The organism is Pseudomonas sp. CH235, from assembly GCF_004368175.1.
Lineage (GTDB): Bacteria > Pseudomonadota > Gammaproteobacteria > Pseudomonadales > Pseudomonadaceae > Aquipseudomonas > Aquipseudomonas paraglycinae.
In genome coordinates, this window is record NZ_RRZJ01000020.1 from 1 (window position 1) to 56,151 (window position 56,151).

Below are 56,151 nucleotides of genomic sequence, written 5' to 3' on the forward strand. Positions count from 1 at the left end.
GCCAAACCTGCAGCCAAAGCGGCGGCGAAACCAGCGGCCAAGCCTGCGGCAAAACCCGCTGCAAAACCAGCGGCCAAACCGGCTGCTGCAGCGAAGCCTGCAACGACCGCCGCCAAGCCAGCGGCCGCTGCAAAACCGGCCGCCAAGCCAGCCGCGAAACCTGCTGCAAAACCAGCAGTGAAAAAACCTGCCGCTGCCAAGCCGGCTACCGCCAAGCCAGCAGCAAAACCAGCTGCAGCAAAACCGGCCACTGCACCTGCTGCCAAACCTGCCGCACCGGCAACCCCGGCTCCGACCGCAGCACCGGCATCCGCCGCCACTACCTCGACCACCGCAACCACGCCATCGTCGGCGCCGGTGTCGAGCGTCACCAGCAACCCGTCCAGCGCTTCCTAAGTGTCGGTCGCCGCGACGCGCAGCACTTGCAGCGCGTCGCGGTTCAGGTTGGCCGCAGGGCCGGCCAGCACTTCCAGCCAGTCACTCGATTCCTTCGAATGACGCTTCCAGCCTTGCGCGGCACCTTCCAGTCGTGACAGCAGCGCACGCTCCGCCTCCAGCTCCAATCCCTTGATCTGCTCGCGCATGCCCTTGAGCACCGGATCGGTGTCGGCCAGGGTTTTCCACTGCATGCGCAATGCGCGTAACGGCTGGACCACTTCCCGGTCCCAGGGCTCTGTCAGTTGCAGCAACTGCCGGGCACGCGCCTCGTCACAGGTCGCATCGCGTTGTTCCAGCCATAAACCGCACAGCATCAGGCACACGTTGGCCCCCGCCGATTGCAGGCGCAGGCAGGCATCCTCCACGCCGGGACGGGCGTAGACGGCAAGGGCAAAGCTCCACAGGTCAGAGGACATCGTGCTACTCGCGCCAGTTGCGGGGGAAGCTGGTAGACTCCGCCGCCATTATGATCCGACTTCAGAACCTGACTTTACAGCGTGGTCCGCAACGTCTGCTAGAAGACGCCGAGCTGACCCTGCACGCCGGCCACAAAGCCGGCCTCATCGGTGCCAACGGCGCCGGCAAATCCAGCCTGTTCGCCTTGCTCCGCGGTGAGTTGCACCCGGACTCGGGCGACTGCCTGTTGCCGGCCGACTGGCGTATCGCCCACATGCGCCAAGAGGTCGACACGCTCGAACGCCTGGCGGTCGACTATGTGCTCGACGGCGATCTGCGCCTGCGCGAAGTGCAGCGTGAGCTCGCGGCAGCCGAAGAGGCCCACGACGGCACCGCGCTGGCCCGCCTGCACGCCGAACTCGACAGCGCCGATGGTTACACTGCTGACGCCCGTGCGCGCAAATTGCTGGCCGGCCTCGGTTTCACCAACGAGCAGATGGATCGTCAGGTAGGAGATTTCTCCGGTGGCTGGCGGATGCGTCTGAACCTTGCGCAGGCTTTGATGTGCCCATCAGACCTGTTGCTGCTCGACGAACCGACCAACCACCTGGATCTCGACGCCATCATCTGGCTCGAAGAGTGGCTGAAAAGTTACCCCGGCACCTTGCTGCTGATTTCTCACGACCGGGACTTCCTCGATGAGGTGGTCGATCACGTGGCCCACGTCGATCAGCGCAAGCTGACGCTCTACCGTGGCGGCTATACCGCGTTCGAACGCGCCCGTGCCGAGCGTCTGGCCCAGCAGCAACAGGCCTACGAGAAGCAGCAGGCGCAGCGTGCGCACATGGAAAGCTACATCGCCCGCTTCAAGGCCCAGGCCACCAAGGCCCGTCAGGCCCAGAGCCGGATCAAGGCCCTCGAGCGCATGGAAGAACTGTCGGCGGCCCACGTCGATTCGCCGTTCGACTTCGTGTTCCGCGAGTCGACCAAGATCTCCAGCCCGCTGATCGACCTGTCCGATGCGCGTCTGGGTTATGGCGAGAAAACCGTGCTGGAGAAGGTCAAGCTGCAACTGACCCCCGGCGCGCGGATTGGCTTGCTCGGCCCCAACGGCGCGGGTAAATCGACCCTGATCAAAAACCTCGCCGGTGAGCTCGAACCGCTGGCCGGGCGCCTGACTCGCGGTGAGAACACCGTGGTCGGTTACTTCGCCCAGCATCAGCTTGATTCGCTGGACGCCAAGGCCAGTCCGTTGCTGCACTTGCAGCGTCTGGCGCCGACCGAGCGCGAGCAGACCCTGCGCGATTTCCTTGGTGGTTTCGACTTCCGTGGCGCGCGCATCGATGAGCCGGTGCTGAATTTCTCCGGTGGCGAAAAGGCCCGTCTGGCCCTGGCGTTGATCGCCTGGGAACGGCCGAACCTGCTGCTGCTCGACGAACCGACCAACCACCTCGACCTGGAAATGCGCCTGGCGCTGACCATGGCGTTGCAGGAATTCAGCGGCGCGGTGCTGGTGGTTTCCCACGATCGGCACCTGCTCAAGAGCACCACCGACAACTTCTTCCTGGTCGCGGACGGCAAGGTCGAAGAGTTCGACGGCGACCTCGAGGACTACGCCCGCTGGCTGGTGGAATACCGTCAGCGCAATGCCCCGGTCAGCAACACACCGGTCAACCCGGACAAGACCGACAAGAAGGCCCAGCGTCAGGCTGCCGCTGCGTTGCGTCAGCAACTGGCGCCGCACAAGCGCGAAGCCGACAAGCTCGAAGCCGAGCTCGGCAAGCTGCACGAGAAACTGGCCAAGGTCGATGCCAGCCTTGGCGACAGCGACCTCTATGAGCCGGCGCGCAAGAACGAATTGCGAGACCTGCTGGCCGAACAGGCCAAGCTGAAAGTCCGCGAAGGCGAACTTGAAGAAGCGTGGATGGAAGCCCTGGAAACGCTGGAAAGCATGCAGGCGGAGCTGGAGGCGTTGTCCTGATGGACGCCTTCAAACTTCCATTGCCGGCGATGTGGGTCGAGCCGATCTGGCTCGGCGTGCAGATTCTGCTGATCCTGCTGGCCGGCTACTTCGCCCAGCGCGTCGTCGCCCGATTCCTGACCCGCCTGGGCGAGAAGTATCCGTTTCCGCCGCAGCTGCTGATGCCGCTGCGCGGCGGTCTGCGCTGGCTGATCATGGGCAGTGCGCTGATCTTCGTGCTGGAACGCCTCGGGGTCTCGGCCACAGTGCTGTGGACTGCGTTGTCGGGCTTCGTCGCGGTGGCGGCGGTGGCGTTCTTCGCGATGTGGAGTGTGTTGTCGAACCTGCTCTGCGCGATTCTGATCTTCACCGTCGGCCCGTTCCGTCTTGGCGATGTGGTCGAACTGGTCGACACCACCGACAAGCCCGGCGTCAAAGGCCGGGTGGTGGCGATCAATCTGCTCTACACCACGTTGATCGAGGCTGAAGAGCTCGGCACCGGCAGCGCCATGGTGCAAGTGCCCAACAGCCTGTTCTTCCAGCGTTCGGTGCGACGCTGGCGCGGCACGGATATCTTCCCTTCCAGCGGTTTCGAAAAGTGATCGGGCGCCGGCCACGTTGGTCGGCGGCCGCAACATCCTGCAAAAAATCGGTAGTCATTCAGCCAAATCCGCATTAGCTTTGAGGATTGTCACGAGTCCGAAGTCGAGGTGTGCGATGGAGCTTCAAACATGGCTGGCGTTTTTTGCCGCCTGCTGGGTGATCAGTCTTTCTCCGGGTGCCGGCGCCATTGCGTCGATGTCCAGCGGCCTGCAATACGGTTTCTGGCGCGGCTACTGGAATGCCCTGGGCCTGCAGATCGGGCTGGCTGTGCAGATTGCCATCGTCGGCGCCGGTGTCGGCGCGATCCTCACGGCTTCGGCCACCGCGTTCCATGCGATCAAATGGTTCGGTGTCGCCTACCTGGTTTATCTCGCGATCAAGCAGTGGCGCGCATTACCTATGGACATGAGCGATGACGCAGCGGTACGCCCGATCGGCAAACCGCTGGCTCTGGTGTTCCGTGGCTTTCTGGTGAACATCAGCAACCCCAAGGCGCTGGTGTTCATGCTCGCGGTGCTGCCGCAATTCATCAATCCGCATGCGCCGCTGCTGATCCAGTACGTGGTGATCGGCGTGACCATGATCGCGGTCGACCTGATCGTCATGGCCGGCTACACCGGTCTGGCGTCGAAGGTGCTGCGCCTGTTGCGCACACCGACACAGCAGCGACGCATGAACCGCACGTTTGCCGGACTGTTCATTGGCGCCGCGGCGTTCATGGCGACGTTGCGCAAAGCCGCCGTGTAAAGCGTACAGGCACAAAAAAGGCGACCTTCTCAGGTCGCCTTTTTCGTTTCCGGCAGTCGGTCAGTGAAGAATCACTGGCGCCGTATCACGCGGCAGATTGTTGCGCTGCTGCGGTTCGCGCGGCTGCTCGTAACCGCCACCACCGAGCTGCATGCTCAGTTGTCCGGCCACGTCTTCGCCCAGTGCCTTCGAGACTTCACGCACCACCCGCGGGCGGTTGAGTGAGATCTTGATGTCGCGGTGGTTCACCAGTTTGGTGTCCTGCGCTTCACCCATCGCCGTGAAGGCCGAGGTGATTTCGTAGGTCTTGGTATTGATCAGGCTGAAGTCGGCCACCAGCGTCAGGCCCAGCACGGCCGAATAGCTGTCGGTGTGCGCCAGCTCGTTCATGTCCTGAGTGAAGTCGATGTCCGACACGGTGCCGAACAGCACGTAGTCGGCACCCTTGAAGTTGCCGGCCTTGATCCGCTTGATCACATCGTAGATGTCACCCTTGGACGACGCTGTGTACGGCGTGCCCTGCACCAGCTGGAACATGCCGGTACGCAGGATTTCACCCTTGATGTCGCCGGTGAACTTACGCAGTTCGGTCTGTTCGATGTAGCTGGTGTTGGCTTCGAATTCGTCGTAGCTCGAAGAACCGCTGGAGCTGTAGTAGCCCTCGCGGTAGTTGTTCTTCGACGAAACGATGTGGATGTATTGCTCCACACGTTCCTGGTACGCCAGATCCGTTACCGCGACTTTCGGGGCCGCTTGCACGCTGAACGCGCAAGCCAGGGCCATCATGCCAATCCATGTGCGCATCGATTAACGCTCCGTGGTTTTGCGGATCTCTTTCTCGTCCATCCACTCGGCCAGACCGCTTTCAACGTCGATCAGTTGCAGGCTGAATTTGTAGAAGACGTCCTTGTAGTCGCTGCTGCGCTTGACGATCGAGCTGATCGAACCTTCAAGACGGTATTTGGCAGCGATCATGTTGCCAGTCTTGGCCACGGTGCTCTTCTTGTACAGGCCGCTCTGGTTTTGCAGTTTGAGCTGGTCGACCTGGCTCTGCATCGCGGTGTTGTCGCTGGCGAAACGGGCGGTACCGGACTTCATCAGCTGGGTCTTGATGCTGGTGGTGATTTCGCGGGTGTCGATGTATTCGCTGGTCTTGTTCTTCACGTCGTAGACCTGGACCACAGGGCGACCCTGCAGAATGCCGGACTGGGCCAGGGAACGGGTCATCGACTCGGCGATCATCTGCAGGTCGGTCGAACCGAACTCGTTGGTCACGGTTTCAACGGCCTTGGTGTCGCCGTAGCTGATGTTCTTGCTGCCCAGGGTCGGCGAAGTGTTGGCGCAACCGGAGGCCAGCAGGGCGAGGACGGCGATGAAGGAAAAGCGTGCAAACATGGGAATGCTCTCTGAATCGGGAATAGGGTGTCGGGCTTAAGGCGTCTTGAGTTCCAGACGGAAATCCACGGCTTTCGGCGTCGGGGCGATGCCCTGGATGAAGCTGGTCTGGGCGCCGTACATCATCTGGCTCTTCCAGACTTCTTCTTCGGCGATCGGGAAACCTTCCGGCCCGAGCCAGGCGAAGCGGTAGTAGAACGTCTTGTTGCTGTTGAGGGTGTTGCTCAACTGCACGTTGACGGTCATGAAGCCGTTTTCGCGGGCCACGCGCATCGCGCCGACCACGATGTGTTTCTGCGGGCCCATGGCCACGACCTTGCTCGCGGCACTGCCCGGCTCCGGTGGTGGCGGGGTGGCGCAACCGCTCGCCAACAGGGCGAGGGCGGCGACGGCGATGAGTTTGAAGCGCATGCAAAGACTCCGTTCTTAAGGTTGTTTGAGGCTGGCCACGGCGGTGGCGCCAGCGCTCGGGGTCACGTGGGCGGCGAGGCCTGCGGCGAACACCTGATTGCCGACGGCGCGCAGGGTGATCACCTGATAACGCTGATCGACGGTCACCTTGACCTGAGAGCCACCGACGGCGCTCGGCAGAGTGACTTGGTGCTCACCTTTCTTCAAGCGCAGACGTACCACTTGAGTGGTGTCCGGCAGGGTGCGCCACGTACGGGTATCGGCACCTTCGAGCACAGCTGAAGAAATACCGACCGCCAGACCGGCCAGCGGGTTGGTTTCGTTGATCTTCTTCTGGGCCACACCTTTGGTGATTGCGCGCACGGTGGTGCGCAGGATGATCCCCGGCATGTCATCGCGCAGGGCGCGGCGGGACATGGCGGTGGTGCTGTTCAGCGCGGTCAGGTCGACCTGTTGGCCATCGACACCGATCTGCGCGAATGGCGCGGTGGAGGTGTCAGGTTTGATGATCGGGAACGACAGCGGAGTGATCACTACGTTGTTGGAGATTGGCAGCGGCAGCGGCACGCGGATCGAATCGCGGGCCGGCGCCAGACCGCTTTGCACCACGATCAGGATGTCGCTGTCGTCGCTCTTGACCGGCTTGTCGAGGTTGACCAGCGCCTGCTCCAGCAGCGGCGTGTTCGGGCGCAGTTCGGCAGCCTTGCGATAGCCCGGCGCAGCGAGGTCTTTCTCGCCCAGGGCTTCATAAACGAAACCGGCCAGGTAATGGCTGAACGCACTCTGGTAGCTGTTTTTCAGGCCGACCACTTCCGGCGCGTCGAGGCTGGCGACCGGGTAGCCCTGCAAGTCCTTGTATTCGGTCTTGATGCCTTCTTTCTCGGCCTCCTCTTCGCTCTTGAGGTATTCCTTGTCGCGCAGGTCGGCGATCACCGCTTCACGTTCGTGCGTCTTCTTGATCGCGGTACGGGCGCCGTCGAAATCGTTGACCGCCAGCAGGTTCAGGGCCATCTGCGTGGTCAGCATGACTTTTTCGTAGTCGTAGCCTTCGTAGCGGCGCACCTTGTCGTTGACCAGGAAGCTGCCGAACTGGGCCAGGTATTTGTCGGTGTCGAGCTTGACCGAATCTTCCCACTTGCCCACCACCTGGTCGGCGCTGGTCCAGGCATTCTGGCTGCCGGACAAATCGCCCTTGGCGCGCAGCAGCTCACCCTTCTCGAAGTAATAGAGCAGGTCCTTGTCCGGGCCGGTGTTGTTCTTTTCGAGCAAGGTCAGGGCGGCGTCGACGTTGCCGGTGGCCAGTTGCTGGTTGGTCTGGGCCAGTTCGGAATCGTAGTTGCGAAACGCCGAACAGCCGGACAGCAGGGTGACAGCGCTGAGCGCGATCAGAGTGGGAGCGCGGAATGCCATGGGTACTTCTTCCATGAGTAGCGACAGCCTCGGGTGCGGGTCGGGCTGCTGGGACCGATCGACAGTGGCGCTGGCCTCCTGCCAATTCCTCATAACAAGAGGAGCTTTAATGCCGCAACGCGATAGCGCGGGCGCGGCATTATAAGCGGGCGGTGCTGGCTATGTAATAGCTTTTTAATTGCACCGGTTGGTAAGGTGCCATTACTTATTTCAGGCCGGATACCACGCGGCTTTCCGGCGATGTGGAGGCCTGGAAAGCGCTGCCGTTGGCATAGATTCTGTCGCCCAGGGCGCGCAGGCCGATGATCTGACGATCCTGATCGATGCGGATTTTAAGCGGTGCGACACCGGGTGCGGTAGGCAGATTGATCATGTGCTCGCCTTTCTTCAGCCGTAGGCGCAGTACCTGGGTGAGGTTGGGCAGGGTGCGCCAGGTGCGGGTGTCTGCGTGCTCGAATCCATCGTAATGGGTCACATAGGACGCCTTGGCCGGGTTGCGCCGATTGTCGGTGCCCTGGACGTCTGCCGCCAGGAACGCGCGATACGTGGTGCGCTGGATGATCCCGGGCATGTCGTCACGCAGAGTGCGCAAGGACATGTCGGTAATGTTGTTGACCGTGATCAGCTTCTTTGGACGACCGTCGAGGCTGATCTGATCGAAGGGTGGGGTGGACGTGTCGGGCACCATCACCGGAAACGACACATTGGCCACGATCACCTGACCGTCCTCAAGCTTCACCGGATACGGCACTCGCACCGAACTGCGAGCCGGCGCCAGCCCGCTTTGCACGATGATCAGCACATCGCTTTCGCCCGCCTTGAGCCCGGGGCTGTCGAGGTCATGCAATGCCTGTTGGAAGAACGGCATGTCAGGACGCAGTTCTATGGCCTGACGGTAACCGGGTGCGGCCAGATCCTTTTCACCCAGGGCTTCATAAGTGAAGCCGGCCAGATAGTGGCTGAACGCACTTTGATAGCCGTTCTTCAGAGCGATGACCGCCGGCGAGTCCAGCATGACCACCGGGTAACCTTGCAGATCCTTGTAATGCACACGCGCGCCTTGGGCCTTGGCGGCGTTTTCAATGCGCTCGTATTCCAGCTCCCGTTGCCGGGCGATCATTGTTTCGCGTTCGTGGGTTTTCTTGATGTCCGCACGGGCACCGTCGAAGTCATTCACGGCCAACTGATTCAAGGCCATTTGCGTGGTCAGCATGACCTTTTCATAGTCGTAACCATCGTAGCGACGAATCTTGTCGTTGATGATGCTGCCCCATTGATTGCCCAGGGCGGACAGCAACTTGTCGCCGGCGGTTTCTATGGTGTCCTGACGCTGGATCACCATCTGTTCGGCGCTGCGCCAGGCGACCTGACTTTGCGGCAACTCCCCGGCAGCGCTGAGTACCGCGCCTTTCTCGAAGTAATACAGCAGGTCTTTTTCTTCATCCGGGTTATGCGCCTCGATCAGGGCCAGCGCACCGTTGGTGTCGCCCGCTTTCAACTGATCGGTGGTCTGTTGCAGTTCCAGGTCGTAATTGCGGTAGGCCCCGCAACCGCTCAACTGCAAGACGATGCTGAACAACAAGGAAAACAGCAGGCAATGGCGCATGGCGAGGGGTTCTTCCTTGAACAGAAGGGCGGCTGAAGTGGCGCATTATAGTGGGAGATGATGGCTAATTGCCGGGCAGATTTTTTGACATGGTCTGTGCAAAAGTTGCACAGATCATGTGCCAATACTGCCGTGGTCAGGCCGTTTGCGGATTTCTAGACTTGGCCCGACTTATACGCCTCTCTACAGGAACCGCGTCATGACTCTCTCGCAAACGTATCGCTGCAGCTTAGTTTTCAGAATCCTGTTCGCCAGTCTTGGTCTCGCTGCGGTCAGCAGTGCGATGGCCAGTACTGCACCGGATGCTCATCCAACCCTTCGTGCAATATCCGGCGCGGCGCCGATCGAACGCCTCGACCCGAAGACCACCGCGCTGGTGGTGATCGATTTCCAGAACGAGTACTTCAGCGGACGCCTGCCGATTCCCGACGGCATCGCAGCCATGAACAAGGCCCGTGAGCTGATCCGCTTTGCCGATCAGGCGAAGATTCCAGTGTTCCAGGTCCAGCACGTCGCGCCCGCCGGTTCGCCAGTGTTCGCACAGGGCGGCGAGACCGTGAAGTTTCATCCGCTGATGCAGCCGAGGGCGCAGGATCACGTGCTGCAAAAGACAACGGTCAGCGTGTTCGCCAGCACCGATCTCGATCGGCAGCTCAAGCAGGCCGGCATCAAGACCGTGATTTTCGCCGGGCTGATGACCCACGCCTGCGTTGCCGGCGGTGCCCGGGACGCTGCGCCGTTGGGCTATCAGGTCGTGGTAGCATCCGATGCTTCGGCGACCCGGGCGATCACCCGCGTCAACGGCGACACCGTCGACAAGGACAGCCTGCACCGCGCGGCGCTGGCCGAAATCGAAGACACCTTCGGTGACGTCATGACCACGCAGCAGATCGTTCGCCTGCCACTCGACTGAGGGCTTCGATGAATCAGCTGTTGGCCATGCGCGCGTTCCGTTGCATCGTCGAGTGTCGCGGCTTCACTGCCGCCGCCGAGCGGCTCGACACCACGCATTCGACGATCTCCCGCCAGCTCCAGCAACTGGAGGCGGAGCTCGGCACGCGCCTGATCAACCGCAACACCCGGCGCTTCAGCCTGACCACGGCCGGGCAGCAGTATTACGCCGCGTGCGTGGACATTCTCGATCGCGTCGATCAGGCCGCACTGGCGGTCGGGCAGGCCCGTGAGACACCCAGTGGGCTTTTGCGCATCAGCGCGCCGGTGGTGATCGGCACGCTGGAGCTGGCGTGCTGGTTGCCGGCGTTTCAGCAGCGATATCCGGAGGTTGAGGTCGATCTGTCCTGCGATGACCGTTTTGTCGACCTGATCGCCGAAGGCTTCGATGTCGCGCTGCGCATCTGCGGGCCGCTGGCGGATTCATCCTTGGTGGCGCGTCTGCTGACGGTATCCGAGCTGGTGCTGGTGGCCTCGCCGACCTACGTCGCGCGACACGGTCTGGTGCGCCAGGTCAGTGAGCTGGCCGAACATCAATTGCTCGCGTTCGCCGGCGGTGGCGACTGGTCGCTGACCGATGCGCGCGGGCTGACGACAGCGGTGCGGGCTCAGGGGCGGTTCAAGGCGGACTCGATCAGCTCGCTGCATGCGGCGGCGCTGGCCGGTGTGGGGATTGCCGCGTTCACCCGGGCCACGGTGCAGGACGATCTGTTGCGTGGCCGGCTGGTGCAGATCCTGCCCAACTACAGCCTCGGTCAGCGGCATTACTACGCGCTCTATCCTCACGCCCGGCATGTGGCGCTGAAGGTGCAGGTGTTCGTCGAATTCATGGCCGAACACTACCGCAAGGCGAGTGCACCCTTGCGCTAAAAGCCGTCGGGCCGCCAAGAAAGCTTGAGGGAAACGCGCTCGACGTGAACAATATGTAACTTCGCATTTCCACTTGAGACTCATTCATGACTGCCGCGTCCCGATTTCTGGCCTGGCTGGTGTTCCCGTTGTGCGCCCTGAGCAGCTTCAATCTGCTGGCCGACACCGTGGAAGGCGCGCCGCAAGCGCTGCACCTGCTCGATTACATCAGCGCCGATTACCCGCCGACGGTACAGGCAGGCAAGGTCATCGACGACGGCGAATACCGCGAGCAGCTGGAGTTCACCCAGGTGCTGCAAGGGCTGATCGCCGGCCTGCCTGCCAAGCCTGAGAAAGCGGCTCTCGAACAGGGCGTCACCGCCTTGCACGCCGCGATCTCGGCGAAACAGGACGGCGCGGACGTCGCCCGTCAGGCCCGGCAACTGGGGGCGAAACTGGCGGTGGCTTATGAAGTCAGCCAGGCCCCGATCATCACCCCTGATCCGACCCGTGGTGCGCCGTTGTACGCGCAAAACTGCTCGGTGTGTCACGGCGACACCGGTGCCGGCGACGGCCCGGCGGGTCTCGGCATGACGCCGGCGCCGGCCAATCTGCGCGACGCTGCGCGGATGGATCACCTGAGCCTGTACGCGATCTACAGCACCCTCGGCCAGGGCGTCGAAGGCACTGACATGCCGGCGTTCGCCGATCAACTGGATGACCGTCAGCGTTGGGACCTGGCGACCTACATCGCACAGTTCAGCGCCGATCCGGCCACGGCCAAATCCGACAAGACCTACAACATCGCCGACCTGGCCCGCCAGACCCCGGCCGAAGTGCAGGCTGCCGAAGGCGCTGAAGCCGCCGCGATCTTCCGTGTACAACGGGCGCAGCCGCCGCAGGTCAAGCGCGGCCCGGCGCAGTTGCTCGACTACACCGCCGCGACGCTGGACAAGAGCCTGGCGGCGTACCGCGCCGGTGAGCACGATCAGGCCTATGACCTGTCGGTGGCGGCGTATCTGGAAGGCTTCGAACTGGTCGAAAGCTCGCTGGACAACGTCGACGCCAACGTGCGCAAGGACACCGAAAAATCCCTGATGGCTTATCGGCAATCGCTGCAGGACGGCTTGCCGGTGGAGCAGGCCGAGCAGCGTCTGGACGCGGCCAAGGCCAAACTCAAGGAATCCGCCGGCCTGTTGGGCAGCGATGGTCTGAGCTGGTCGCTGAGCTACATCTCCGGTCTGCTGATTCTGCTGCGCGAAGGTCTGGAAGCGATTCTGGTGCTGGCAGCGATCCTCGCGTTCCTGCGCAACACCGGCCAGCAATCGGCGGTGCGCAGCGTCAACGTCGGTTGGGGTCTGGCGCTGCTGGCCGGCCTCGGCACCTGGGCACTGGCGGCGTATGTGATCGACGTCAGCGGTTCCCAGCGTGAACTGCTCGAAGGCGCCACGGCGCTGTTCGCCAGCGTCATGGTGTTGTGGCTCGGGGTGTGGATGCACGACCGTCGGCACGCGGCGGCCTGGCAGGATTACATCAAGCAGAGCCTGGTTGGCGGAGGCGGGCGTTTCGGTTTCGCGATCCTGGCGTTCTTCTCGGTGTACCGCGAACTGTTCGAAGTGATCCTGTTCTACGAAACCCTTTGGCTGCAGGCCGGCCCTGCCGGGCATAACGCGGTACTCGCCGGCGGCGCGACGGCGCTGGTGCTGCTGTTCGGTCTGGCGTGGGTGATTCTGCGCGGCTCGGCGAAACTGCCGCTGACGCTGTTCTTCAGCATCAACGCAGCGCTGCTTTGTGCGTTGTCGGTGGTATTCGCCGGCCACGGCGTGAAGGCGTTGCAGGAAGCCGGGATCTTCGGCACCCGGCCGGTGGCGTTCTTCGATTTCGACTGGCTGGGCATTCATGCCGATGCCTATTCGCTGACGGCGCAGGCCGTGGCGATTGCAGCGATTATCGTGCTGTACGGTCGCAGTTGGGTGGCTGAAAAGCGCCGCATGGCGGCTTGAAATGATGCGCGTATGGATCGATGCCGACGCCTGCCCGAAGATGGCCAAGGAGCTGGTGGTCAAGTTCGCCCTCAAGCGTCGCTTCGAAGTGGTGCTGGTGGCGGGGCAGCCGCAGAGCAAACCGGCGCTGGCGATCGTCAAGCTGATCGTGGTGCCGAGCGGCCCGGATGCGGCGGATGATTATCTGGTGGAACACGCGGTGCCGGGTGAACTGGTGATCTGCAGTGACATCCCGCTGGCCGACCGGCTGGTGAAGAAGGGCGTGGCGGCGCTGGACCCGCGCGGCAAGGAGTTCGACGCGCAGAACATGGGTGAGCGGCTGGCGACACGCAACCTGTTCACCGATCTGCGAGAGCAGGGGCAGGTCAGCGGCGGCCCGGCACCGTTCGGTGACCGTGAGAAGCAGGCGTTCGCCAATGCGCTGGACCGGATCCTGACACGGCTGGCGCGCCAATCCTGAGTTGATTGATCGTTCCCAAGCTCTGCCTGGGAATGCCTCTCGGGACGCTCCGCGTCCCAGCCTCACCACCGATGCAAGGCAGACGCGGAGCGTCCAAGGCTGCATTCCCACGCGGAGCCTGGGAACGATCGCTATCGCCGGTCAGGCGTCGTTTTCGTGGGTCAGCTCAAGCACCCGATCCACCAGCTTGTTGATCCCCGAAGCCGCCTCGCTGATCGACTGCGCCAGCATGTACGCCGGGGTGGTCACCAGTTTGCGCGCCTTGTCTTCGACGATATCGGTCACCGCGCAGTCTTCATGGGTGGCGCCCATCTTGTTCATGGCGGCGGCCGTGTCGGCATCGTTGCCGATGGTGCAGGTCACGCCCGGGCCGTAGATCTTCGCGGCCAGTGCCGGCGAGATGCAGATCAGGCCAACAGGCTTGCCCGCTTCGGCAAAGGCTTCGGCCAGCGCCAGCACTTCCGGCTGTACGGTGCAGCCGGCGCCTTCGATGGCGAAGTTCGACAGATTCTTCGCCGCACCGAAACCGCCTGGCACGATCAGCGCATCGAAGTCCTCGACATCGGCCTCACGCAGATCCTTGACGTTACCCCGGGCGATGCGTGCCGATTCCACCAGCACGTTGCGCGATTCGGGCATTTCTTCACCGGTCAGGTGGTTGATCACATGCAATTGCGCGATGTTCGGGGCGAAGCACTGCACCTGTGCGCCGCGCTGGTCAAGGCGTAACAGGGTAATGACGCTTTCGTAGATCTCGGCGCCGTCGTACACGCCGCAACCGGACAGGATCACTGCAACTTTTTTGCTCATGGGTTTCTCTCCAGATTCATGGCGCTAAATGTCCTCTAATTTGTCGTTCGTTGCCATAGGATCAAGCCGCGGCTACACCTAGGATCTGTGCTACAGATTCCGACCAGGGCGCCTCATGAACTTCATCCTGTATGCGGTACCGTTTTTCTTCGTGTTGATTGCGGTGGAGCTCATCGCCGACCGCTGGCGCGGGGTGAGCAACTATCGCCTGGCCGATGCGGTGAGCAGCATCAGCACCGGGGTGTTGTCGACCACCACCGGCCTGTTGACCAAGGGCGTGGGCCTGGTGACCTATGCGTTTGCCCTGGAGCATCTGGCGCTGGTCAGGTTGCCTGCGGACAGCGTCTGGGTCTGGGTGTTTGCCTTTGTCTTCTATGACTTCTGCTATTACTGGCTGCATCGCATGGGCCATGAACGCAACATCCTCTGGGCCGCGCATTCGGTGCATCACCAGAGCGAGGACTACAACCTTTCCACGGCCTTGCGCCAGACCAGCACCGGGTTCCTGCTGAGCTGGATCTTCTACCTGCCGATGGCCGTGCTCGGGGTGCCGCTGCTGGTGTTTGTCAGCGTTGCGGCGCTGAATCTGCTGTATCAGTTCTGGGTCCACACCCGGCACATTCCCAAGCTCGGCTGGTTCGAGTGGTGCTTCGTCACGCCATCCAATCATCGGGCCCACCATGCACAGAACGCTCTCTACATGGATCGCAACTACGGCGGGGTGTTCATTATTTGGGACCGTCTGTTCGGCTCGTTTCAGGAAGAGGATGACAACGAACCGGTGATTTTCGGCGTGACCACGCCGCTGGCGAGCTGGAATCCGTTATGGGCCAACCTGCAGTTCTACGCGCAGCTGTGGGGCGACGCGCGCCGGGCCGAGCGTACGTGGGACAAGATCCGGATCTGGTTCATGCGCACCGGCTGGCGTCCGGCGGACGTCGCGGCGAAGTACCCGATGAGCAAGCCGGACCTGAGTCAGTTCCGCAAGTTCGAGGTGCCGCTGGACTGCCGTCAGCAGTGGTACGTGGGGTTGCAGTTCGGCGTCTATGTCGCGCTGGGCAGTTATCTGATGAATCTGGAACACAGCCTGCCCACCGGAGCATTGCTGCTCGGCTGGGGCGCGGTGGCCTTCGGTTTGTTCGTGTTGGGCGTGGCCCTTGAGAATCGCCCGTGGGCGGGGAGGCTGGAAGTGCTGCGGCTGGCATCGAATCTGCCGCTGGTGTGGCTGGCGCCGCTGGTCGGACTCTGGCCGGCCAGCCCGGGAATGTGGGTCGGCCTGCTCAGTTACAGCCTGCTCAGCGGCATCGGGCTGTATTGCTGCCGCCAGCGACTTACTCGGCTGGCGTCTTAGGGTCGGCGGTCTTGGCCATTTCGGCTTTGTGCCGTTCGGCCTTGGCCAATTGCTCGGCCTGTTCTTCTTCGTAGACCTTTTTCGCCAGCCGGGCATTCTTGAACCGGCGGCGCAGCCACAGGCCCAGGCCAAGCACCAGCAGCGCGCCCAGTACCCACAACTCATACTTCTTGATGCTGCCGAGCATGCCTTCGAGCACGGCGCCGAAGTGGTAGGCGGCAGCGGCCAGGGCGGTGGCCCAGATCGCAGCGCCGATACCGTTGAGCAGCAGATAACGTCCCGGCGGATAGCCCGACAGGCCGATCGCCACCGGCATCACCGTGCGCAGGCCGTACACGAAGCGAAAGCTCAGAACCCAGATGTCCGGGTGCTTGCGGATGTGTTCCAGCGCGCGGTCGCCCATCATCTGCCAGCGCGGTTTGCGCGCCAGCAATTTGCGCCCGTGTTTGCGGCCCAGGAAGTACCACAGCTGATCGCCGGCATAGCTGCCGAAGAACGCCACGACCACCACCAGTTTGATGTCCATGTATTCACGGAACGCGAGGAAGCCCGCGAGCACCAGGATGGTTTCGCCTTCGAAAAACGTCCCGAGAAACAGGGCAAAGTAGCCGAAGTCATGCAGAAATTGTTGGAGCATTGTCTGGGTGCTGGCGAAATGAACGCGCAGCCTAACCCTTCGGACACATTCAGGAAAGTGTCGAAATGTGTCTCGACGTGAACATTTCCTACGCTGAGAATGGAATGCGGCTACACGTCACAGGTCTCACACAACTGTCATCTGTTCGTCATAATGGCCGTCTATAACTGTCACGCTCGCCCGTTTGCGCGGGCTCAGGAGTCTGCCGTGAGCTTTACCCCAGCCAACCGTCTGTTCCCTGCCACCCGCCTGCGTCGTAATCGCCGTGATGATTTTTCCCGGCGGCTGGTGCGTGAGAATGTGTTGACGGTCGATGACCTGATCCTGCCGGTGTTCGTGCTCGACGGTGAAAACCGCCGCGAAGCCGTGGCCTCGATGCCGGGTGTCGAGCGCCTGACCATCGACCTGCTGCTTGAAGAAGCCGCCAAATGGGTCGAACTGGGAATTCCGGCGCTGGCGCTGTTCCCGGTCACGCCACCTGAACTCAAATCCCTCGATGCCGCCGAAGCCTGGAATCCCGAAGGCATCGCCCAGCGCGCCACCCGTGCCCTGCGTGACCGATTCCCCGAGCTGGGCGTGATCACCGACGTCGCCCTCGACCCGTTCACCACTCACGGTCAGGACGGCATTCTCGATGAAGAAGGCTACGTGCAGAACGACATCACCGTCGATGCACTGGTCAAGCAAGCCTTGTCTCACGCCGCTGCCGGCGCCCAGGTGGTTGCCCCGTCGGACATGATGGACGGCCGCATTCAGGCGATCCGCGAAGCTTTGGAGCTGGCCGGGCACGTCAACGTGCGGATCATGGCCTACTCGGCCAAGTACGCCAGCGCCTATTACGGCCCGTTCCGCGATGCCGTGGGTTCGGCCGCGAACCTGGGCAAGGCGAACAAGGCCTCCTATCAGATGGATCCGGCCAACAGCGACGAAGCGCTGCACGAAGTGGGCGCGGACTTGTCTGAGGGCGCGGACATGGTCATGGTCAAACCCGGCATGCCGTATCTGGACATTTTGTTCCGGGTAAAAGATGCCTTCAAAGTGCCGACCTTCGTCTATCAGGTTAGCGGCGAATACGCCATGCACATGGCGGCGATCCAGAATGGCTGGTTGAGCGAAGGCGTGATCCTCGAATCCCTGACCGCCTTTAAACGTGCCGGCGCTGATGGCATCCTGACTTACTTTGCTGTCCGCGCCGCTCAATTGTTACGAGAGCAGAAATAGCCCTCCCAGGAACATTCGATGAATACCGAAGGACTCACTGAAGTTGCCGTAAAAGAAGCTCAACCCGTGGTCGAGCAGATTACCGAAACCCCGCCGGAACTGGAGCCTGCGCCACCCGCGCCGGCAACCGAGCCTGCCACGGCGGTTCCGGCGATCGCGATTCCCGGCCTGGATGACAGCAGCCTGTACATCCACCGTGAGTTGTCGCAACTGCAGTTCAACATCCGCGTGCTGGAACAGGCGCTGGACGAGTCCTACCCGTTGCTGGAGCGGCTGAAGTTCCTGCTGATCTTCTCCAGCAACCTCGACGAATTCTTCGAAATCCGCGTCGCTGGCCTCAAGAAACAAATCACCTTCGCCCGTGAACAGGCCGGCGCCGACGGCCTGCAACCGCATCAGGCCCTGGCCCGCATCAGCGAGCTGGTGCACGGTCACGTAGACCGTCAGTACGCAATCCTCAACGACATCCTGCTGCCGGAGCTGGAAAAGCATCAGGTGCGCTTCATCCGTCGTCGCAACTGGACGACCAAGCTCAAGACCTGGGTGCGCCGCTATTTCCGCGACGAGATCGCGCCGATCATCACTCCGATCGGCCTCGATCCGACGCACCCGTTCCCGTTGCTGGTGAACAAGAGCCTGAACTTCATCGTCGAGCTCGAAGGTATCGACGCCTTCGGCCGCGACTCCGGTCTGGCGATCATCCCGGCGCCGCGTCTGCTGCCGCGGATCATCAAGGTGCCGGAAGAAGTCGGCGGCCCTGGCGACAACTATGTGTTCCTTTCGTCGATGATCCACGCCCACGCCGATGACCTGTTCCAGGGCATGAAGGTGAAGGGCTGCTACCAGTTTCGTCTGACCCGGAACGCCGACCTTGCGCTCGACTCCGAAGACGTCGAAGACCTGGCCCGCGCCCTGCGTGGCGAGTTGTTCTCCCGTCGTTACGGTGACGCCGTGCGCCTGGAAGTCGCCGACACCTGTCCGAAACACCTGTCGGACTACCTGCTCAAACAGTTCAACCTGAGCGAGACCGAGCTGTATCAGGTCAACGGCCCGGTGAACCTGACGCGTCTGTTCAGCATCACCGGTCTGGACAGCCATCCGGAGCTGCAATACACGCCATTCACGCCGCAGATTCCGAAACTGCTGCAAAACAGCGAAAACATTTTCAGCGTGATCAGCAAGCAGGACATCCTGCTGCTGCACCCGTTCGAGTCGTTCACCCCGGTGGTCGACCTGCTGCGCCAGGCCGCGAAAGACCCGCACGTTCTGGCCGTGCGCCAGACCCTGTACCGTTCCGGCGCCAACTCGGAAATCGTCGATGCGCTGGTGGACGCCGCGCGTAACGGCAAGGAAGTGACGGCGGTCATCGAGCTGCGTGCGCGCTTCGACGAAGAATCCAACCTGCAGCTGGCCAGCCGTCTGCAAGCGGCCGGTGCGGTGGTGATCTACGGCGTGGTCGGCTTCAAGACCCACGCCAAGATGATGCTGATCCTGCGCCGCGAGGCCGGCGAGATCGTGCGTTACGCGCACCTCGGCACCGGTAACTACCACGCCGGCAACGCCCGTCTTTACACCGACTACAGCCTGCTGACTTCCGACGACGCTTTGTGCGAAGACGTCGGCAAACTGTTCAGCCAGTTGATCGGCATGGGTAAAACGTTGCGCATGAAGAAGCTGCTGCATGCGCCGTTCACCCTGAAGAAGGGCATGCTCGACATGATCCTGCGCGAGACGCAATTCGCACTCGACGGCAAGCCGGCGCACATCATCGCCAAGTTCAACTCGCTGACCGATCCGAAGATCATCCGCGCGCTGTACAAGGCCAGCCAGTCCGGCGTGCGCATCGATCTGGTGGTGCGCGGCATGTGCTGCCTGCGTCCGGGCATCGCCGGGGTTTCGCACAACATTCACGTGCGCTCGATCATCGGTCGCTTCCTCGAGCACACCCGGGTGTTCTACTTCCTCAACGGTGGCGAGGAGCAGATGTTCCTGTCCAGCGCCGACTGGATGGAGCGCAACCTCGACAAGCGCGTCGAGACCTGCTTCCCGGTGGAAGGCAAGAAGCTGCTGACCCGGGTCAAGAAAGAGCTGGAGCTGTATCTGACCGACAACACCCACAGCTGGAGCCTGCAATCGGACGGCCGCTACATCCGCAACACGCCGACCGGCAACCAGAACCCGCGCAGTGCGCAGGCGACGCTGCTGGAGCGGTTGGGCAGCCCGATTCTGCCGGTGAGCAGCTGACCGCAGGTTTCAACGCCATAAAAAAGGCGATCCATCCGGATCGCCTTTTTTGTGCCTGCCCGTTACTCAATGCACGGTCAGAACAACCCCCACCCGCGTCAGCCACTCCGCCTCAAGCCCGAAATCCGCCTGAGTCAGCTGATTCTCATCCAGCCAGTTCTCCGGGAATTCCACGTCGAGGTTGTTGCCGTTGGCATGCAACGCCACTTGCGGCATCGCCTGGGTACCACGGATGTGGTGGAACAGGATGGCGAAACGCAGCAGCACGCACAGGCGGATCAGCTTGTCGCCGTCGTCGCCGAACTCGGCAAACTTGTCCTTGGGGATGTTGCGGCGGTGGCCACGCACCAGCAGGGCGAGCATTTGCTGATCTTCGCGGGAGAACCCGGCGAGGTCCGAGTGCTCGATCAGGTAAGCGCCGTGTTTATGGTAGTGATAGTGAGCGATGTCGAGCCCGACTTCGTGCACTTTCGCCGCCCAGCCCAGCAGTTCGCGCCAGATGCCGTCGTCCAGCTCCCAGTCCACGGCCACTTGATCAAACGCGTGCAAGGCTTTGCGCTCGACGCGCGCGGCCTGTTCGAGGTCGACGTGGTAGCGCTCCATCAGCGAGGTCAGGGTGCGTTCGCGCACGTCTTCGTGGTGATGGCGACCCAGCAGGTCATACAGCACGCCTTCACGCAGCGCGCCTTCGCAGTGATCCATGCGTTGCAGTTCGAGGGCGTCGAAGATCGCTTCGAGAATCGCCAGACCCGCCGGGAAGATCGCGCGACGGTCAGGTTTGATGCCTTCAAAATCGATCTTGTCGACATCGCCGAGCTTGAACAGGCGGCGCTTGAGCCACGCGAGACCTTCGGCATTCACTTCGCCGGTGCCATGACCGCCGGCCTTCAGCGCCAGGCCGATGGCGCGGATGGTGCCCGAGGAGCCGATGGCCTCATCCCAGGTCAGGCGATGCAGGGCGTGTTCGATGCTCATGATTTCCAGCCGCGCCGCCGTGTACGCCTGAGCGTAGCGGGCCGGGGTAATCTTGCCGTCCTTGAAATAGCGCTGGGTGAAACTCACGCAGCCCATTTGCAGGCTTTCGCGCAGCAGCGGTTCGAAACGCTGGCCGATGATGAATTCGGTACTGCCGCCGCCGATGTCGGCGACCAGGCGTTTGCCCGGGGTGTCGGCGAGGGTGTGGGACACGCCAAGGTAGATCAGGCGGGCCTCTTCACGGCCGGAGATGACTTCCACCGGATGGCCGAGGATTTCTTCGGCGCGGCGGATGAATTCGCCACGGTTGCGCGCCTCGCGCAGGGCGTTGGTGCCGACGATCCGCACGGCGCCCAGTGGCATGCCGTTGATCAGTTGAGCAAAGCGCTTGAGACAGTCGAGGCCGCGCTGCATGGATTCTTCGTTGAGCTGACGCTCATCGTCGATGCCGGCGGCCAGCTGAACCTTTTCACCGAGCCGTTCGAGAATACGGATTTCGCCGTTCTGGGCCTTGGCCACGACCATATGGAAGCTGTTGGAGCCCAGGTCGATCGCGGCGATCAGGGACAGATTCTTGGCTTGGGATTGCGGCATGGTGTGGGGGTCTCGGTCGATAACCCCGACATCGTGCCACGATCAAACGCTGCCGCCAACGCGCATGGTTCAAACCCTTGATTCAGCGCATAAAGTCTCAAGACCGCGGCGCGGCCATTCGCGGGCAAGCCCGCTCCCACAGGTTTTGTGTCGAACACAAAACCGTATCCCGCTAGAGAACCCTGTGGGAGCGGGCTCGCCCGCGATGAGGCCAGAAAAGTCTCTGAAAATCCTTCAGGCTGTCGCTTCGACGCTGCCAATAAAATTCGCCAGCTCCGGAGTCTGCGGATCGGCAAACAGCACTTTCGGATCCCCCACCTCGTGAACCTTGCCTTGGTGCATGAACACCAGCTTGTCCCCAACCTCGCGGGCGAAGCGCATTTCGTGGGTGACCATGATCAATGTCATGCCTTCTTTCGCAAGCTGGCGGACCACGCTGAGCACTTCGTTGACCAGCTCCGGGTCCAGCGCCGAGGTGATCTCGTCGCACAGCAGCACCTTGGGCGACATCGCCAGCGCACGGGCAATCGCCACCCGTTGCTGCTGGCCGCCCGAGAGGCGTTCCGGGAACGCATCGAATTTCTCGCCCAGACCGACGCGCTCGAGCATCTGCCGCGCCAGTTCTTGCGCCTTGGCCTTGGGCACTTTCTGCACCACCTGTGGCGCGAGCATCACGTTTTCGCCCACCGTCAGGTGCGGGAAAAGGTTGAACTGTTGAAACACCATCCCGACTTTCTGCCGCAGGCTGCGCAGATCGGCGCGGGCGGCGTCGAGGTATTCGCCGTCGACTTCGATCACGCCGTCGTTGATCGACTCCAGACCGTTGAGGGTGCGTAGCAGGGTGGACTTGCCCGAGCCGCTGCGGCCGATGATCGCCACCACCTGGCCTTCCTCGACGCTCAGGTCGATGCCTTTGAGCACGTGGTGATCGCCGTAGTATTTATGCAGGGCGGAAATTCTAAGCAGAGGCATGCAGTCTCCTTTCCAGATAGCGCGCACTGAGGGACAAGGGGTAGCAGAGCAGGAAGTAGCCCAAGGCAACGAGGCCGTAGACCATGAACGGTTCGAAAGTGGCGTTGGCGAGCATGCCGCCGGTCTTGGTCAGTTCGGTGAAGCCGATGATCGAGGTCACGGCGGTGCCCTTGACCACTTGCACCGAGAAACCCACGGTCGGCGCCACGGCAATCCGCAGCGCTTGCGGCAGGATCACGTAGCGCAGTTGCTCCAGCGGATTCAACGCCAGACTCGACGAAGCTTCCCACTGACCATTGGGAATCGCCTCGACGCAGCCGCGCCAGATCTCCGCCAGGTAGGCGCTGGTGAACAGCGTCAGGGCAATCGCCGCTGCCATCCACGTCGAAATCTCCACCCCGGCCAGCGCCACGCCGAAGAACACCAGAAACAGCTGCATCAACAGCGGGGTGCCCTGGAACAGTTCGATCCAGGTGCGGGCGATGCTGCTGGGCAGCGGGTTTTTCGAGATGCGCATGATCAGGATCAGCAACCCGACGATCCCGCCACCGATGAACGCCACCAGCGACAGCGCCAGCGTCCATTGCAGGCCGGTGAGCAGGTTGCGCAGGATGTCCCAGAACGTGAAGTCGCTCATTGGCTGCTCCTTGCACTGCTTTTCGACAGGTAACGCCGGCCGAGCCAGTTCAACAGCTGACGGATCAGCAGCGCCATGCACAGATAAATGAGGGTGGTCAGGGCGTAGGTTTCAAAGGCGCGGAAGTTGCGCGACTGAATGAAGTTGGCGGCGAAGCTCAACTCCTCGGTGGCGATCTGCGAACACACCGCCGAACCGAGCATGACGATGATGATCTGGCTGCTCAGTGCCGGCCAGACCTTGCCCAGCGCCGGCAGCAGCACCACGTGGCGGAACGCTTCGAAGCGGCTCATCGCCAATGCCGCCGCAGCTTCCAACTGCCCGCGCGGTATCGCCTGGATGCCGGCGCGGATGATCTCGGTCGAGTACGCGCCGAGGTTGATCACCATCGCCAGCACCGCCGCCTGCCACTCGGAAATCTGCACGCCAAGGGACGGCAGGCCGAAGAAGATGAAGAACAGTTGCACCAGAAATGGCGTGTTGCGAATCAACTCCACATAAACGCCGAAGATCGTCGAGAACGGGCGGATCTCCCACGCCCGCACCAACGCCCCGATGATGCCCACGCCGACCCCGAGCAACGCACCAATGGCCGTCAGCTCAAGGGTAAACAACGCCCCGCGCAGCAGCAGGTCGGTGTTTTCCACCACCGGCAAGAAATCGAACTGATAGGCCATGAAAGTCTCCCGCGTCGCCGGTCAGAGGTCGGCCGGCAGCGGCTCTTTGAGCCAGGTCTGCGCGTTCTTTTCCAGCGCGCCGTCAGCCTTGGCGGTGGCCAGGATCTCGTTGACCTTGCCCAGCAGTGCCGGCTCGTTCTTGTTCACGCCGACGTAGACCGGCGAATCCTTGAGCTTCACTTTCAGCGCGGGGACGCGTTTCGGGTTCTTTTCGCTGATCGCGACCATCACCACGTTGCCGCTGGCGATCAGGTCGACCTGGCCTGCGAGGTAGGCGGCGATGGTCGAGTTGTTGTCTTCGAAGCGCTTGATGGTCACGCCTTCGGGAGCGACCTTGGTCAGCTCGATGTCTTCGATGGCGCCACGGGTGACGCTGATGGTCTTGCCCTTCAGGTCGTCGAGGGTGCTGACGGCTGCGTCCGGCGGGCCGAACACGGCGAGGTAGAACGGCGCGTAGGCGCGGGAGAAATCGATGACCTTCTCGCGCTCGGGATTCTTGCCGAGGCTGGAAATCACCAGATCGACCTTACCGGTGGTGAGGAACGGAATGCGGTTAGTGCTGTTGACCGGGGTCAGTTCGAGTTTGACCTTGAGCTGCTCGGCCAGCAGTTTCGCCGTATCGATATCGAGGCCGCGCGGCTTCATGTCCGGGCCGACCGAGCCGAACGGCGGGAAGTCCTGAGGCACCGCGACTTTCAAGGTGCCGCGTTTGACCACGTCATCCAGACCGTCGGCATGGGCGGGGGCCTGGCTGAGCATCAGGCCGGCAAACAGGGCGGCGAGGAGGGCGCTGTAACGCTTCGTCATGGACAATCTCCGGATCGGCGGGAAGTGAATTCTGCGATCGGACAGAGCATGGGCCGTGCCAAGACTGAGGTTCGGCCCCGCAAAGCCACGGGTTTAGCGGGTTTGTTCGGTCTTACTGGTCTGAACAGTCAGGTCGGGTTTCGCACTGCGATAGCGCATCGACGCGCACCGTCGAACCCCGCTGGGGCACGACTTGCCTGATGCCTCGAATAGCATTACAACTGGCCGCACCTTGGCCTGGTCCGTCTGGAAAACCATGAACTCGATCTCCCGCGCCGTACCCGAAGTGGCGCTGCAAGCGATCCGCAAACTGATTACCGAGCAGGGCTTCGGCCCCGGCGATGCGCTGCCTTCGCAACGGGATCTGGCGGTTCAGCTGGGCGTCAGCCGCGCGTCATTGCGTGAGGCGTTGTCGTCCTTGAGTGCGCTGGGCGTGGTCAGCATTCAGCCGGGCAAGGGCGTGTTCGTGCAGGCGCCGGTCGAGTTGCCGCGCGGCGAGGGCGCCCCGGCCTGGCCGTTCGCAGCCCAGGCTTCGCCGTTGGAAATCTTTCAGTTGCGCTATGCGCTGGAAGGGTTTGCCGCCGGGCTGGCGGCGGTGACGTTGAGCACGTTTGATCTGGACGAACTGGAAGACAACGTCGCCGCCATGCGCGAGCAACTGCGCGCCGGCGACTTCGAGGCAGCGGCGAAACTGGATTTCGAATTCCACCGGCGAATCCTGCTGGCCAGCGGCAATCAGGCGATGCTGAGCATCCTCACCGCCAGTGCCGACATCTTTCTGGAGAGCCAGAAACTACCGTTCATCCGCGCCGAACGGGCCATGGAAACCTGGCAGGAACACCGCAAGATCCTTCGCGCCCTGGCTCGCAGGGCTTCCGCTGCCGCGCAGAAAGCCATGCAGGAGCACGTGCGCAATGCGGCCCTGCGCACCGGAATTTCATTCATCGCCCCCGCCAGCGCGTGACTTGAGCTATACCCAAACTCATCGAGTGCCATAGCAAGACTCAATCATCTGCGGCTTCCTGAACAAGGGAAGGGCGGCTATGATGGGCCACGTTTTTTTGCTTACAACCTGGAGAATTCCATGAGCAGCGATCTGATCAAACACGTTAGCGACGCTAGCTTCGAAGCCGACGTACTCAAGGCCGAAGGCGCTGTCCTGGTCGACTACTGGGCTGAATGGTGCGGCCCTTGCAAAATGATCGCTCCGGTTCTGGACGAGATTGCAGAGACTTACAAAGGCAAGCTGACCGTTGCCAAACTGAACATCGACGAAAACCAGGAAACCCCTGCCAAGCACGGCGTACGTGGTATTCCGACCCTGATGCTGTTCAAGAACGGCAACGTTGAAGCGACCAAGGTCGGCGCTCTGTCGAAGTCGCAACTGGCTGCTTTCCTCGACGCCAACATCTAAGCGTCGCTGTAACGATTGTCCTCAAAAAGCCCCGCAAATTGCGGGGCTTTTTGCGTATTCAGGGCTAGACGCTCCGAAACTCAGGTGATACATTCGGCCCCGCACTGGTTTCTCCACTGCCCCCTGCTAGCCGTCGCCGACGCACTCCTTTTCGAATAAGTACGCGATCCTGTCGCCTTCTCCGCGGCGCGGCCTCATTAAGCCAAAAGCTTAATTTCCCCCCTCCATAAATGATTACGTCATTCCTATATGAATCTGACTGAACTCAAGCAAAAGCCGATTACCGAACTGCTCGAATTGGCCGAACAGATGGGCATAGAAAATATGGCCCGTTCGCGCAAGCAGGACGTGATTTTCTCCCTGCTGAAAAAGCACGCTAAAAGCGGTGAGGAAATCTCCGGTGATGGCGTGCTGGAGATTCTCCAGGACGGCTTCGGCTTCCTGCGCTCCGCTGACGCTTCCTACCTCGCCGGCCCTGACGACATCTACGTCTCGCCGAGCCAGATCCGCCGTTTCAACTTGCGCACCGGTGACACCATCGTTGGCAAGATCCGCCCTCCGAAGGAAGGCGAGCGTTATTTCGCCCTGCTCAAGGTCGACACGATCAACTTCGATCGTCCTGAGAACGCGAAGAACAAGATTCTCTTCGAGAACCTGACCCCGCTGTTCCCGACCGTGCGCATGAAGATGGAAGCCGGCAACGGTTCCACCGAAGACCTGACCGGTCGTGTGATCGACCTGTGCGCCCCGATCGGCAAAGGCCAGCGCGGTCTGATCGTTGCACCACCGAAAGCCGGTAAAACGATCATGCTGCAGAACATCGCGGCGAACATCGCCCGTAACAACCCTGAAGTTCACCTGATCGTGCTGTTGATCGACGAACGTCCGGAAGAAGTGACCGAAATGCAGCGCACCGTGCGCGGCGAAGTGGTTGCCTCGACCTTCGACGAGCCGCCGACCCGTCACGTGCAAGTGGCTGAAATGGTGATCGAGAAGGCCAAGCGCCTGGTCGAACACAAGAAGGACGTGGTGATCCTGCTCGACTCCATCACCCGTCTGGCCCGTGCCTACAACACCGTGATCCCGAGCTCCGGCAAGGTGCTGACCGGTGGTGTCGATGCTCACGCCCTGGAGAAACCGAAGCGTTTCTTCGGCGCTGCGCGCAACATCGAAGAAGGCGGCTCGCTGACCATCATCGCCACCGCGCTGGTTGAAACCGGCTCGAAGATGGACGAAGTGATCTACGAAGAGTTCAAGGGCACCGGCAACATGGAGCTGCCACTGGACCGTCGTATCGCCGAGAAGCGTGTGTTCCCGGCCATCAACATCAACAAGTCCGGTACCCGTCGCGAAGAGCTGCTGACCGCCGACGACGAACTGCAGCGTATGTGGATCCTGCGCAAACTGCTGCACCCGATGGATGAAGTTGCCGCCATCGAGTTCCTGGTCGACAAGCTGAAAACGACCAAGACCAACGACGAATTCTTCCTGTCGATGAAACGCAAGTAACATCGCTGGTCGGTTCAGAAAAGTGGCGCCCCTGGAGGGCGCCATTTTTTTTGCCACGGTTCGGCTGCCCCGACCTTCCGGGAGACACTGATTGCTGTTTGCAGAGCCACGATAGCTGCCAGCGGCCGACAGAGCAGGTAGGATGTACGCCTATTTTGAGGGTGCCATCGTCAATGAAATTCAAGGATCTTCGGGATTTCGTGCAGCAGCTTGAGCAGCGCGGAGAGTTGAAACGCATCCAGATTCCCGTCTCGCCGGTGCTGGAAATGACCGAGGTGTGCGACCGCACGCTGCGGGCCAAGGGCCCGGCGCTGCTGTTCGAGAAGCCGACCGGTTACGACATCCCGGTGCTCGGCAACCTGTTCGGCACCCCCGAGCGGGTGGCCATGGGCATGGGCGCCGAGTCGGTCAGCGAGCTGCGCGAAATCGGCAAGCTGCTGGCATTCCTCAAGGAGCCTGAGCCGCCGAAGGGCTTGAAAGACGCGTGGTCGAAGCTGCCGATCTTCCGCAAGATCATCGCGATGGCGCCGAAGGTCGTCAAAGACGCCCCGTGCCAGGAAGTGGTCATCGAAGGCGACGACGTCGATCTGGCGATGCTGCCGGTACAGACCTGCTGGCCGGGCGACGTGGCGCCGCTGATCACTTGGGGCCTGACGGTCACCAAAGGTCCGAACAAGGACCGGCAGAACCTTGGTATCTACCGCCAGCAAGTGATCGGCCGCAACAAGGTCATCATGCGCTGGCTCAGCCACCGTGGCGGCGCGCTGGATTTCCGTGAGTGGTGCGAAAAGCATCCGGGCCAGCCGTTCCCGGTGTCCGTGGCCCTTGGCGCGGATCCGGCGACCATTCTCGGCGCCGTTACTCCGGTGCCGGACAGCCTCTCCGAATACGCCTTCGCCGGTCTGCTGCGCGACAGCCGCACGGAACTGGTGAAGTGCCGTGGCAACGACCTGCAAGTGCCGGCCACTGCCGAAATCATTCTTGAAGGCGTGATCCATCCGGGCGAAATGGCCGATGAAGGTCCGTACGGCGACCACACCGGTTATTACAACGAAGTCGACAGCTTCCCGGTGTTCACCGTCGAGCGCATCACCCACCGGATCAAACCGATTTACCACAGCACCTACACCGGCCGTCCGCCGGATGAGCCGGCGATTCTTGGCGTGGCGCTGAACGAAGTGTTCGTACCGATCCTGCAGAAGCAGTTCCCGGAGATCACCGACTTCTACCTGCCGCCGGAAGGCTGCTCGTACCGCATGGCCGTGGTGACGATGAAAAAGTCGTATCCGGGGCATGCCAAGCGCGTGATGCTGGGTGTCTGGTCGTTTTTGCGACAGTTCATGTACACCAAGTTCGTTATCGTCACCGACGACGACATCAACGCGCGGGACTGGAACGACGTGATCTGGGCCATCACCACGCGCATGGACCCCAAGCGCGACACGGTGATGATCGACAACACGCCGATCGACTACCTCGACTTCGCCTCGCCGGTGTCGGGGCTCGGCTCGAAGATGGGCCTGGACGCCACCCACAAGTGGCCGGGCGAAACCACTCGCGAGTGGGGTCGCGTCATCGTCAAGGATGACGCCGTCACCCAACGGATCGATGCCATCTGGAATCAGTTAGGAATAGATTGATGCGTGTAACCCTGCAGCCCTCCGGAGCGGTACTCGAGATACGGCCCGGAGAGCGGATTCTCGATGGTGCGCGGCGCCTGGGCTACGAATGCCCGCAAAGCTGCCGCAACGGCAATTGCCATGTGTGTGCGGCGCTGCTGGTGGAAGGCCGGGTCGAACAGGCCGGCAAGGTGCACGACCACGGTGAGTTCTACACTTGCATAGCGGAGCCGCTGGAAGACTGCATCGTGCTGTGGGATGGCGTGCTCGCGCTGGGAGAACTGCCTGTGCGCAGCGTGTCGTGTCAGGTCATCGAATGCCGGGACGTCGGTGGCGATACCTTTCGTGTGCGCCTGCGGGCACCAGCCGGCAAGCCGCCGCGCTACCACGCTGGCCAGTATCTGATGATCGAGCGCGAGAACGGCGAGAAGTCGGCGTTCTCCATGGCCTCGGCGCCCCACGGCGGGCGCGATCTGGAAATCCATGTGCTGGCGCGCGAATCCAGTGCGCTGAACCTGATCGATCAGCTCACGCGCAACCCGATGGTGCGGGTCGAACTGCCATTCGGCGATACCCACCTGGCGGAACTGCCGGACGGGCCGCTGGTGCTGATCGCCGCCGGCACCGGCATGGGCCAGATCCACAGCCTGATCGAACATTGCCGGGCCAGCGGCTTCAAGCATCCGGTGCACTTGTACTGGGGCGTGCGTCGTCCGGAAGATTTCTACGAAATCGAACATTGGGACGAATGGCTGAAGTTGCCCAATCTGTTCCTGCACAAGGTCGTCAGTGACCAGTGCGGCTGGGAAGGGCGCTGTGGCATGTTGCATGAGGCGGTGTGCGAGGATTTCCCTGATCTGAAACCGCTGCACGTCTATGCCAGCGGCTCGCCGGCCATGGTCTACGGCACGCTGGATGCGCTGGTGGAAGCAGGGATGGATGCCCATCAGATGCGTGCGGATGTGTTTGCTTACGCGCCGCGCTCTTGAACCTCGCTCTTCATTCTTATAACTCTCCATATAGCCGATCGGTATTTATTTAATTGCATAAATGCCGGTAGGTTATATATCCATCAGGCAATCAATTAAGAACTGTGCCATGGCACTCAAATTGCCTTAAAACATATGTGCCTTATTGTTACAGCGGTGCGTTCTATTAAGTAATTCTTCACCCGCGGGGAGCTGAACGCTATTCGCCATGAGCGCCATTGAAAACGCTTTTCTGAACCTGGCTTACCCTCCGCGGCTCGATCTTGGGCCGCAGCTGACGCACGAACAACTTCTCGCTTCCATGCAATCGACCATGGCGCGCCACAAGGGCGGGCCGGTATGGCTGTTCGCCTACGGCTCGCTGATCTGGCGGCCGGAATGCACAGCCGTGGAGCGGGTGCGTGGGCGCGTGCATGGCTATCACCGTGGCTTGTACTTGTGGTCCCACGAGCATCGCGGCACGCCGGAAATGCCGGGACTGGTCTTTGGTCTGGATCGTGGCGGCTCGTGCAGCGGCTTCGCCTACCGGTTGCCGGAAGACAATCTGGACAGCGCGCTGTATGCATTATGGAAGCGCGAGATGCCGTTCCCGTCCTATCGGCCACACTGGCTCAACTGCCGACTCGAAGATGGCAGCCAGGTTCAGGCCTTGGGATTCGTATTGGAGCGACACCTGCCCAGCTATGCCGGTAACTTGCCGGATCATGTGCTGAGCCAGGTGTTCGAAAGCGCTTGCGGGCGTTACGGCACCACTCGCGATTATGTCGAGCAGACCGCCCACGCCCTGCGCAGCCACGCCATGCCAGACCGGAATCTGGAGGCGCGGCTCAAGCGCTGTAAGTCAAAGACCGATCAGGCGACTGCTTCGCGGCTCTGACTGGCGACTTGCTTGTGCCACAGAGTCGGGGCCAGGAAGGCCATCGACAGCAGGCAAGCGCCCACCAGTAGCACGAAACCGCCATCCCAGCCGAAGTGGTCCACGGTGTAGCCCATCGCTGCACTGGCCGCGACCGAACCACCCAGATACCCGAACAGACCGGTGAAGCCCGCGGCAGTGCCGGCGGCTTTCTTCGGTGCCAGTTCCAGTGCCTGCAGGCCGATCAGCATCACCGGGCCGTAGATCAGGAAGCCAATGGAGAACAGCGCGATCATGTCGACGGTCGGGTTGCCGGCCGGGTTCAGCCAGTACACCAGGGTCGCGACGGTCACCAGGGCCATGAACACCATACCGGTCAGGCCACGGTTGCCACGGAAGATCTTGTCCGACATCCAGCCGCACAGCAGCGTGCCGGGAATCCCCGCCCACTCGTAGAAGAAATAGGCCCACGAGGTTTTATCCACGGTGAAACCCTTGGCTTCCTTCAGGTAGGTCGGCGCCCAGTCCAGCACGCCGTAGCGCAACAGGTAAACGAAGACGTTGGCCATGGCGATGTACCAGAGCATTTTGTTGCGCAGCACGTATTTGACGAAGATTTCCTTGGCACTGAATTCGTCTTCGTGGCTGGCGTCGTAGCCTTCCGGGTAGTCGTTCTTGTACTTCTCGATCGGCGGCAGGCCGACCGACTGCGGGGTGTCGCGCATGGTCACGAAAGCGAACACCGCTACTGCCAGAGCCACGGCGGCCGGGACGTAGAACGCCGCGTGCCAGTCGTTGAACAGGCCCATGCCGATCAGGAACAGCGGGCCGATCAGGCCGCCGCCGACGTTATGCGCCACGTTCCACACCGATACCACGCCGCCACGTTCCTTCTGCGACCACCAGTGCACCATCGTGCGTCCGCTCGGCGGCCAGCCCATGCCCTGGGCCCAACCGTTGATGAACAGCAAGATAAACATCATGGTCACGCTGGAGGTTGCCCAAGGCGCGAAACCGAAAATGAACATCACCCCGGCCGATACCAGCAGGCCGAATGGCAGGAAGTAACGCGGGTTGGAGCGGTCGGACACCAGGCCCATGAGGAACTTGGACAGACCGTAGGCAATGGCGATGGCCGACATCGCCAGACCCAGATCACCACGGCTATAGCCTTCGTCGATCAGGTACGGCATGGCCAGCGAGAAGTTCTTGCGCAGCAGGTAGTAACCCGCGTAGCCAAAGAAGATGCCGGCGAAGATCTGCCAACGCAGGCGTCGGTAGGTGCTGTCGATTTTTTCTTCAGGCAATGGAGCCTGATGTGCGGCAGGACGAAAGAAAGCAAACATTCAAGAGCTCCAGATTTCTTGTTTTGACTGCGGATGCGAATGTTACAGTTTCGTTACCGAAAATAGCACCGCTTCCCATCGGCAAAACAGCGGAAATGTTGGAAGTCGCGCGTTCCTTTATGAACATGTCGCTCAGATATAAGTGCGGGGCGTTGTGGGAAAGGTTACTTCGGCGTCTTCCTGCCGGGTTTCAGGGCTTTGTAGGGCGCAGGTTTGGGAAATGTCCTGCGAACAATGCAGAAGGCGCGGCGTTCTGTTTCAGGCTGCCGGGCTCTACCCTTTTGATGGTGCCAATCGGGCATTCGAGCGGTAAAGGGGGAGGGCTCATGCGGTGGTGTGTGTTGCTGTTTTTGCTGATGGCATCCGGAGGTGCGTGGGCGGTAGAGGTGCTGCTGATTCCGGAAAACAACCCGAGGCCGGTCTATCCGCGAGGGCTTTTCAGGGCTGGCGTGGTCGGTGAAGTGGGCGCCGAGTTCACCGTCCATGCCGACGGTTCAGTCGACCGGATCAGCTTTGCGCCAAGCAGCCATCCGGAGCTGATCGAAGCGGTCAGGGCGGCTGTCGAGCAATGGCGTTTCAAACCGTGGATCGTCGAGGGCGACAAACCGGCACAGACGCGGGTCTTCGCACCGATGGTATTCAGGCTGGATCTGGATCAACCCATCCACATCAACCAGCAACTGAAAGCCTTGAAGTGCCGCACCTTGAACGAATACCTCGGCAACATTGCGGAGCAATCATGGATCGATACCAAGGTGTTCGTTTACACCAGGGCCTACCTTTCCAATGTGTTCCACAAAGCGCAGCTGCCGGACGAACAGCGGCTGGCGATGATCGCCAGACTGAACAAGCGGATTCCATCGATTGTAAGGAGTTGCCGTAGCAGCCCGGTCCGGACGTACATGAGCCTGTTGCCGGAGGATATTCGCAGTTTGATGTAGGGCTGGAGTGCTCTGAAGAGCGATCCGGAAGTGGCCATCAATTCCGGATCGCCCGATCAGCTCAGCGCACTTGCACTACGACTTTCCCGACAGCCTTGCGCTGCCCGAGATCATTGATCGCCTGCGCGGCATTGCCCAGCGGGTAGACCTGCGACACCAGCGGCTTCAGCTTGCCCTCGGCAAACCAGCCGAACAGTTGCTGGAAGTTCGCCGCGTTGTCCTGCGGCTGGCGCTGGGCGAAGGAGCCCCAGAACACGCCGAGTACCGCGGCGCCCTTGAGCAGGGCGATGTTGACCGGCAGTTCGGGAATGCGGCCGCTGGCGAAACCGACCACCAGCAGACGGCCGTTCCAGGCGATGGCGCGGATGGCTTGATCGAACAGGTCGCCGCCGACCGGGTCGTAGATCACGTCGGCGCCCTGGCCGTCGGTCAGGCGCTTGATCTCGTCCTTGAGGCTGGTTTCGCTGTAGTTGATCAGTTCGTCGGCTCCGGCAGCCTTGGCCACGGCGAGTTTTTCCGCGCTGCTGGCAGCGGCGATCACCCGGGCGCCCATGGCTTTGCCGATTTCCACGGCGGCCAGGCCAACACCGCCAGAAGCACCGAGCACCAGCAGGGTTTCACCCGGTTGCAGGTTGCCGCGCTGTTTGAGGGCGTGCATCGACGTGCCGTAGGTCATGCTGAAGGCGGCGGCGGTGTTGAAATCCATCGACGGCGGGATCGGCAGCACGTTATAGCCCGGGACCGCGACCTGCTCGGCGAAGCTGCCCCAGCCGGTCAGGGCCATGACCCGGTCGCCGACCTTCAGGTGACTGATCTTTTCACCCACTTCGCTGACCACACCGGAAGCTTCGCCACCCGGCGAGAACGGGAAGGGCGGCTTGAACTGGTATTTGCCCTCGATGATCAGCGTGTCCGGGAAATTGACCCCCGCGGCGTGCACGTCCAGCAGGATTTCGTTCTGTTTGGCGACAGGACTGGCGACGTCCTCCAGCACCAGCGATTCGGCAGGGCCGAAGGCTTTGCACAGCACGGCTTTCATCAGGGCTATTCCTTTGGGAGTGATGGCCGATAAGTGTAGGTGTGGCAGTCAACGGGTCAACGAGCATGCCCGGCCCTGATAGTCCGCCATAAGCTTGTGCTTGCGCGGCGGGTCGTTATGCTAGGCCGCAAACCGGATAAGGAGCGAATTGTGAAAGCGTGGATCATGTTGTTGCTGGCCCTGTCTCTGCCTGTGGCAGCGCTGGCCGAAGAAGCCAAAGAAGGCGAGGCGCCGAAGGTCAACTACATCACCCTGAGCCCGCCGTTTGTGGGCAACTACGGGCTCGATGGCACCCCGAAGCTCAAGGTCTATAAGGCCGACGTGGCACTGCGGGTGACCGGTGAAGAGGCGACCAAACTGGTCAAGGCCAACGAGCCGCTGATCCGCAATCAACTGGTGGCGCTGTTCACCCAGCAGACCACCGATGCGATGGGCAGCATCGAAGGCAAGGAAAAACTGCGTCAGGAAGCCTTGAAGCAGACCCAGCAAGTGATGAATGACGAGACCGGCAAGCCGGTGGTTGAAGATCTGTTGTTCAACAACCTGATCATTCAATAAGACATTCGTTGTCCGGGCGGTCCCCATCGCTGGCTTGCCAGCGATGGCATTTTGTCAGGCGACAAATGACTCAGGGTTTGAGCGCGATCACCGCCGCCCACTGCTCGGCCGTCACCGGCATCACCGACAGTCGCGAACCCTTTTGCACCAGCGGCATCTCGGCCAGCGCGGTCTGCTGTTTCAGGTAATCCAGCTTCAAGACCCGGCTGAAAGTTTCGACGTGGGCGACATCAATCGCGCTCCAGGCGTTTTTCTCCGGCGTGGCTTTCGGATCGAAGTAATGGCTTTCCGGTTCCAGTGCGCTGGGATCCGGGTACGCGGCTTCGATTATTTTGCCGATCCCGGCAATCCCCGGCTCCGGGCAGCTGGAATGGTAGAAAAAGAACTGGTCCCCCACTGCCATGGCCCGCAGGAAATTGCGTGCCTGATAGTTGCGAACCCCGTCCCAGCGCGCTTTGCCGAGCTTTTCCAGGCCCTTGATCGAGAGTTCGTCGGGCTCGGATTTCATCAGCCAGTAGGCCATGGTTTTTGCTCCTCAAGCGGTCATTGGGCAGGTTGTCCGGCAATTTTATGACAAACCGACGGTCGGTTGACGCCAGCATTTGCGCAGAGGTTCACGTTGTCGCAAAATGCCGGCCTTTAAAGCTTGACGCTGCTGCACGGCCTACGAATGGAAACCGCTGCTGTCATCGTGATGATGTGCCTTGAGGGGGGCAATCGATGAAACGCAAACCGGATTTGCTGTGGACTTTGGTGATTTTGTTCGGTCTGGGCGTCGTGACCACCGGTTATGCGCAAAGTCTGTGGGCCAACAAGGCCGATGCACCGATTGAAGTAGCGCAACAAGTACAACAGTCGACAGCCTTCAAACGCTGAAACTGCCTTTTCGACGCCGCTGATCCGCGCGGCGTCTATCCCGCGAAATACCACGCCTTGTCTGTCACCGTTCCCTGCAACGGTACATCCCAGCTCGCTTGCGCGAGACGTTCGACTTTCTGACATTCATGGGCCAGCCCCAACAGCGTCGGCTTGCGCCAGTTCTGGCGTCGGGCCAGATACGCCAGACTGCGATCGTAGAATCCGCCGCCCATGCCCAGGCGTCCGCCGACATCGTCGAATCCCACCAGTGGCAACAGCACCAGATCCAGCGCCCAGACCTTGCGTTGACGGGCCAGATTGGCGCGCGGCTCAAGGATGCGGAAGCGGTTGGGTTTGAGTTTTTCGCCGGGGCGGATCTGCTGGAAGACCATTTTGGTCCGCGGCCAGGCACTGAGCACCGGCAGATAGGTTTTCTTGCCCCGACGCTGGGCCGCGCGCAGCAACAGGCGCGGGTCGATTTCACCGTCGGTGGGCAGGTACAGGGAAATGTGTTTCGCCCGGCGAAAGTGCGGGTCTTGTGCCAACTGCTTGTACAGGCCTTCGGCGGCCTCGCGTTGTTCGCTTCGCGTCAGCGAGCGGCGGGCCTTGCGCAGCAGGCGGCGCAGTTGGGGGCGGGGCAGCAACGCGGGTTCGGTCATGGTTCGGCTTCGGCAGGGTGGGACGAAAACGTACGCATAAAAAATCCGATGCCGGCATGCACCGGCATCGGATTCGAATCAGGCTCCCCGGATGAGCCGCTGTCGACTTAGCCCTTGAACCCGAGAGTTCAAGGTGGAGGATGCAGTAGGCTTTAAGGCTTTCCGTCTGGCGGACATGCACACCAGCCCAACGTGCAACCCCCAGGGTAGTGCAAATCGGCTCAGGGACATCGTCAACTGGCAAGCACCCCAGGGAGTGCGGCGAGTATAACTCAAGCGGCCTGGCGAATCAGCCCTTGCTGATGTCCGGATCGTCGGCCAGCACCAGATCGACACGATCGAGCAAGTCTCGCACCTGTTCACGGGTCGAACCGCTGGCCTGGATGTCCGGGCGCTCTTCTTTGTGCAAGAGATCGTGGGTGATGTTCAGCGCGGCCATCACGGCGATGCGGTCGGCGCCGATGACTTTTCCGCTGCTGCGGATCTCGCGCATCTTGCCGTCCAGGTAACGCGCGGCACTGACCAGATTGCTGCGTTCTTCCTGGGGACAGATGATCGAATATTCTTTGTCGAGGATCTGCACGGTAACGCTATTGCTTGAACTCATGAGTCTTGCTCCAGGGCCTTGAGGCGCGAAATCATCGATTCGACCTTACGCCGGGCGATTTCGTTTTTTTCAATGAGGTGCGCGCGTTCCTCGCGCCAGGTCTTTTCCTGAGCAAGTAAGAGTGCATTTTGACTCTTTAGTTGCTCGACTCGGGTAATCAGCAGTTCGAGTCTGGCCATCAGCGCTTGCAGGTCGGTGTCTTCCATTGTGTCCACTGATTCGGTCTGATGGGTTTGGCTGGCGGACAGCCTTTAATGGTCTTGGCGAGTCTGTCGATGTAGGATACAAGGCCTTCATTCTAGACATAGCGCCGTCTGGCGCCTAGCTGCCCATGCCCATTCAGAATTCCCCGTACCAAGGCTTTGCCACCCTGCTGAACTCCAGCGGTCACTCCGTTTCGCCTGCCGAACTGCACGGCCTGTTGCTGGGCCGCAGTTGTGCCGGCGCCGGCTTCAATGCCGAAGAATGGCTGATCGATGCCGCCGAGCTGCTCGAAAGCGAGCCGCAGGACAACGTCCGCAACGCGCTGATCGGTCTGCAGGAGATGGTCAAAAGCGAACTCACCGGTGATGACGTCACCGTGGTTCTGCTGCTGCCGAACGATGACGCACCGCTGGCCGAGCGCGCCGCCGCGCTGGGCGAATGGTGTCAGGGCTTCCTCACCGGTTTCGGCCTGAACTGCCGCGACAGCAGCATGCTGAGCACCGAAGCCACCGAAGTGTTGCAGGATTTGGCAGCGATCTCCCAGGTGCAAGACGCACTGGAAGAATCCGAAGACGGCGAAAGCGACTATATGGAAGTCATGGAGTACCTGCGTGTCGCTCCGCTGCTGCTGTTCTCCGAAACCAAAAAGGCCGACGTGCCGCCAGCGGCCAAGCCGTCGCTGCACTGATCGCGTGCCAGGGAAAGCCATCTGCCCATGATCCATATCCCGAAAGCGGAATACGCCCGGCGCCGCAAGGCGCTGATGGCGCAGATGGAACCCAACAGCATCGCGATCCTGCCTGCCGCCGCGGTCGCCATTCGCAACCGCGACGTCGAGCATGTCTATCGTCAGGACAGCGACTTCCAGTACCTCAGCGGTTTTCCCGAGCCGCAAGCGGTCATCGTCCTGATGCCCGGTCGCGAACACGGCGAATACGTGCTGTTCTGCCGTGAGCGCAACGCCGAACGCGAACTCTGGGACGGCCTGCGCGCCGGCCAGGAAGGCGCGATCCGCGATTTCGGCGCCGACGACGCGTTCCCCATCACCGACATCGACGACATCCTGCCGGGCCTGATCGAAGGCCGCGACCGGGTGTATTCGGCGATGGGCAGCAACCCGGAATTCGACCGCCACCTGATGGACTGGATCAACGTGATCCGCTCCAAGGCGCACCTCGGCGCCCAGCCGCCGAACGAATTCGTTGCCCTGGATCACCTGCTGCACGACATGCGCCTGTATAAATCGGCGGCAGAAGTGAAGGTGATGCGCGAAGCGGCGCGGATCTCTGCCCAGGCTCACATCCGGGCGATGCAGGCCAGCCGTGCCGGGTTGTACGAGTACAGCCTCGAAGCCGAACTGGATTACGAGTTCCGCAAGGGCGGGGCGAAAATGCCCGCCTACGGTTCGATCGTCGCCGCTGGGCGCAACAGCTGCATCCTGCATTACCAGCAGAATGACGCGCTGCTCAAGGACGGCGATCTGGTGCTGATCGATGCTGGTTGCGAGATCGACTGCTACGCCAGTGACATCACCCGCACCTGGCCGGTCAACGGCAAGTTTTCCGCTGAACAGAAAGCGATCTACGAACTGGTGCTGGCTTCGCAGGAAGCCGCGTTCGCCGAAATCGCCCCGAACAAACACTGGAACCAGGCGCATGAAGCCACGGTTCGGGTGATCACCACCGGGCTGGTGAAGCTGGGGCTGTTGCAGGGCGAAGTGGACGAGTTGATCGCCTCCGAAGCCTACAAGGCGTTTTACATGCATCGCGCCGGGCACTGGCTCGGGATGGATGTGCATGACGTCGGCGAATACAAGGTCGGCGGTGAATGGCGAGTGCTGGAAGTCGGCATGGCGCTGACCGTGGAGCCGGGCATCTACATCGCCCCGGACAATCAGAACGTAGCGAAGAAATGGCGCGGCATTGGCGTGCGCATCGAGGATGACGTGGTAGTGACCAAAAGCGGTTGTGAAATCCTGACCGGCGGCGTGCCGAAAACCGTCGCCGAGATCGAAGCGCTGATGGCGCAAGCACGGACCTGCGCGGCATGAGTCGGGTCAATCTGGCAATCATCGGTGGCGGTCTGGTCGGCGCCAGTCTGGCGTTGGCCTTGCAGGCCGGCGCCAGGGCCCGTGGCTGGAAGATCGTGCTGATCGAACCGTTCGCCCCCGGTGACACCTGGCAGCCAAGCTACGACGCGCGCTCCTCGGCGCTGTCCTTCGGCTCGCGGCAGATTTATCAGCGGTTGGGCGTGTGGCAGGAAATCTCCCGCCGCGCCGAACCGATCAAGCAGATTCATGTATCCGACCGTGGTCGCTTTTCCACTGCTCGCCTGTCGGCGATGGAAGAGGGCGTCCCGGCGCTCGGCTATGTGGTGGAAAACGCTTGGCTCGGCCAGTGCCTGTGGCAGCACCTCGACAAAGACGTGATCAGTTGGCGCTGCCCGGCGGAAGTTTCCCGCATGGAGCCGCTGCCCGACGGCTATCGGCTGACCCTCAACGATGAAATCACGGTCGAATGCGATCTGGCGGTGCTCGCCGATGGCGGCCGTTCCGGTCTGCGCGAGCAACTGGGCATCAACGTGCGCAAGCGCCCGTACAACCAGAGCGCGCTGATCGCCAACATCACCCCGAGCGAAGCGCACAATGGCATGGCCTTCGAGCGCTTCACCGACGAAGGCCCGATGGCGCTGCTGCCGCTGCCGGAAAACCGCTGCGCGCTGGTCTGGACCCGTCTGGGCATGGACGCGCAACGTCTGGCCGACCTGAGCGAACGTGATTTCCTCAGCGAGCTGCAAGGTGTGTTCGGCTACCGTCTCGGTACGTTGAAACAAGTTGGCGCGCGGCATCTGTATCCGCTGTCGCTGGTGGAAGCCGAAGAGCAGGTGCGCTCGCATCTGGCCGTTCTCGGCAACGCCGCCCACAGCCTGCATCCGATTGCCGGGCAGGGTTTCAACCTGTCCCTGCGCGATGCCGATGCCTTGGCCGCCGCGCTGCTGGCCAGCGACAAACCGCTGGGGGATTTCGCCACGTTGCAGGCCTATCGCGAGCGTCAGCGTCTCGATCAGGATCTCACCGTGGGTTTCTCCGATCAGGTCACGCGCCTGTTCGGTAGCACTCAGCCGCTGGTGTCGCTGGGGCGCAACATCGGCCTGCTCGGCCTCGATCTGCTGCCGCCGGCCAAGCGCTGGTTCGCCCGTCAGGCCATGGGGCTGGGGACGCGACCGGATGCGTGAGTGGCTGATCAAACGGTTTGGCAAGGCGCGGCTGATGCGCTGGATCATGACGTTCTACCCGCCGTACTTCGGCGCCGGTGTCCGGGTGCAGCACATCAGCGATGACTTTCGTGACATTCAGGTCTCGATGGGCCTGGGATGGTACAACCGCAATTACGTCGGCACCCAGTTCGGCGGCAGTCTGTATTCGATGGTCGATCCGTTTTTCATGTTGATGCTCATGGAGAACCTCGGCTCGCGGTACATCGTCTGGGACAAGGCCGCCGACATTGATTTCATATCGCCGGGCAAAGGCCCGGTGTATGCCAGGTTCAACATCGACGACACCCTGCTCGACGAGATCCGTCGGCAGACCGCCAGTGGCGAGAAATACCTGCCGCAGTTGCAGGTCGACATTCATGACGGCGCTGGCAATCTGGTGGCGCGGGTCGGTAAAACCCTTTACGTGCGGCTCAAGCCGCCAGCGAGACAGGCTTAAAGCATGGAAATGCGCGCGGATGTGCTGATTGTCGGAGCCGGAATGGTCGGCAGCGCCCTGGCGCTGGCGTTGCAGGGCAGCGGGCTGGAAGTCCTGCTGCTCGACGGCAGTCCGTTGAGCGTCAAACCCTTCAATGGCGATGCGCCGTTCGAGCCACGGGTGAGCGCATTGTCGGCGGCCAGCCAGCGGATCCTCGATCGCCTCGGCGTGTGGGACGGCATCGTCAATCGACGCAGCAGCCCTTACACCGACATGCACGTCTGGGACGGCAGCGGCACCGGCCAGATCCACTTCTCGGCCAGCAGCGTGCACGCCGATGTGCTCGGCCATATCGTCGAAAACCGCGTGGTGCAGGATGCCTTGCTCGACCGTCTGCACGATTGCGATATGGGTCTGCTGGCCAACGCGCGACTGGAGCAGATGCGCCGTTCCGGTGACGACTGGCTGCTGACCCTGGCCGATGGCCGCACCTTGCGTGCGCCGCTGGTGATCGCGGCGGACGGTGCCAACTCCGCTGTGCGCCGTCTGACCGGCGTTGCCACTCGCGAGTGGGATTATCTGCATCACGCCATCGTCACCAGCGTGCGCAGCAGCAAACCGCACCGCATGACCGCGTGGCAGCGCTTCACCGATCACGGGCCGCTGGCGTTTTTGCCGCTGGAGCGTGACGGTCAGCAGGACTGGTGCTCGATCGTCTGGTCGACCACGCCAAGCGAAGCCGAACGGCTGATGGCGCTGGATGAGGCGGATTTCTGCCGTGAACTCGAACGCGCTTTCGAAGGTTGCCTTGGCGACGTCATCAGCGCCGACTCACGCCTGTGCGTGCCGCTGCGTCAACGCCACGCCAAGCGCTACGTGGCAGAAGGGCTGGCACTGATCGGCGATGCCGCACACACCATTCACCCGTTGGCGGGGCAGGGCGTGAATCTCGGCTTCCTCGATGCCGCGGTGCTGGCCGAAGTGTTGTTGCAAGCCAACGAACGCGGCGAACGCCTGGCGGACGTGAAAGTCCTGAGCCGCTACGAACGCCGGCGCATGCCGCACAATCTGGCGCTGATGGCCGCGATGGAAGGCTTCGAGCGGTTGTTCCAGGCAGATCCGTTGCCGCTGCGCTGGTTGCGTAATACCGGGCTGAAAATCGTCGAGCAGATGCCCGAGGCCAAGGCGTTGTTCGTGCGTGAAGCGTTGGGGCTGACCGGGGACTTGCCGGCCCTGGCCAAGGCCTGACGAATGTCGTGCAACATCTGGTAACTCCTTGGGAAAGTGTTCGATTGAGCTGGTAAATGTGAGTCCTTATCATTTGGGCCACTTTTCCCGACCGAGAGACCGCTCCCATGTTGGCATCCAAGCGTGTTCTGACCGCACTGGCCCTGACCCTGATCGGCAGCACTGCCGCCCAGGCCGCCGACGAGGTGGTGGTCTACTCCTCGCGTATCGATGAGCTGATCAAGCCAGTGTTCGATGCCTACACCGCCAAGACCGGGGTGAAGATCAAGTTCATCACCGACAAGGAAGCGCCGCTGATGCAGCGGATCAAGGCCGAGGGCGAGAACGCCACCGCCGACCTGCTGCTGACCGTCGATGCCGGCAACCTCTGGCAGGCCGAGCAGATGGGCATTCTTCAGCCGTTCACCTCGAAAACCATCGACGCCAACATTCCCCTGCAATATCGCTCGTCCAGCCACGCCTGGACCGGCCTGAGCCTGCGCGCGCGGACCATCGCCTACTCCACCGAACGGGTGAAACCGGGCGAACTGACCACCTACGAAGCGCTGGCCGACAAGAACTGGGAAGGCCGCCTGTGCCTGCGCACGGCGAAGAAGGTCTACAACCAGTCGCTGACCGCCACCATGATCGAAGTCCACGGCGCCGAGAAGACCGAGAAGATCCTCAAGGGCTGGGTCAATAACCTGTCCACTGACGTGTTCTCCGACGACGTTGCGGTGCTGGAGGCGATCAACGCCGGTCAGTGTGACGTCGGCATCGTCAACACCTACTACTACGGACGCCTGCACAAGCAGAAGCCGGAGCTGCCGGTAAAACTGTTCTGGCCGAACCAGGCGGATCGCGGTGTGCACGTCAACCTGTCGGGCATCGGCCTGACCAAACATGCGCCGCATCCGGAAGCCGCCAAGGCACTGGTGGAGTGGATGACCACGCCTGAAGCGCAGAAGATCTTTGCCGACGTGAACCAGGAGTTTCCGGCGAATCCGGCGGTGAAGCCTTCGGAAGAAGTGGCGGCGTGGGGGCAGTTCGTGGCTGATACGTTGCCGGTTGAAGTGGCGGGCAAGCGCCAGGCTGAAGCGATCCGGATGATGGATCGGGCGGGTTGGAATTGAGTCTTTCCTGACAGCACTGTTTGATCGTTCCCACGCTCTGCGGGGGAATGCAGCCCTCGACGCTCTGCGTCGCATCATCGACAGCGTGACGCGGAGCGTCACAGAATGTGTGCCCACGCAGAGCGTGGGCACAATCATTTGAACGAGACTGTTTCCTTGGCCCACCCCGCCCAACGCCGCTGGTACCCCATCGTCTTCGCCATCGCCGCGTTGGTGCTGCTCCCCCTCTGCGTGCTCCTGCTCTCATGGCAAACCATCGACCACCAGATCTGGTCGCACCTGTGGGAAACCCAGATGCCGCGTCTGCTGGGCAACACACTGACGCTGGTCCTCGGCGTAGGCATCGGTGTAACGCTGATCGGCGTAAGCCTCGCCTGGCTCACCAGCCTCTGCGAATTCCCCGGCCGCCGCTGGCTCGACTGGGCGCTGATGCTGCCATTCGCAATCCCGGCCTACGTGCTGGCGTTCGTGTTCGTCGGCCTGCTGGACTTCGCGGGCCCCGTGCAAACCCTGCTGCGCGAATGGTTCGGCACCGGCCTGCGCCTGCCGCGAGTGCGCTCCACCGGCGGGGTGATTCTGGTGCTGGTGCTGGTGTTTTATCCCTACGTCTACCTGCTGGCGCGCACCGCGTTCCTGGCGCAAGGCAAAGGACTGATGGAAGCCGCGCGGGTGCTCGGGCAGTCGCCGTGGCAAGCATTCTGGCGTGTGGCATTGCCGATGGCGCGGCCGGCCATCGGTGCCGGCGTGGCGCTGGCGCTTATGGAAACCCTGGCGGATTTCGGCGCGGTGTCGGTGTTCAATTTCGACACCTTCACCACCGCGATCTACAAGACCTGGTACGGCTTCTTCAGCCTGCCTAGTGCTGCGCAACTGGCCAGCCTGTTGCTGCTGGTGGTGATGCTGGTGCTGTACGGCGAACGCCGCGCGCGAGGCGCCAATCGGGCGAGCAACGAGCGACCACGGGTCAAGGCGCTGTATCACCTGCGCGGGCCCAAGGCCTGGGCGGCGACCGGCTGGTGCAGTCTGGTGTTCGCCTGCGCGTTTGTCATTCCTGTGCTGCAACTGGTGGTGTGGTTCTGGCAGCGCGGGCGATTCGATCTGGATGAGCGCTACGCCGGGCTGATTCTCCACACGTTGTATCTGGGCGGCATGGCGGCGTTGATCACGGTCAGCGTGGCGATGTTGCTGGCCTTCGCCCGGCGTCTGGCGCCTACCCGGGCGATCAATTCTGCGGTCGGTCTGGCCAATCTCGGTTATGCCTTGCCGGGTTCGGTGCTGGCGGTGTCGATCATGCTCGCGTTCAGTTATCTGGATCGGGAGCTGGTGATTCCGCTGTCCGGCTGGCTTGGCGGTGCGGGCAAACCGCTGCTGCTGGGCAGTCTGGCGGCGTTGCTGTTGGCGTATCTGGTGCGGTTCGTGGCGGTGACCTATGGGCCGCTGGAAAGCAGTCTGGCGCGTATACGGCCCTCTTTGCCTGAAGCGGCACGTAGCCTGGGCGTCAGCGGGCCGCGACTGTTTTTCAAAGTGTATCTGCCGCTGTTGCTGCCCGGCACGCTCAGCGCCGCGTTGCTGGTGTTCGTCGATGTGCTCAAGGAAATGCCCGCAACCCTGCTGATGCGCCCGTTTGGCTGGGACACGCTGGCGGTGCGGATCTTCGAAATGACCAGCGAAGGCGAATGGGCGAGGGCGTCGTTGCCGGCGCTGACCCTGGTATTGGTCGGTCTGTTGCCGGTTATCGGTTTGATCCGGCGCTCGGCGCACAGAAACACTTAGTCGTCAGTCCTGAATCATGCGGCTACAATGCGCGGCATTCGGTGCGGTCCGTCTGACAGACCCTGTCGCTGAAATCGGCTGAAAGCCCTTTTTTACAGGGCTTTCCGATCCGTGCAGCAGCGCTCCGCACCTTCGCCACGCCCGGAAGGAGAAACCCATGGGACAGCGTACGCCTCTGTATGACCTGCATCTCGCCCTCGGCGCGAAGATGGTCGATTTTGGCGGTTGGGACATGCCCCTGCATTACGGCTCGCAGGTCGAGGAACACCATCAGGTGCGCCGCGATTGCGGGGTGTTCGATGTTTCCCACATGACCGTGATCGATGTCACCGGCCCCCAGGCCAAGGCCTGGCTCCAGCATCTGCTGGCCAATGATGTCGAACGCCTGCACAGCCCAGGCCGTGCGTTGTACAGCACCATGCTCAACGAGCGCGGCGGCATCGTCGACGACATGATCGTCTACCGCCTCGAAGACGGTTATCGTCTGGTGGTCAACGCCTCCACCCGCGATCAGGACCTGGCCTGGATGCAGGCACAGCTGGGCAGCTTCGATGTGCATATGCACGAACGCTCCGAGCTGGCGATGCTCGCCATTCAAGGCCCCCATGCCCGGCACAAGATTGCCGAACTGGTGACCCAGTCCCGCGCCAATCTGATCCAGATGCTCAAGCCTTTCGAAGGTCACATCGACGGCGACTGGTTCATCGCGCGCACGGGTTACACCGGTGAGGACGGTCTGGAAATCGCCCTGCCAGCCGATCAGGCCCCCGGATTCTTCAACGATCTGGTGGGCGCCGGCATTTCCCCCATCGGCCTTGGTGCCCGCGACACGTTGCGGGTCGAAGCCGGCATGAACCTTTACGGTCAGGACATCCACCAGGACGTTTCGCCACTGGCCTCGAACATGGCCTGGAGTATCGCCTGGGAACCGGCCACGCGCCGCTTCATCGGTCGCGACGCGCTGGAAGCGGAAAAAACCGCCGGCGTGCAGCACAAACTGGTCGGCCTGGTGCTTGAGGAACGCGGGGTTTTGCGGGCCCATCAGGTGGTTCGTATCGCTGATGTTGGCGAAGGGGAGATCACCAGTGGTAGTTTCTCTCCTACGCTTAGCAAGTCGATTGCCCTGGCGCGTGTACCGATGGCGACTGCCGACCGCGCCGAAGTGGAAATCCGTGGCAAGTGGTATCCGGTACGAGTGGTCAAACCGACCTTTGTCCGTCACGGCAAAACCTTGATCTAAACCTTTTCTGGCGGGCACGACCGCTGACAATTTCTTGAGGACACCGAGCATGAGCAACATCCCAGCTGAACTGCGTTTTGCCGAAAGTCATGAATGGGCGCGTCTGGAAGCCGACGGCACCGTCACCGTGGGCATCAGCGATCACGCCCAGGAAGCGTTGGGTGATGTGGTGTTTGTCGAGCTGGCAGAAGTGGGCAAGGTGTTCGCCGCCGGTGATGCTGCCGGTGTCGTCGAGTCGGTAAAGGCTGCTTCCGACATCTATTCCCCGGTCGGTGGCGAAGTGATTGCCGTCAACGAAGACCTGGCCAACGCGCCGGAAGAGCTGAACAACGATCCGTACGCCGCGTGGATCTTCAAGCTCAAGCCAAGCGACAAGGCCGAGCTGGACAAGCTGCTCGATGCTGCCGGTTACAAGGCTGCCATCGGCGAATAAGCTGCAGGCGAGACCCCAAAGCCCCGACCCGTCGGGGCTTTTTTCTGCCCGGGACTTTGGCCGTCGGGGTGGCTGCTATGCTGGTTTGACCGTGTTGCATTGACGCCGAGCCGCCAGCCAAGAGAGAGCCCGTCATGTCCCAGTTGCCATCCTTGAGCCAGTTACGCGATCCCCATGCCTTTCTGCGCCGCCACCTCGGCCCCGATGCCGCCGAGCAACAGGCGATGCTCGACAGCCTCGGCCTCGGCAGCCGGGTCGAGCTGATCGAACAGACCGTGCCGCCGGGCATTCGCCTCAACCGCGAGCTGGACCTGCCGCCGGCGCTGGACGAACAGGTGGCGCTGGCAAAGCTGCGCGGTTATGCCGAGCAGAACCAGGTCTGGACCAGCCTGATCGGCATGGGCTACCACGGCACCCTGACCCCGACCGTCATCCTGCGCAACGTGCTGGAAAATCCCGGCTGGTACACCGCCTACACGCCTTACCAACCGGAAATCGCCCAAGGCCGGCTCGAAGCGTTGCTCAACTTTCAGCAACTGACCATCGACCTCACCGGCCTTGAACTGGCCAATGCTTCGCTGCTCGATGAAGCCACCGCTGCGGCGGAAGCCATGGCCCTGGCCAAGCGCGTGGCGAAGTCGAAAAGCAATCTGTTCTTCGTCGACGAAAACTGTCATCCACAAACCATTTCCGTGGTGCAGACCCGCGCCGAAGGCTTCGGCTTCGAGCTGATCGTCGACGCTGTGGACAACTTGAAGCAGCACCAGGTTTTCGGCGCACTGCTGCAATACCCCGACACCCACGGCGAAGTCCGCGACCTGCGGCCACTGATCGATCACCTGCACGCGCAGCAGGCGCTGGCCTGCGTGGCGGCCGATCTGCTCAGTCTGTTGCTGCTGACCCCGCCGGGCGAACTGGGTGCCGACGTGGTGTTCGGTTCATCCCAGCGCTTCGGCGTGCCGATGGGTTACGGCGGCCCGCACGCGGCGTTTTTCGCCAGTCGCGAAGAATACAAACGGGCGATTCCCGGCCGGATCATCGGTGTGTCGAAAGATGCCCGCGGCAATGTCGCGCTGCGTATGGCCCTGCAAACTCGCGAACAGCACATTCGCCGGGAGAAGGCCAATTCGAACATCTGCACCGCCCAGGTCTTGCTGGCCAACATCGCCAGTTTCTACGCGGTCTATCACGGCCCGGAAGGGTTGAAACGAATCGCCCAGCGGGTGCACCGGCTGACCTGCATTATCGCCGCCGGGCTTGAACGCCACGGCATCAAGCGCCTCAACCAACACTTCTTCGACACCCTCACGCTGGACGTGGGCGGGGCGCAAACCGCGATCATCGAAAGTGCCCAGTCCGCGCAGATCAACCTGCGCATCCTCGGTCGTGGCCAACTCGGTCTGAGCCTCGACGAGGCCTGTGATGAAAACACCGTGGCCAGACTGTTCGATGTGCTGCTGGGCGCCGATCACGGGTTGAGCGTCGATGAGCTCGACGCCGAGACGCTGGCTTCCGGCATTCCCGACACGCTGCAGCGCAGCACGCCTTACCTGCGTCACCCGGTGTTCAACGCCCACCACAGCGAAACCGAGATGCTGCGCTACCTCAAACAACTGGAGAGCAAGGATCTGGCGCTCAACCAGTCGATGATCCCGCTGGGCTCTTGCACCATGAAACTCAACGCCACCAGCGAAATGATCCCGATCACCTGGCCGCAATTCGCCAACCTGCACCCGTTCGTGCCCCGGGAGCAGGCCGTTGGTTACACGCTGATGATCGAGGAACTGGAGCGCTGGCTGTGCGCGATCACCGGGTTCGATGCGATCTGCATGCAGCCCAACTCCGGTGCCCAGGGCGAGTACGCGGGGCTGCTGGCGATCCGCAAATACCACGAGAGCCGCCAGCAGGGCGGGCGGGATATCTGCCTGATTCCTTCTTCGGCCCACGGCACCAACCCGGCCTCGGCGCAGATGGCCGGGATGCGCGTGGTGATTGTCGAGTGTGACGACGCCGGCAACGTCGATCTGGAGGACTTGAAAGCCAAGGCGTCCGAGGCCGGGGGCAAGTTGTCGTGCCTGATGGCGACCTATCCGTCGACCCACGGCGTGTACGAGGAAGGCATCAGCGAAATCTGCGAAGTTATCCACCAGCACGGCGGCCAGGTGTACATGGACGGCGCCAACCTCAATGCTCAGGTCGGGCTGGCGCGGCCGGCGGACATCGGCGCCGACGTGTCGCACATGAACCTGCACAAGACCTTCTGCATTCCCCACGGCGGAGGCGGGCCGGGCATGGGGCCGATTGGCGTGCGTGCGCATCTGGCGCCGTTCGTTGCCAACCATCCGGTGATTCCGATAGACGGGCCGCAACCGCAAAACGGTGCAGTCAGCGCCGCGCCATGGGGCAGTGCGAGCATTCTGCCGATCAGCTGGATGTACATCGCGATGATGGGGCCACAACTGGCGGATGCCAGCGAGGTGGCGATCCTCGCGGCGAATTACCTGGCGCAGCATTTGTCAGGTGCTTTCCCCGTTCTGTACACCGGTCGCAACGAGCGGGTCGCCCACGAATGCATTCTGGATCTGCGGCCGCTGAAAGCGCAGACCGGCATCAGCGAAGAAGACGTCGCCAAGCGCCTGATGGATTACGGCTTCCACGCGCCGACCATGTCGTTCCCGGTGCCGGGCACTTTGATGGTCGAGCCGACCGAAAGCGAGTCCAAGGCCGAACTGGATCGCTTCATCGGCGCGATGCTGAGCATTCGTGCAGAAATCACTGAGGTGCAAAACGGCAACTGGCCGGCCGAGGACAACCCGCTCAAACGGGCGCCGCATACCCTGGCCGATATCACCGGCGTGTGGGAGCGGCCGTACAGCATCGAGCAGGGCATCACGCCGGATGCGCACACCAAAGCGCACAAATATTGGCCGGCGGTGAACCGGGTCGATAACGTCTACGGCGACCGCAACCTGTTCTGCGCCTGCGTACCGGTGGACGATTACCGCTGAACAGCGGGCAAAAAAATGCCGCTCGTGTGAGCGGCATTTTTGTCTGTTCGGAAGGTTATTCCGACGCCACGGCGTTCTTCGCCAGGATCGCGTTCGCCAGTTCCATGTCCGTTGCCTGCAGGCCAGGGTTGTCGGCGCGGACTTTCTGCATCGCGGCTTCCAGGTACGGGCCACGGATGCCGCCGTCGCTGGCGACGAAGCTGCCGGCGTCGTCCTGGGCGGCAACGATCAGTTTGTGATCCTTGAAGGTCAGGTAGGTCGAACCGGTGGTGGCACCGGACGAAATGACGTTACGCCAAAAGCTGTCGGCCATTGCCGAACCGACGGGCAGAGACAGCAGGGCAAGGGTGGCGACAGCAAGTTTGAGACGCATGTTGGGTGACTCCACTGGTGTTGAATAACCGGTTGGATCGCCGTTTCCCCGATCCGGTTCCGTGATCGGCTATTTCTGCTCGCTCTGTGGCGTCACCCGCAGCACTTCCTCAAGGGTTGTCAGCCCCGCCGCAATTTTCTGCGCGCCGGACAATCGCAGGCTGCGCATGCCTTCCTTGAATGCCTGACGACGGATCGCGGTGAGATCGGTGTCGGGGCTGATCAAGGCCTTGAGGCTGTCGCTCAGTTGCATGATTTCGTAAACCCCGGCGCGCCCGTGATAACCGGTGTCGCGACACTCCAGGCAACCGATGGCCCGTTGCGCATTGCCCGGCAGCGGCGCCTGCCACGGCCGGGTCAGGGTTTGCCAGTCTTCTTCATCAAGAGTCAGCGGCGCCTTGCAGTGCGGGCACAGTGTTCGCACCAATCGTTGCGCCATCACGCCGAGCACGGTGGCTTTGATCAGGTAATGCGGCACGCCGAGTTCCAGCAGACGGCTGATGGCGCTCGGCGCATCGTTGGTGTGCAGGGTCGAGAGCACCAGGTGCCCGGTCAATGCCGCCTGAATCGCCATTTCTGCGGTTTCCAGGTCGCGGATCTCGCCGATCATGATGATGTCCGGGTCTTGTCGCATCAGCGCCCGCACGCCGGCGGCGAACGTCAGGTCGATGTTGTGCTGGACCTGCATCTGGTTGAAGGCCGGCTCGACCATCTCGATCGGGTCTTCGATGGTGCAGAGGTTGACCTCGGGCGTCGCCAGTTTTTTCAGCGTGGTGTACAGCGTGGTGGTCTTGCCGGAACCGGTCGGGCCGGTCACCAGAATGATGCCGTTGGGCTGGCGGGTCATGTCCTGCCAGCGGCGCAGATCGTCGGCGGAAAAACCGAGCTGATCGAAATCCTTGAGCAGCACTTCCGGGTCGAAGATCCGCATCACCATTTTTTCGCCGAACGCGGTGGGCAGGGTCGACAGGCGCAACTCGACTTCGCCGCCGTCCGGGGTCTTGGTCTTGACCCGGCCGTCCTGGGGTTTGCGCTTCTCGGCGACGTTCATCCGGCCAAGGCTTTTCAGGCGGCTGACAATGGCCATCGTCACCTGGGGTGGAAATTGATAGACGTTGTGCAGCACGCCGTCGATGCGAAAGCGAACGGTGCCTTGATCGCGCCGGGGTTCGATGTGGATGTCGCTCGCCCGCTGCTGGAAGGCGTACTGGAACAGCCAGTCGACGATGTTGACGATGTGCGCGTCGTTGGCGTCCGGTTCCTGATCGCTGGCGCCGAGGTTGAGCAGTTGTTCGAAGTTGCCGAGGTTGCCGCTCTGCGCATCGGCATTGCTGGCGCCGCTGACCGATTTGGCGAGGCGGAAGAATTCGACGCTGAAACGCTGGATGTCCGCCGGGTTGGCCACCACCCGTTTGATCGGCAGTTTCAGGACGTGAGTCAGGTCCGCCTCCCAGCCGCTGACATAGGGCTGGGCGCTGGCCACAGTGACCGCATCGCGGTCGACCGACACCGCGAGGATCTTGTGGCGCTGGGCAAAGGCATAGGACATCAGCGGCGTGATGGCGGCGACGTTGATCTTCAGCGGATCGATCCGCAGGTACGGCTGGCCGGCCTGCTGCGCCAGCCACAGGGTCAGGCTTTCCAGGTCGAGGTGTTTGCCCGGACGGCTGAGGTCGTCCAGTTGCTGGCTGGCGATGAATTCCAGCGGATGCTTCTGGCCGTGGGCGGCATGTCGGCGCCGGGCATTCAGCGCTTGCTCGGCCGAGTCCTGGCAGATGAAACCCTGGGCGACCAGTTCACGCAGTACCTCATTGAGATCCAGCCAGCGGTCCTGAGTGGCGAGTTGAACGGACATGCGGGCTCCTTTTGAACGACAGTGCGCAAAGGATAGTCGTGGCCCTGCCGACCGTTGGGCCACTACCCGACGAAGACGTTTCGGTTCTTGTCAGCCGGCCGCCTGCGCCGGTGCATCCCACGCCGCGTCGGGGTTTTGCAGGTTCACCGAGCAGACGCTGATCAGGTTACGAAGTTTTTCCGCGATCACCTGGGCGCGGTGCCAGCTCAGGCCGCTCATGACGATGTCGATCGACAGCAGATCGTCCAGCCGCTGGACATTCACCTGTTCCGGGGTGAGGCACTGCAAGGCGAACAGGTTCAGGACCCGCACCAGCAAATCCGGCTCGGCCTCGGCCAGGATCTGATACTGCGCAAGGCAATGGGCGTTGCTGGCGTTCCACACATCGGCACGGGGCGCAGGGGTGTTGACGGCTTCGAGGTGTGGCATGGGAGGTCTCCGGAATCAGTGGAGGAATTTTTACATCCGATGCTGGGCATTTCTTGTCTAAGATGAGCTGATCAGGCGGTTGATTGGTGTAATCAATTCGCTATTGGCTTCTTTTGAGGATTATTTATGCACAGCGAGCTGGACAGCTACGACCGGCGCATTCTCGCCCTGCTGCAAGAGGACGCTTCCTTGTCCAGCGCACAGATCGCCGAGCAGGTGGGGCTGTCGCAATCGCCGTGCTGGCGACGGATTCAGCGGATGAAGGAGGAGGGGATCATTCGTGGCCAGGTGACTTTGCTCGATCGCAAGAAGATCGGTCTGAACACGCAGATCTTTGCCGAGATCAAACTCAACGCCCACGGCCGTTCGAACTTCACCGAATTCACCGAGGCGATTCGCGGTTTTCCCGAAGTGCTGGAGTGTTACGTGCTGATGGGGGCTGTGGATTTTCTGTTGCGGATTGTCGCGGCGGACATCGAGGCGTATGAGCGGTTCTTTTTCGAGAAGCTGTCGCTGGTGCCGGGGATTCAGGAAGTGAACTCGATTGTGGCGCTGTCGGAGATCAAGTCGACGACGAGTTTGCCGGTACTGCGCTGAAAGTGCTGGCCTCATCGCTAGCAGGCCAGCTCCCACTGTTGGAATGCATTTCCCTGTGGGAGCGAGCCTGCTCGCGAAAGGGGGGTTACATGCGCAGCAGCATTTTCCAGGCGCGGTTCTGGTACACCGCAATCGCCTGATGCTTGCGCGCATCGAGCAGTTCGTCGGTAATGGTCGGCTCGTTGGCCAGTTGCGCCAGTTTGTTCAGCTCGCCGTACAGCCGATCCATTTCCGGGATGTCCAGCACGTTGCGCGCGTGGTGCAGCCAGACCTGTATGCGTTCAATGCGCGGCAGTTGCTCGGCCAGATCTTCCGGCTGCTGCTGATAACGCTGCAATTGCAGCGAAGTGGCTTCTTCGCCCAGCAGGCGCGGCAGCCAGCTTTGCAACTGCGCGGCACCCTGGCGATTGCCACGGGTGTTGCGGTCAGCCGTCCAGGTGCGGGCCAGCAACCAGCGCGAAGCGTTCAACGAGAACAGGCCCCAGCGCGGATCTTCCAGCTCTTCGAGGAACTGCTCCGGTGCGGCTTTGCGCACGTCTTCGTCTTCGATGCCGACCTGCACCAGCGGGCGCCAGTCTTCCAGCAGGGCATCCAGCGCCACGCGCAAGTCGTGGGTCGACGGACGCGGTGCGGCCTGGCCGAGGCTGCTCAGCAGGGCACGCATTTCCGCGAGGTTCTCGACCCAGTCCTGCAACAGGCGCCAGTGGCCGTTGAAACGGTACTGTTCGGCCAGACGCTGGCTGCTGCCGAGCAAGTGCCAGGCCAGGGCGGCGAAGGCGTCGTCCAGCGGGGTTTCGGCGATAATGGCCGGCGCCGGCAGGCTCAGCGAGTAGCTGTTGGCGTCATACAGGCGATAGCCGCGCTCGGCCTTGCTGATGTCGCACGGCATCAGGGCCAGGGTTTCGGCCAGTTCGGCAGCCAGTTCCAGCAACGCGGCAGGTTCGCCTTCGCGCAGTTCCAGTTCCAGCTCGCAGATTTCTTCTTTCTGTTTGCCGACCACCACGTGGCCAAGGTCCAGCGCGGCTTCGATGACCACTTTGGTCTTGCCACGGCCCCAGGCGATTTCGGCGCGCTCGCGGACGAAATCGGTGGTGAAGATCGGTTTCAGGGTTTTCTTGTCCAGCTCGGCGAGGGACTCGGGCCAGCATTCGCCGTCGAGTTTCTTCACGTCGAGCTTGGCTTTGGGCAGGTTCCAGTCGTACTCGTTACGCTCGGACAGACCGGCGACGCTCTGGCCACGGGTCTTGAGGGTCTGAATCACCTCTTCGCCGTCCTTGCGCAGGCGCAGGGCAACCTTGGCCCGGGCCAGGTCACGCTCAGGCGTGTCGAAGTACTGATTCATCAACTCACGGCGTTCCCAGCCACTTTTGTTGCGTTTTTTCAGAAGAGGGTGCTCGCGCAGGGCGGCGAGGGTTTCGCGGCTGACGCGGAGTTTGATTTCGGTTTCTTTCTGCATGGCCGGAAAATCCAGGATCGGGAGCGCAGCCGGGGGAATGTGTGGCTGCCAAGGCCGTGCAGTGTACAGGACTGAACCTTCCTACGCTTTGCGGCGGTTTATTCTCGGCGCCGGATGGTTCTATGATGAACCTCAATCCGGGAGTTGGAGTCAGCGATGCCTTTGCCGTCCATGCAAGACCAGTTCGCTGCACTGATCGCCGCGCCGTCGGTCAGTTGCACTCAGCCGCGGCTCGATCAGTCCAACCGGGCGGTGATCGATCTGCTCGCGGGCTGGCTCGGCGACCTCGGTTTCAGCTGCGACATCCAGCAGGTCAGCTCCGGAAAATTCAACCTGCTCGCCAGTTTTGGCAGCGGCCCCGGCGGGCTGGTGCTGGCCGGGCACAGCGACACGGTGCCGTACGACGATGCGCTGTGGAAAACCGACCCGCTGAAACTCACCGAAGTCGACGGCCGCTGGGTCGGCCTCGGCAGCTGCGACATGAAGGGCTTTTTCGCCCTGATCATCGAAGCCGTGCAACCGCTGCTCGATCAGCCGTTCAAACAACCGCTGCTGATCCTCGCCACCTGCGATGAAGAAAGCTCGATGTCCGGTGCCCGTGCGCTGGCCGAGGCGGGGCGACCGCTGGGCCGGGCGGCGGTGATCGGCGAGCCGACCGGGCTCAAACCAATCCGCATGCACAAAGGCATCATGATGGAGCGCATCGATATCCTTGGGCAGAGCGGCCATTCGTCGGATCCGCGCCTGGGGCACAGCGCCCTCGAAGCGATGCACGATGCCATCGGCGAACTGCGCGGCCTGCGCCTGCTGTGGCAGCGCGAATTCAACAACCCGCAGTTCAGCGTGCCGCAGCCGACCATGAACTTCGGCTGTATCCACGGGGGCGACAACCCCAACCGCATCTGCGGTCAGTGTTCGCTGGAGTTCGACCTGCGGCCGTTGCCGGGAATGGACCCCAAGCTCTTGCGCAGCGAGATTCTGCGCAGGCTCAACCCGGTCGCCGAACGCCATCAGGTGAAAATCGATTACGCGCCGCTGTTTCCCGAAGTGCCGCCGTTCGAGCAGGCCGAAGACGCGGAACTGGTGCGAATTGCCGAAAAACTCACCGGCCATACGGCCGAAGCGGTAGCGTTCGGCACCGAAGCGCCTTATCTTCAGCGCCTTGGCTGCGAAACCATCGTGCTCGGCCCTGGCGACATCGCCTGTGCGCACCAGCCGGACGAGTACCTCGAAATGTCACGTTTGCAGCCTACCGTGCATCTATTGCGGCAGTTGATCGAACATTACTGTCTCAAAGCTGTATAAATTGCCCAAACACCCACCCGTATTCATGAGGAGAGCGCGCGTGTCGCCAAGCCTGTTCCGACGATAACCATCAGCCCGCTGTGCGTTTTCCGTTCTGCCCTTTTTCCGGCTGCTATTTATTACAGGCCCAGGTTCATGCCCGAATACGTCAATTGGCTTCGCCACGCGTCTCCTTATATCAATGCTCACCGCGATTGCACCTTCGTTGTCATGCTTCCGGGCGACGGCGTGGAGCATCCGAATTTCGGCAACATCGTCCATGACATCGTGCTGCTGCACAGCCTCGGCGTGCGGCTGGTACTGGTTCATGGTTCCCGTCCGCAGATTGAAACCCGTCTTGCCGCCCGCGGCCTGACCCCGCATTACCACCACGGCATGCGCATCACCGATGCCGCGACGCTGGAGTGCGTGATCGATGCGGTCGGCCAGTTGCGCATCGCCATCGAAGCGCGGCTGTCGATGGACATGGCCTCGTCGCCGATGCAGGGCTCGCGTCTGCGGGTGGCCAGCGGCAACCTCGTGACGGCCCGGCCGATCGGTGTGCTGGAAGGTGTCGACTATCACCACACCGGCGAAGTGCGCCGGGTCGACCGCAAAGGCATCAACCGTCTGCTCGACGAGCGCTCCATCGTGCTGCTGTCGCCGCTGGGTTATTCGCCTACCGGCGAGATCTTCAACCTCGCCTGCGAAGACGTCGCCACCCGCGCCGCCATCGATCTGGGCGCCGACAAGCTGCTGCTGTTCGGCGCCGACCTCGGTCTGATCGACGAAAACGGCAAACTGGTGCGCGAACTGCGTCCGCAACAGGTGCCGGCACATCTGCAGCGTCTGGGCAGCAACTATCAGGCGGAACTGCTGGATGCCGCCGCCGAAGCCTGT

At 61.9% G+C, this 56,151-nt stretch carries 56 protein-coding genes and 1 other RNA gene (1 of these 57 only partly in view); 32 read left to right on the top strand and 25 right to left on the bottom strand.

Annotated elements, in window-relative coordinates; all coding sequences use genetic code 11:
* Positions 1–371, bottom strand: a 371-nt coding sequence (locus tag EIY71_RS19410; RefSeq protein ID WP_178083787.1) for a hypothetical protein, incomplete at its 3' end; no start/stop codon positions are given.
* Positions 372–392: 21 nt separating this feature from the next.
* Positions 393–854: a TIGR02444 family protein gene (locus EIY71_RS19415; protein ID WP_134022777.1), complete on the bottom strand. Its 462-nt coding sequence runs from the start codon at positions 852–854 to the stop codon at positions 393–395.
* 50 nt (positions 855–904) lie between these two features.
* Here EIY71_RS19415 and EIY71_RS19420 point away from each other — a divergent pair, with 50 nt between their 5' ends.
* From EIY71_RS19420 to EIY71_RS19430, 3 genes are all read left to right on the top strand, one after another.
* On the top strand, positions 905–2,815 hold the full coding sequence (locus tag EIY71_RS19420; protein WP_129973021.1) for an ATP-binding cassette domain-containing protein: 1,911 nt from the start codon (positions 905–907) through the stop codon (positions 2,813–2,815).
* Positions 2,815–3,396: a mechanosensitive ion channel family protein gene (locus EIY71_RS19425; protein ID WP_007951853.1), complete on the top strand. Its 582-nt coding sequence runs from the start codon at positions 2,815–2,817 to the stop codon at positions 3,394–3,396. The genes EIY71_RS19420 and EIY71_RS19425 overlap by 1 nt, the downstream gene beginning before the upstream one ends.
* A 115-nt stretch (positions 3,397–3,511) precedes the next feature.
* Positions 3,512–4,144: a LysE family transporter gene (locus tag EIY71_RS19430; RefSeq protein ID WP_102685847.1), complete on the top strand. Its 633-nt coding sequence runs from the start codon at positions 3,512–3,514 to the stop codon at positions 4,142–4,144.
* A gap of 60 nt (positions 4,145–4,204) precedes the next feature.
* Here EIY71_RS19430 and EIY71_RS19435 read toward each other — a convergent pair whose 3' ends face one another.
* The 5 genes from EIY71_RS19435 to EIY71_RS19455 form a co-directional block, all read right to left on the bottom strand.
* Entirely contained in the window at positions 4,205–4,948 is a 744-nt protein-coding gene (locus tag EIY71_RS19435; RefSeq protein ID WP_102685846.1) for a penicillin-binding protein activator LpoB, read from the bottom strand.
* A 3-nt stretch (positions 4,949–4,951) separates the two neighbouring features.
* Complete coding sequence (gene lpoB, locus EIY71_RS19440; RefSeq protein ID WP_007951848.1) at positions 4,952–5,539, bottom strand: penicillin-binding protein activator LpoB; 588 nt, start codon at positions 5,537–5,539, stop codon at positions 4,952–4,954.
* 36 nt (positions 5,540–5,575) lie between these two features.
* Positions 5,576–5,950, bottom strand: a complete 375-nt coding sequence (locus EIY71_RS19445; RefSeq protein WP_011336502.1) for a YcfL family protein — start codon at positions 5,948–5,950, stop codon at positions 5,576–5,578.
* A gap of 15 nt (positions 5,951–5,965) precedes the next feature.
* The gene (locus EIY71_RS19450) at positions 5,966–7,360 is read right to left on the bottom strand and encodes a COG3014 family protein (protein ID WP_007951845.1); all 1,395 of its coding nucleotides are present in this window, start codon (positions 7,358–7,360) and stop codon (positions 5,966–5,968) included.
* Positions 7,361–7,565: 205 nt separating this feature from the next.
* Positions 7,566–8,966 carry a COG3014 family protein gene (locus EIY71_RS19455; protein ID WP_085746765.1) on the bottom strand — a complete coding sequence of 467 codons (1,401 nt, stop codon included), beginning with the start codon at positions 8,964–8,966 and terminating at the stop codon, positions 7,566–7,568.
* A 199-nt stretch (positions 8,967–9,165) separates the two neighbouring features.
* Between EIY71_RS19455 and EIY71_RS19460 the strand changes: the two genes are divergently transcribed.
* The 4 genes from EIY71_RS19460 to EIY71_RS19475 all read left to right on the top strand — a co-directional run bounded on the left by EIY71_RS19460 (position 9,166) and on the right by EIY71_RS19475 (position 13,229).
* Entirely contained in the window at positions 9,166–9,879 is a 714-nt protein-coding gene (locus EIY71_RS19460) for a cysteine hydrolase family protein (RefSeq protein WP_256661100.1), read from the top strand.
* A gap of 8 nt (positions 9,880–9,887) precedes the next feature.
* Positions 9,888–10,787 (top strand): LysR family transcriptional regulator, encoded by a 900-nt coding sequence (locus EIY71_RS19465; protein ID WP_085746764.1) that lies wholly within the window; start codon positions 9,888–9,890, stop codon positions 10,785–10,787.
* Positions 10,788–10,873: 86 nt separating this feature from the next.
* Entirely contained in the window at positions 10,874–12,769 is a 1,896-nt protein-coding gene (locus EIY71_RS19470; RefSeq protein WP_134022779.1) for an FTR1 family protein, read from the top strand.
* A 4-nt stretch (positions 12,770–12,773) separates the two neighbouring features.
* The gene (locus tag EIY71_RS19475; protein ID WP_085746828.1) at positions 12,774–13,229 is read left to right on the top strand and encodes a YaiI/YqxD family protein; all 456 of its coding nucleotides are present in this window, start codon (positions 12,774–12,776) and stop codon (positions 13,227–13,229) included.
* A gap of 141 nt (positions 13,230–13,370) precedes the next feature.
* On the opposite strand, the gene elbB is transcribed toward EIY71_RS19475, so the two are convergent.
* Positions 13,371–14,039: an isoprenoid biosynthesis glyoxalase ElbB gene (gene elbB, locus EIY71_RS19480; protein WP_085746762.1), complete on the bottom strand. Its 669-nt coding sequence runs from the start codon at positions 14,037–14,039 to the stop codon at positions 13,371–13,373.
* Between the two features lie 115 nt (positions 14,040–14,154).
* Between elbB and EIY71_RS19485 the strand changes: the two genes are divergently transcribed.
* Positions 14,155–15,390 (top strand): sterol desaturase family protein, encoded by a 1,236-nt coding sequence (locus EIY71_RS19485; RefSeq protein ID WP_085746761.1) that lies wholly within the window; start codon positions 14,155–14,157, stop codon positions 15,388–15,390.
* Here EIY71_RS19485 and EIY71_RS19490 read toward each other — a convergent pair.
* The gene (locus EIY71_RS19490; RefSeq protein ID WP_085746760.1) at positions 15,371–16,027 is read right to left on the bottom strand and encodes a DedA family protein; all 657 of its coding nucleotides are present in this window, start codon (positions 16,025–16,027) and stop codon (positions 15,371–15,373) included. The two genes, EIY71_RS19485 and EIY71_RS19490, sit on opposite strands and share 20 nt — an antisense overlap.
* Positions 16,028–16,234: 207 nt before the next feature.
* Between EIY71_RS19490 and hemB the strand changes: the two genes are divergently transcribed.
* Both hemB and ppk1 read left to right on the top strand, forming a co-directional pair.
* Positions 16,235–17,248 (top strand): porphobilinogen synthase, encoded by a 1,014-nt coding sequence (gene hemB, locus EIY71_RS19495; RefSeq protein WP_007951836.1) that lies wholly within the window; start codon positions 16,235–16,237, stop codon positions 17,246–17,248.
* A gap of 18 nt (positions 17,249–17,266) precedes the next feature.
* Positions 17,267–19,492 carry a polyphosphate kinase 1 gene (ppk1, locus tag EIY71_RS19500; protein ID WP_085746759.1) on the top strand — a complete coding sequence of 742 codons (2,226 nt, stop codon included), beginning with the start codon at positions 17,267–17,269 and terminating at the stop codon, positions 19,490–19,492.
* Between the two features lie 66 nt (positions 19,493–19,558).
* Here the strand turns inward: ppk1 and ppx are convergent, their stop codons facing one another.
* From ppx to EIY71_RS19525, 5 genes are all read right to left on the bottom strand, one after another.
* Positions 19,559–21,061 carry an exopolyphosphatase gene (gene ppx, locus EIY71_RS19505; protein WP_102685840.1) on the bottom strand — a complete coding sequence of 501 codons (1,503 nt, stop codon included), beginning with the start codon at positions 21,059–21,061 and terminating at the stop codon, positions 19,559–19,561.
* 234 nt (positions 21,062–21,295) lie between these two features.
* A complete protein-coding gene (locus tag EIY71_RS19510) occupies positions 21,296–22,033 on the bottom strand; it encodes an amino acid ABC transporter ATP-binding protein (RefSeq protein WP_102717336.1) in 738 nt (245 codons plus the stop codon).
* Complete coding sequence (locus tag EIY71_RS19515; RefSeq protein ID WP_134022781.1) at positions 22,020–22,670, bottom strand: amino acid ABC transporter permease; 651 nt, start codon at positions 22,668–22,670, stop codon at positions 22,020–22,022. Before EIY71_RS19515 ends, EIY71_RS19510 begins: the two co-directional genes overlap by 14 nt.
* The gene (locus tag EIY71_RS19520) at positions 22,667–23,347 is read right to left on the bottom strand and encodes an amino acid ABC transporter permease (protein ID WP_134022783.1); all 681 of its coding nucleotides are present in this window, start codon (positions 23,345–23,347) and stop codon (positions 22,667–22,669) included. The genes EIY71_RS19515 and EIY71_RS19520 overlap by 4 nt, the downstream gene beginning before the upstream one ends.
* A 21-nt stretch (positions 23,348–23,368) precedes the next feature.
* On the bottom strand, positions 23,369–24,154 hold the full coding sequence (locus EIY71_RS19525; protein WP_085689913.1) for a transporter substrate-binding domain-containing protein: 786 nt from the start codon (positions 24,152–24,154) through the stop codon (positions 23,369–23,371).
* Positions 24,155–24,410: 256 nt separating this feature from the next.
* On the opposite strand from EIY71_RS19525, the gene EIY71_RS19530 reads away from it, so the two are divergent.
* From EIY71_RS19530 to EIY71_RS19555, 6 genes are all read left to right on the top strand, one after another.
* Entirely contained in the window at positions 24,411–25,118 is a 708-nt protein-coding gene (locus EIY71_RS19530) for a FadR/GntR family transcriptional regulator (RefSeq protein WP_007951828.1), read from the top strand.
* A gap of 120 nt (positions 25,119–25,238) precedes the next feature.
* Entirely contained in the window at positions 25,239–25,568 is a 330-nt protein-coding gene (trxA, locus tag EIY71_RS19535) for a thioredoxin TrxA (protein WP_003206727.1), read from the top strand.
* A 249-nt stretch (positions 25,569–25,817) separates the two neighbouring features.
* Positions 25,818–27,077: a transcription termination factor Rho gene (gene rho / locus EIY71_RS19540; protein ID WP_011336486.1), complete on the top strand. Its 1,260-nt coding sequence runs from the start codon at positions 25,818–25,820 to the stop codon at positions 27,075–27,077.
* 173 nt (positions 27,078–27,250) lie between these two features.
* A complete protein-coding gene (ubiD, locus tag EIY71_RS19545) occupies positions 27,251–28,717 on the top strand; it encodes a 4-hydroxy-3-polyprenylbenzoate decarboxylase (RefSeq protein ID WP_007951823.1) in 1,467 nt (488 codons plus the stop codon).
* The gene (locus EIY71_RS19550) at positions 28,717–29,685 is read left to right on the top strand and encodes a CDP-6-deoxy-delta-3,4-glucoseen reductase (protein ID WP_134022785.1); all 969 of its coding nucleotides are present in this window, start codon (positions 28,717–28,719) and stop codon (positions 29,683–29,685) included. The genes ubiD and EIY71_RS19550 overlap by 1 nt, the downstream gene beginning before the upstream one ends.
* A gap of 208 nt (positions 29,686–29,893) precedes the next feature.
* Positions 29,894–30,562 (top strand): gamma-glutamylcyclotransferase, encoded by a 669-nt coding sequence (locus tag EIY71_RS19555; RefSeq protein WP_085746754.1) that lies wholly within the window; start codon positions 29,894–29,896, stop codon positions 30,560–30,562.
* Here the strand turns inward: EIY71_RS19555 and glpT are convergent.
* Positions 30,538–31,887, bottom strand: coding sequence for a glycerol-3-phosphate transporter (gene glpT, locus EIY71_RS19560; RefSeq protein ID WP_007951819.1), 1,350 nt, complete (start codon positions 31,885–31,887; stop codon positions 30,538–30,540). The genes EIY71_RS19555 and glpT overlap by 25 nt on opposite strands.
* Between glpT and EIY71_RS28850 the strand changes: the two genes are divergently transcribed.
* Positions 31,860–32,828, top strand: a complete 969-nt coding sequence (locus tag EIY71_RS28850; RefSeq protein WP_305955772.1) for an energy transducer TonB — start codon at positions 31,860–31,862, stop codon at positions 32,826–32,828. The genes glpT and EIY71_RS28850 overlap by 28 nt on opposite strands.
* A gap of 61 nt (positions 32,829–32,889) precedes the next feature.
* On the opposite strand, the gene EIY71_RS19570 is transcribed toward EIY71_RS28850, so the two are convergent.
* A complete protein-coding gene (locus EIY71_RS19570) occupies positions 32,890–33,867 on the bottom strand; it encodes an NADPH:quinone oxidoreductase family protein (protein ID WP_134022787.1) in 978 nt (325 codons plus the stop codon).
* Between the two features lie 150 nt (positions 33,868–34,017).
* On the opposite strand from EIY71_RS19570, the gene EIY71_RS19575 reads away from it, so the two are divergent.
* Entirely contained in the window at positions 34,018–34,425 is a 408-nt protein-coding gene (locus tag EIY71_RS19575) for a flagellar basal body-associated protein FliL (protein ID WP_007951814.1), read from the top strand.
* Positions 34,426–34,495: 70 nt separating this feature from the next.
* Here the strand turns inward: EIY71_RS19575 and EIY71_RS19580 are convergent, their stop codons facing one another.
* On the bottom strand, positions 34,496–34,948 hold the full coding sequence (locus EIY71_RS19580; RefSeq protein ID WP_134022789.1) for an EVE domain-containing protein: 453 nt from the start codon (positions 34,946–34,948) through the stop codon (positions 34,496–34,498).
* Between the two features lie 197 nt (positions 34,949–35,145).
* On the opposite strand from EIY71_RS19580, the gene EIY71_RS28600 reads away from it, so the two are divergent.
* Positions 35,146–35,301, top strand: coding sequence for a hypothetical protein (locus tag EIY71_RS28600; protein WP_007911192.1), 156 nt, complete (start codon positions 35,146–35,148; stop codon positions 35,299–35,301).
* Positions 35,302–35,336: 35 nt separating this feature from the next.
* Here the strand turns inward: EIY71_RS28600 and EIY71_RS19585 are convergent, their stop codons facing one another.
* The 4 genes from EIY71_RS19585 to EIY71_RS19600 form a co-directional block, all read right to left on the bottom strand.
* Positions 35,337–35,942: a 5-formyltetrahydrofolate cyclo-ligase gene (locus tag EIY71_RS19585; RefSeq protein ID WP_134022791.1), complete on the bottom strand. Its 606-nt coding sequence runs from the start codon at positions 35,940–35,942 to the stop codon at positions 35,337–35,339.
* 80 nt (positions 35,943–36,022) lie between these two features.
* Positions 36,023–36,201, bottom strand: a non-coding RNA gene (ssrS, locus tag EIY71_RS19590) — 6S RNA.
* Between the two features lie 30 nt (positions 36,202–36,231).
* Complete coding sequence (locus EIY71_RS19595) at positions 36,232–36,549, bottom strand: cell division protein ZapA (protein WP_007967943.1); 318 nt, start codon at positions 36,547–36,549, stop codon at positions 36,232–36,234.
* Entirely contained in the window at positions 36,546–36,755 is a 210-nt protein-coding gene (locus EIY71_RS19600; protein ID WP_007940359.1) for a TIGR02449 family protein, read from the bottom strand. Before EIY71_RS19600 ends, EIY71_RS19595 begins: the two co-directional genes overlap by 4 nt.
* Positions 36,756–36,880: 125 nt before the next feature.
* Between EIY71_RS19600 and EIY71_RS19605 the strand changes: the two genes are divergently transcribed.
* The 10 genes from EIY71_RS19605 (at position 36,881) to gcvP (ending at position 49,258) form a co-directional block, all read left to right on the top strand.
* Positions 36,881–37,441 carry a YecA family protein gene (locus tag EIY71_RS19605; protein WP_007951810.1) on the top strand — a complete coding sequence of 187 codons (561 nt, stop codon included), beginning with the start codon at positions 36,881–36,883 and terminating at the stop codon, positions 37,439–37,441.
* Positions 37,442–37,468: 27 nt separating this feature from the next.
* Entirely contained in the window at positions 37,469–38,803 is a 1,335-nt protein-coding gene (pepP, locus tag EIY71_RS19610) for a Xaa-Pro aminopeptidase (RefSeq protein ID WP_039765352.1), read from the top strand.
* On the top strand, positions 38,800–39,987 hold the full coding sequence (gene ubiH, locus EIY71_RS19615; RefSeq protein ID WP_085746748.1) for a 2-octaprenyl-6-methoxyphenyl hydroxylase: 1,188 nt from the start codon (positions 38,800–38,802) through the stop codon (positions 39,985–39,987). Before pepP ends, ubiH begins: the two co-directional genes overlap by 4 nt.
* Positions 39,980–40,465 (top strand): DUF4442 domain-containing protein, encoded by a 486-nt coding sequence (locus EIY71_RS19620; protein WP_085746747.1) that lies wholly within the window; start codon positions 39,980–39,982, stop codon positions 40,463–40,465. The genes ubiH and EIY71_RS19620 overlap by 8 nt, the downstream gene beginning before the upstream one ends.
* Before the next feature lie 9 nt (positions 40,466–40,474).
* Complete coding sequence (locus EIY71_RS19625; protein ID WP_166673439.1) at positions 40,475–41,692, top strand: 2-octaprenyl-3-methyl-6-methoxy-1,4-benzoquinol hydroxylase; 1,218 nt, start codon at positions 40,475–40,477, stop codon at positions 41,690–41,692.
* A 107-nt stretch (positions 41,693–41,799) separates the two neighbouring features.
* Entirely contained in the window at positions 41,800–42,804 is a 1,005-nt protein-coding gene (locus EIY71_RS19630) for an extracellular solute-binding protein (protein ID WP_085746745.1), read from the top strand.
* 156 nt (positions 42,805–42,960) lie between these two features.
* Positions 42,961–44,577, top strand: a complete 1,617-nt coding sequence (locus EIY71_RS19635) for an iron ABC transporter permease (protein WP_134022793.1) — start codon at positions 42,961–42,963, stop codon at positions 44,575–44,577.
* A gap of 157 nt (positions 44,578–44,734) precedes the next feature.
* Complete coding sequence (gene gcvT / locus EIY71_RS19640) at positions 44,735–45,817, top strand: glycine cleavage system aminomethyltransferase GcvT (protein ID WP_102685829.1); 1,083 nt, start codon at positions 44,735–44,737, stop codon at positions 45,815–45,817.
* 49 nt (positions 45,818–45,866) lie between these two features.
* Entirely contained in the window at positions 45,867–46,250 is a 384-nt protein-coding gene (gcvH, locus tag EIY71_RS19645; protein WP_085746742.1) for a glycine cleavage system protein GcvH, read from the top strand.
* A gap of 134 nt (positions 46,251–46,384) precedes the next feature.
* Positions 46,385–49,258 (top strand): aminomethyl-transferring glycine dehydrogenase, encoded by a 2,874-nt coding sequence (gene gcvP / locus EIY71_RS19650; protein WP_134022795.1) that lies wholly within the window; start codon positions 46,385–46,387, stop codon positions 49,256–49,258.
* Between the two features lie 55 nt (positions 49,259–49,313).
* On the opposite strand, the gene EIY71_RS19655 is transcribed toward gcvP, so the two are convergent.
* From EIY71_RS19655 to EIY71_RS19665, 3 genes are all read right to left on the bottom strand, one after another.
* A complete protein-coding gene (locus EIY71_RS19655; RefSeq protein ID WP_007951791.1) occupies positions 49,314–49,631 on the bottom strand; it encodes a DUF2388 domain-containing protein in 318 nt (105 codons plus the stop codon).
* 69 nt (positions 49,632–49,700) lie between these two features.
* Positions 49,701–51,485, bottom strand: a complete 1,785-nt coding sequence (locus EIY71_RS19660) for a GspE/PulE family protein (protein WP_102685826.1) — start codon at positions 51,483–51,485, stop codon at positions 49,701–49,703.
* Between the two features lie 90 nt (positions 51,486–51,575).
* Positions 51,576–51,914 (bottom strand): hypothetical protein, encoded by a 339-nt coding sequence (locus EIY71_RS19665; RefSeq protein ID WP_129973008.1) that lies wholly within the window; start codon positions 51,912–51,914, stop codon positions 51,576–51,578.
* Between the two features lie 126 nt (positions 51,915–52,040).
* On the opposite strand from EIY71_RS19665, the gene EIY71_RS19670 reads away from it, so the two are divergent.
* Positions 52,041–52,511: an Lrp/AsnC family transcriptional regulator gene (locus EIY71_RS19670; protein ID WP_007951785.1), complete on the top strand. Its 471-nt coding sequence runs from the start codon at positions 52,041–52,043 to the stop codon at positions 52,509–52,511.
* 85 nt (positions 52,512–52,596) lie between these two features.
* Here EIY71_RS19670 and EIY71_RS19675 read toward each other — a convergent pair whose 3' ends face one another.
* Positions 52,597–53,967: an inorganic triphosphatase gene (locus EIY71_RS19675; protein WP_134022797.1), complete on the bottom strand. Its 1,371-nt coding sequence runs from the start codon at positions 53,965–53,967 to the stop codon at positions 52,597–52,599.
* 156 nt (positions 53,968–54,123) lie between these two features.
* Between EIY71_RS19675 and argE the strand changes: the two genes are divergently transcribed.
* Both argE and argA read left to right on the top strand, forming a co-directional pair.
* Complete coding sequence (gene argE / locus EIY71_RS19680) at positions 54,124–55,272, top strand: acetylornithine deacetylase (RefSeq protein WP_102685824.1); 1,149 nt, start codon at positions 54,124–54,126, stop codon at positions 55,270–55,272.
* A gap of 135 nt (positions 55,273–55,407) precedes the next feature.
* Positions 55,408–56,151, top strand: partial view of an amino-acid N-acetyltransferase gene (gene argA, locus EIY71_RS19685; RefSeq protein WP_007951778.1) — the 5' portion only. The gene runs 555 nt beyond the window's last position; 744 of the gene's 1,299 nt are visible here — the first part of the coding sequence; its start codon is at positions 55,408–55,410; the stop codon falls past the right edge of the window.

Coding starts and splice junctions, on each gene's coding strand:
- argE (WP_102685824.1), top strand. CDS start 54,124: ATGCCTTTGCCGTCCATGCAAGACCAGTTCGCTGCACTGATCGCCGCG.
- pepP (WP_039765352.1), top strand. CDS start 37,469: ATGATCCATATCCCGAAAGCGGAATACGCCCGGCGCCGCAAGGCGCTG.
- EIY71_RS19675 (WP_134022797.1), bottom strand. CDS start 53,967: ATGCAGAAAGAAACCGAAATCAAACTCCGCGTCAGCCGCGAAACCCTC.
- EIY71_RS19455 (WP_085746765.1), bottom strand. CDS start 8,966: ATGCGCCATTGCCTGCTGTTTTCCTTGTTGTTCAGCATCGTCTTGCAG.
- EIY71_RS19585 (WP_134022791.1), bottom strand. CDS start 35,942: ATGACCGAACCCGCGTTGCTGCCCCGCCCCCAACTGCGCCGCCTGCTG.
- gcvP (WP_134022795.1), top strand. CDS start 46,385: ATGTCCCAGTTGCCATCCTTGAGCCAGTTACGCGATCCCCATGCCTTT.
- EIY71_RS19435 (WP_102685846.1), bottom strand. CDS start 4,948: ATGCGCACATGGATTGGCATGATGGCCCTGGCTTGCGCGTTCAGCGTG.
- EIY71_RS19445 (WP_011336502.1), bottom strand. CDS start 5,950: ATGCGCTTCAAACTCATCGCCGTCGCCGCCCTCGCCCTGTTGGCGAGC.
- EIY71_RS19420 (WP_129973021.1), top strand. CDS start 905: ATGATCCGACTTCAGAACCTGACTTTACAGCGTGGTCCGCAACGTCTG.
- EIY71_RS19660 (WP_102685826.1), bottom strand. CDS start 51,485: ATGTCCGTTCAACTCGCCACTCAGGACCGCTGGCTGGATCTCAATGAG.
- EIY71_RS19520 (WP_134022783.1), bottom strand. CDS start 23,347: ATGGCCTATCAGTTCGATTTCTTGCCGGTGGTGGAAAACACCGACCTG.
- EIY71_RS19430 (WP_102685847.1), top strand. CDS start 3,512: ATGGAGCTTCAAACATGGCTGGCGTTTTTTGCCGCCTGCTGGGTGATC.
- rho (WP_011336486.1), top strand. CDS start 25,818: ATGAATCTGACTGAACTCAAGCAAAAGCCGATTACCGAACTGCTCGAA.
- EIY71_RS19465 (WP_085746764.1), top strand. CDS start 9,888: ATGAATCAGCTGTTGGCCATGCGCGCGTTCCGTTGCATCGTCGAGTGT.
- EIY71_RS19510 (WP_102717336.1), bottom strand. CDS start 22,033: ATGCCTCTGCTTAGAATTTCCGCCCTGCATAAATACTACGGCGATCAC.
- EIY71_RS19655 (WP_007951791.1), bottom strand. CDS start 49,631: ATGCGTCTCAAACTTGCTGTCGCCACCCTTGCCCTGCTGTCTCTGCCC.
- EIY71_RS19625 (WP_166673439.1), top strand. CDS start 40,475: ATGCGCGCGGATGTGCTGATTGTCGGAGCCGGAATGGTCGGCAGCGCC.
- elbB (WP_085746762.1), bottom strand. CDS start 14,039: ATGAGCAAAAAAGTTGCAGTGATCCTGTCCGGTTGCGGCGTGTACGAC.
- glpT (WP_007951819.1), bottom strand. CDS start 31,887: ATGTTTGCTTTCTTTCGTCCTGCCGCACATCAGGCTCCATTGCCTGAA.
- EIY71_RS19450 (WP_007951845.1), bottom strand. CDS start 7,360: ATGGCATTCCGCGCTCCCACTCTGATCGCGCTCAGCGCTGTCACCCTG.
- lpoB (WP_007951848.1), bottom strand. CDS start 5,539: ATGTTTGCACGCTTTTCCTTCATCGCCGTCCTCGCCCTGCTGGCCTCC.
- EIY71_RS19580 (WP_134022789.1), bottom strand. CDS start 34,948: ATGGCCTACTGGCTGATGAAATCCGAGCCCGACGAACTCTCGATCAAG.
- EIY71_RS19425 (WP_007951853.1), top strand. CDS start 2,815: ATGGACGCCTTCAAACTTCCATTGCCGGCGATGTGGGTCGAGCCGATC.
- EIY71_RS19490 (WP_085746760.1), bottom strand. CDS start 16,027: ATGCTCCAACAATTTCTGCATGACTTCGGCTACTTTGCCCTGTTTCTC.
- EIY71_RS19600 (WP_007940359.1), bottom strand. CDS start 36,755: ATGGAAGACACCGACCTGCAAGCGCTGATGGCCAGACTCGAACTGCTG.
- EIY71_RS19595 (WP_007967943.1), bottom strand. CDS start 36,549: ATGAGTTCAAGCAATAGCGTTACCGTGCAGATCCTCGACAAAGAATAT.
- ppx (WP_102685840.1), bottom strand. CDS start 21,061: ATGCCGCAATCCCAAGCCAAGAATCTGTCCCTGATCGCCGCGATCGAC.
- ppk1 (WP_085746759.1), top strand. CDS start 17,267: ATGAATACCGAAGGACTCACTGAAGTTGCCGTAAAAGAAGCTCAACCC.
- gcvT (WP_102685829.1), top strand. CDS start 44,735: ATGGGACAGCGTACGCCTCTGTATGACCTGCATCTCGCCCTCGGCGCG.
- gcvH (WP_085746742.1), top strand. CDS start 45,867: ATGAGCAACATCCCAGCTGAACTGCGTTTTGCCGAAAGTCATGAATGG.
- EIY71_RS19605 (WP_007951810.1), top strand. CDS start 36,881: ATGCCCATTCAGAATTCCCCGTACCAAGGCTTTGCCACCCTGCTGAAC.
- EIY71_RS19470 (WP_134022779.1), top strand. CDS start 10,874: ATGACTGCCGCGTCCCGATTTCTGGCCTGGCTGGTGTTCCCGTTGTGC.
- EIY71_RS19665 (WP_129973008.1), bottom strand. CDS start 51,914: ATGCCACACCTCGAAGCCGTCAACACCCCTGCGCCCCGTGCCGATGTG.
- EIY71_RS19515 (WP_134022781.1), bottom strand. CDS start 22,670: ATGAGCGACTTCACGTTCTGGGACATCCTGCGCAACCTGCTCACCGGC.
- EIY71_RS19475 (WP_085746828.1), top strand. CDS start 12,774: ATGCGCGTATGGATCGATGCCGACGCCTGCCCGAAGATGGCCAAGGAG.
- ubiD (WP_007951823.1), top strand. CDS start 27,251: ATGAAATTCAAGGATCTTCGGGATTTCGTGCAGCAGCTTGAGCAGCGC.
- EIY71_RS19570 (WP_134022787.1), bottom strand. CDS start 33,867: ATGAAAGCCGTGCTGTGCAAAGCCTTCGGCCCTGCCGAATCGCTGGTG.
- EIY71_RS19530 (WP_007951828.1), top strand. CDS start 24,411: ATGAACTCGATCTCCCGCGCCGTACCCGAAGTGGCGCTGCAAGCGATC.
- EIY71_RS19525 (WP_085689913.1), bottom strand. CDS start 24,154: ATGACGAAGCGTTACAGCGCCCTCCTCGCCGCCCTGTTTGCCGGCCTG.
- EIY71_RS19550 (WP_134022785.1), top strand. CDS start 28,717: ATGCGTGTAACCCTGCAGCCCTCCGGAGCGGTACTCGAGATACGGCCC.
- EIY71_RS28600 (WP_007911192.1), top strand. CDS start 35,146: ATGAAACGCAAACCGGATTTGCTGTGGACTTTGGTGATTTTGTTCGGT.
- EIY71_RS19620 (WP_085746747.1), top strand. CDS start 39,980: ATGCGTGAGTGGCTGATCAAACGGTTTGGCAAGGCGCGGCTGATGCGC.
- ubiH (WP_085746748.1), top strand. CDS start 38,800: ATGAGTCGGGTCAATCTGGCAATCATCGGTGGCGGTCTGGTCGGCGCC.
- EIY71_RS19415 (WP_134022777.1), bottom strand. CDS start 854: ATGTCCTCTGACCTGTGGAGCTTTGCCCTTGCCGTCTACGCCCGTCCC.
- EIY71_RS19630 (WP_085746745.1), top strand. CDS start 41,800: ATGTTGGCATCCAAGCGTGTTCTGACCGCACTGGCCCTGACCCTGATC.
- EIY71_RS19485 (WP_085746761.1), top strand. CDS start 14,155: ATGAACTTCATCCTGTATGCGGTACCGTTTTTCTTCGTGTTGATTGCG.
- EIY71_RS19670 (WP_007951785.1), top strand. CDS start 52,041: ATGCACAGCGAGCTGGACAGCTACGACCGGCGCATTCTCGCCCTGCTG.
- trxA (WP_003206727.1), top strand. CDS start 25,239: ATGAGCAGCGATCTGATCAAACACGTTAGCGACGCTAGCTTCGAAGCC.
- EIY71_RS19555 (WP_085746754.1), top strand. CDS start 29,894: ATGAGCGCCATTGAAAACGCTTTTCTGAACCTGGCTTACCCTCCGCGG.
- EIY71_RS19460 (WP_256661100.1), top strand. CDS start 9,166: ATGACTCTCTCGCAAACGTATCGCTGCAGCTTAGTTTTCAGAATCCTG.